At 68.6% G+C, this 57,671-nt stretch carries 50 protein-coding genes (1 of these 50 only partly in view); 22 read left to right on the forward strand and 28 right to left on the reverse strand.

Annotation, left to right across the window (positions count from 1 at the left end; translation table 11 throughout):
• Positions 1-128: 128 nt before the first annotated feature.
• Together ACQUQ1_RS10155 and ACQUQ1_RS10160 are read right to left on the reverse strand one after the other, a co-directional pair.
• Positions 129-1,064, reverse strand: a complete 936-nt coding sequence (locus ACQUQ1_RS10155) for an AAA family ATPase (RefSeq protein ID WP_435064178.1) — start codon at positions 1,062-1,064, stop codon at positions 129-131.
• A 210-nt stretch (positions 1,065-1,274) separates the two neighbouring features.
• A complete protein-coding gene (locus tag ACQUQ1_RS10160; protein ID WP_435064179.1) occupies positions 1,275-2,135 on the reverse strand; it encodes a poly-gamma-glutamate hydrolase family protein in 861 nt (286 codons plus the stop codon).
• A gap of 152 nt (positions 2,136-2,287) precedes the next feature.
• On the opposite strand from ACQUQ1_RS10160, the gene ACQUQ1_RS10165 reads away from it, so the two are divergent.
• On the forward strand, positions 2,288-3,172 hold the full coding sequence (locus ACQUQ1_RS10165) for a metallophosphoesterase (RefSeq protein ID WP_435064180.1): 885 nt from the start codon (positions 2,288-2,290) through the stop codon (positions 3,170-3,172).
• Positions 3,173-3,638: 466 nt separating this feature from the next.
• Entirely contained in the window at positions 3,639-4,226 is a 588-nt protein-coding gene (locus tag ACQUQ1_RS10170; protein WP_435064181.1) for a hypothetical protein, read from the forward strand.
• 42 nt (positions 4,227-4,268) lie between these two features.
• Here ACQUQ1_RS10170 and ACQUQ1_RS10175 read toward each other — a convergent pair whose 3' ends face one another.
• The 5 genes from ACQUQ1_RS10175 to ACQUQ1_RS10195 form a co-directional block, all read right to left on the reverse strand.
• Positions 4,269-5,537: a hypothetical protein gene (locus tag ACQUQ1_RS10175; RefSeq protein WP_435064182.1), complete on the reverse strand. Its 1,269-nt coding sequence runs from the start codon at positions 5,535-5,537 to the stop codon at positions 4,269-4,271.
• A 53-nt stretch (positions 5,538-5,590) separates the two neighbouring features.
• On the reverse strand, positions 5,591-7,354 hold the full coding sequence (locus tag ACQUQ1_RS10180; protein WP_435064183.1) for a hypothetical protein: 1,764 nt from the start codon (positions 7,352-7,354) through the stop codon (positions 5,591-5,593).
• Positions 7,355-7,521: 167 nt separating this feature from the next.
• Positions 7,522-8,229: a hypothetical protein gene (locus ACQUQ1_RS10185; protein ID WP_435064184.1), complete on the reverse strand. Its 708-nt coding sequence runs from the start codon at positions 8,227-8,229 to the stop codon at positions 7,522-7,524.
• A 58-nt stretch (positions 8,230-8,287) separates the two neighbouring features.
• A complete protein-coding gene (locus tag ACQUQ1_RS10190; protein ID WP_435064185.1) occupies positions 8,288-9,493 on the reverse strand; it encodes a hypothetical protein in 1,206 nt (401 codons plus the stop codon).
• Between the two features lie 151 nt (positions 9,494-9,644).
• Entirely contained in the window at positions 9,645-10,262 is a 618-nt protein-coding gene (locus ACQUQ1_RS10195) for a transglutaminase domain-containing protein (RefSeq protein ID WP_435064186.1), read from the reverse strand.
• Positions 10,263-10,556: 294 nt separating this feature from the next.
• On the opposite strand from ACQUQ1_RS10195, the gene ACQUQ1_RS10200 reads away from it, so the two are divergent.
• The 5 genes from ACQUQ1_RS10200 (at position 10,557) to ACQUQ1_RS10220 (ending at position 20,410) form a co-directional block, all read left to right on the forward strand.
• The gene (locus tag ACQUQ1_RS10200) at positions 10,557-16,289 is read left to right on the forward strand and encodes a hypothetical protein (RefSeq protein ID WP_435064187.1); all 5,733 of its coding nucleotides are present in this window, start codon (positions 10,557-10,559) and stop codon (positions 16,287-16,289) included.
• 706 nt (positions 16,290-16,995) lie between these two features.
• Positions 16,996-17,163: a hypothetical protein gene (locus tag ACQUQ1_RS10205; protein ID WP_435064188.1), complete on the forward strand. Its 168-nt coding sequence runs from the start codon at positions 16,996-16,998 to the stop codon at positions 17,161-17,163.
• 183 nt (positions 17,164-17,346) lie between these two features.
• The gene (locus ACQUQ1_RS10210) at positions 17,347-18,564 is read left to right on the forward strand and encodes a CaiB/BaiF CoA transferase family protein (RefSeq protein ID WP_435064189.1); all 1,218 of its coding nucleotides are present in this window, start codon (positions 17,347-17,349) and stop codon (positions 18,562-18,564) included.
• A complete protein-coding gene (locus ACQUQ1_RS10215; RefSeq protein ID WP_435064190.1) occupies positions 18,565-19,662 on the forward strand; it encodes a LeuA family protein in 1,098 nt (365 codons plus the stop codon).
• A 79-nt stretch (positions 19,663-19,741) separates the two neighbouring features.
• Positions 19,742-20,410, forward strand: a complete 669-nt coding sequence (locus ACQUQ1_RS10220; protein WP_435064191.1) for a helix-turn-helix domain-containing protein — start codon at positions 19,742-19,744, stop codon at positions 20,408-20,410.
• 263 nt (positions 20,411-20,673) lie between these two features.
• Here ACQUQ1_RS10220 and ACQUQ1_RS10225 read toward each other — a convergent pair whose 3' ends face one another.
• Positions 20,674-21,099: a CBS domain-containing protein gene (locus tag ACQUQ1_RS10225; RefSeq protein ID WP_435064192.1), complete on the reverse strand. Its 426-nt coding sequence runs from the start codon at positions 21,097-21,099 to the stop codon at positions 20,674-20,676.
• 204 nt (positions 21,100-21,303) lie between these two features.
• Here ACQUQ1_RS10225 and ACQUQ1_RS10230 point away from each other — a divergent pair, with 204 nt between their 5' ends.
• On the forward strand, positions 21,304-22,326 hold the full coding sequence (locus ACQUQ1_RS10230) for an acetamidase/formamidase family protein (protein WP_435064193.1): 1,023 nt from the start codon (positions 21,304-21,306) through the stop codon (positions 22,324-22,326).
• A 33-nt stretch (positions 22,327-22,359) separates the two neighbouring features.
• Here ACQUQ1_RS10230 and ACQUQ1_RS10235 read toward each other — a convergent pair whose 3' ends face one another.
• Positions 22,360-23,076: a hypothetical protein gene (locus ACQUQ1_RS10235; RefSeq protein WP_435064194.1), complete on the reverse strand. Its 717-nt coding sequence runs from the start codon at positions 23,074-23,076 to the stop codon at positions 22,360-22,362.
• A 247-nt stretch (positions 23,077-23,323) separates the two neighbouring features.
• Here ACQUQ1_RS10235 and ACQUQ1_RS10240 point away from each other — a divergent pair, with 247 nt between their 5' ends.
• From ACQUQ1_RS10240 to ACQUQ1_RS10255, 4 genes are all read left to right on the forward strand, one after another.
• Positions 23,324-24,256 carry a DMT family transporter gene (locus tag ACQUQ1_RS10240; RefSeq protein WP_435064195.1) on the forward strand — a complete coding sequence of 311 codons (933 nt, stop codon included), beginning with the start codon at positions 23,324-23,326 and terminating at the stop codon, positions 24,254-24,256.
• Positions 24,257-24,337: 81 nt separating this feature from the next.
• Positions 24,338-25,777: a glycerate kinase type-2 family protein gene (locus tag ACQUQ1_RS10245; protein WP_435064196.1), complete on the forward strand. Its 1,440-nt coding sequence runs from the start codon at positions 24,338-24,340 to the stop codon at positions 25,775-25,777.
• Between the two features lie 81 nt (positions 25,778-25,858).
• Positions 25,859-27,292, forward strand: a complete 1,434-nt coding sequence (locus ACQUQ1_RS10250) for an FAD-dependent oxidoreductase (protein WP_435064197.1) — start codon at positions 25,859-25,861, stop codon at positions 27,290-27,292.
• Between the two features lie 79 nt (positions 27,293-27,371).
• Entirely contained in the window at positions 27,372-29,135 is a 1,764-nt protein-coding gene (locus tag ACQUQ1_RS10255) for an acyl-CoA dehydrogenase family protein (RefSeq protein WP_435064198.1), read from the forward strand.
• Positions 29,136-29,162: 27 nt separating this feature from the next.
• On the opposite strand, the gene ACQUQ1_RS10260 is transcribed toward ACQUQ1_RS10255, so the two are convergent.
• Positions 29,163-30,029 carry a CPBP family intramembrane glutamic endopeptidase gene (locus ACQUQ1_RS10260; protein WP_435064199.1) on the reverse strand — a complete coding sequence of 289 codons (867 nt, stop codon included), beginning with the start codon at positions 30,027-30,029 and terminating at the stop codon, positions 29,163-29,165.
• Between the two features lie 234 nt (positions 30,030-30,263).
• Positions 30,264-30,989 carry a hypothetical protein gene (locus ACQUQ1_RS10265; RefSeq protein ID WP_435064200.1) on the reverse strand — a complete coding sequence of 242 codons (726 nt, stop codon included), beginning with the start codon at positions 30,987-30,989 and terminating at the stop codon, positions 30,264-30,266.
• A gap of 208 nt (positions 30,990-31,197) precedes the next feature.
• On the opposite strand from ACQUQ1_RS10265, the gene ACQUQ1_RS10270 reads away from it, so the two are divergent.
• Both ACQUQ1_RS10270 and ACQUQ1_RS10275 read left to right on the forward strand, forming a co-directional pair.
• Positions 31,198-32,394 carry an endonuclease/exonuclease/phosphatase family protein gene (locus tag ACQUQ1_RS10270; protein WP_435064201.1) on the forward strand — a complete coding sequence of 399 codons (1,197 nt, stop codon included), beginning with the start codon at positions 31,198-31,200 and terminating at the stop codon, positions 32,392-32,394.
• A 49-nt stretch (positions 32,395-32,443) separates the two neighbouring features.
• Positions 32,444-32,734 (forward strand): DUF7526 family protein, encoded by a 291-nt coding sequence (locus tag ACQUQ1_RS10275; RefSeq protein ID WP_435064202.1) that lies wholly within the window; start codon positions 32,444-32,446, stop codon positions 32,732-32,734.
• A gap of 55 nt (positions 32,735-32,789) precedes the next feature.
• Here the strand turns inward: ACQUQ1_RS10275 and ACQUQ1_RS10280 are convergent, their stop codons facing one another.
• Complete coding sequence (locus tag ACQUQ1_RS10280) at positions 32,790-33,332, reverse strand: response regulator (protein WP_435064203.1); 543 nt, start codon at positions 33,330-33,332, stop codon at positions 32,790-32,792.
• A 168-nt stretch (positions 33,333-33,500) separates the two neighbouring features.
• Between ACQUQ1_RS10280 and ACQUQ1_RS10285 the strand changes: the two genes are divergently transcribed.
• Positions 33,501-33,728 (forward strand): DUF7385 family protein, encoded by a 228-nt coding sequence (locus tag ACQUQ1_RS10285; RefSeq protein ID WP_435064204.1) that lies wholly within the window; start codon positions 33,501-33,503, stop codon positions 33,726-33,728.
• Between the two features lie 67 nt (positions 33,729-33,795).
• Entirely contained in the window at positions 33,796-34,500 is a 705-nt protein-coding gene (locus ACQUQ1_RS10290) for a hypothetical protein (RefSeq protein WP_435064462.1), read from the forward strand.
• Positions 34,501-34,614: 114 nt separating this feature from the next.
• Here ACQUQ1_RS10290 and ACQUQ1_RS10295 read toward each other — a convergent pair whose 3' ends face one another.
• Positions 34,615-35,625, reverse strand: a complete 1,011-nt coding sequence (locus ACQUQ1_RS10295; RefSeq protein WP_435064205.1) for an aldo/keto reductase — start codon at positions 35,623-35,625, stop codon at positions 34,615-34,617.
• Positions 35,626-35,739: 114 nt separating this feature from the next.
• The gene (locus ACQUQ1_RS10300) at positions 35,740-36,885 is read right to left on the reverse strand and encodes a tyrosine-type recombinase/integrase (protein WP_435064206.1); all 1,146 of its coding nucleotides are present in this window, start codon (positions 36,883-36,885) and stop codon (positions 35,740-35,742) included.
• 181 nt (positions 36,886-37,066) lie between these two features.
• Between ACQUQ1_RS10300 and ACQUQ1_RS10305 the strand changes: the two genes are divergently transcribed.
• Positions 37,067-37,288, forward strand: a complete 222-nt coding sequence (locus tag ACQUQ1_RS10305) for a HalOD1 output domain-containing protein (RefSeq protein ID WP_435064207.1) — start codon at positions 37,067-37,069, stop codon at positions 37,286-37,288.
• Positions 37,289-37,417: 129 nt separating this feature from the next.
• Here ACQUQ1_RS10305 and ACQUQ1_RS10310 read toward each other — a convergent pair whose 3' ends face one another.
• The 5 genes from ACQUQ1_RS10310 to ACQUQ1_RS10330 form a co-directional block, all read right to left on the reverse strand.
• Complete coding sequence (locus ACQUQ1_RS10310; RefSeq protein WP_435064208.1) at positions 37,418-38,407, reverse strand: ring-cleaving dioxygenase; 990 nt, start codon at positions 38,405-38,407, stop codon at positions 37,418-37,420.
• A 116-nt stretch (positions 38,408-38,523) separates the two neighbouring features.
• Positions 38,524-38,805: a hypothetical protein gene (locus ACQUQ1_RS10315; RefSeq protein ID WP_435064209.1), complete on the reverse strand. Its 282-nt coding sequence runs from the start codon at positions 38,803-38,805 to the stop codon at positions 38,524-38,526.
• A 293-nt stretch (positions 38,806-39,098) separates the two neighbouring features.
• Positions 39,099-39,833, reverse strand: coding sequence for a competence/damage-inducible protein A (locus tag ACQUQ1_RS10320; RefSeq protein WP_435064210.1), 735 nt, complete (start codon positions 39,831-39,833; stop codon positions 39,099-39,101).
• 60 nt (positions 39,834-39,893) lie between these two features.
• Positions 39,894-40,250 (reverse strand): HalOD1 output domain-containing protein, encoded by a 357-nt coding sequence (locus ACQUQ1_RS10325; protein ID WP_435064211.1) that lies wholly within the window; start codon positions 40,248-40,250, stop codon positions 39,894-39,896.
• On the reverse strand, positions 40,243-40,668 hold the full coding sequence (locus tag ACQUQ1_RS10330) for a DUF7344 domain-containing protein (protein ID WP_435064212.1): 426 nt from the start codon (positions 40,666-40,668) through the stop codon (positions 40,243-40,245). Before ACQUQ1_RS10330 ends, ACQUQ1_RS10325 begins: the two co-directional genes overlap by 8 nt.
• Positions 40,669-40,800: 132 nt before the next feature.
• Between ACQUQ1_RS10330 and ACQUQ1_RS10335 the strand changes: the two genes are divergently transcribed.
• From ACQUQ1_RS10335 to ACQUQ1_RS10345, 3 genes are all read left to right on the forward strand, one after another.
• Positions 40,801-41,259 carry a hypothetical protein gene (locus ACQUQ1_RS10335; RefSeq protein WP_435064213.1) on the forward strand — a complete coding sequence of 153 codons (459 nt, stop codon included), beginning with the start codon at positions 40,801-40,803 and terminating at the stop codon, positions 41,257-41,259.
• Between the two features lie 112 nt (positions 41,260-41,371).
• A complete protein-coding gene (locus ACQUQ1_RS10340; RefSeq protein WP_435064214.1) occupies positions 41,372-41,614 on the forward strand; it encodes a hypothetical protein in 243 nt (80 codons plus the stop codon).
• A gap of 2 nt (positions 41,615-41,616) precedes the next feature.
• Positions 41,617-43,317, forward strand: a complete 1,701-nt coding sequence (locus ACQUQ1_RS10345) for an NAD+ synthase (protein ID WP_435064215.1) — start codon at positions 41,617-41,619, stop codon at positions 43,315-43,317.
• 94 nt (positions 43,318-43,411) lie between these two features.
• Here ACQUQ1_RS10345 and ACQUQ1_RS10350 read toward each other — a convergent pair whose 3' ends face one another.
• The 3 genes from ACQUQ1_RS10350 to ACQUQ1_RS10360 form a co-directional block, all read right to left on the reverse strand.
• Positions 43,412-43,924 carry a TrmB family transcriptional regulator gene (locus ACQUQ1_RS10350; RefSeq protein WP_435064216.1) on the reverse strand — a complete coding sequence of 171 codons (513 nt, stop codon included), beginning with the start codon at positions 43,922-43,924 and terminating at the stop codon, positions 43,412-43,414.
• A 247-nt stretch (positions 43,925-44,171) separates the two neighbouring features.
• Positions 44,172-46,430 (reverse strand): NADP-dependent malic enzyme, encoded by a 2,259-nt coding sequence (locus tag ACQUQ1_RS10355; protein WP_435064217.1) that lies wholly within the window; start codon positions 46,428-46,430, stop codon positions 44,172-44,174.
• A gap of 292 nt (positions 46,431-46,722) precedes the next feature.
• Positions 46,723-47,304: a MaoC family dehydratase gene (locus ACQUQ1_RS10360; protein WP_435064218.1), complete on the reverse strand. Its 582-nt coding sequence runs from the start codon at positions 47,302-47,304 to the stop codon at positions 46,723-46,725.
• A gap of 338 nt (positions 47,305-47,642) precedes the next feature.
• On the opposite strand from ACQUQ1_RS10360, the gene ACQUQ1_RS10365 reads away from it, so the two are divergent.
• Entirely contained in the window at positions 47,643-49,223 is a 1,581-nt protein-coding gene (locus tag ACQUQ1_RS10365) for an FAD-binding domain-containing protein (RefSeq protein WP_435064219.1), read from the forward strand.
• Here the strand turns inward: ACQUQ1_RS10365 and ACQUQ1_RS10370 are convergent.
• Both ACQUQ1_RS10370 and ACQUQ1_RS10375 read right to left on the reverse strand, forming a co-directional pair.
• Positions 49,196-50,578 carry a TIGR00341 family protein gene (locus ACQUQ1_RS10370; RefSeq protein WP_435064220.1) on the reverse strand — a complete coding sequence of 461 codons (1,383 nt, stop codon included), beginning with the start codon at positions 50,576-50,578 and terminating at the stop codon, positions 49,196-49,198. The two genes, ACQUQ1_RS10365 and ACQUQ1_RS10370, sit on opposite strands and share 28 nt — an antisense overlap.
• Positions 50,579-50,713: 135 nt before the next feature.
• A complete protein-coding gene (locus ACQUQ1_RS10375) occupies positions 50,714-51,397 on the reverse strand; it encodes a TIGR00266 family protein (protein ID WP_435064221.1) in 684 nt (227 codons plus the stop codon).
• Positions 51,398-51,742: 345 nt separating this feature from the next.
• On the opposite strand from ACQUQ1_RS10375, the gene katG reads away from it, so the two are divergent.
• Positions 51,743-53,959 carry a catalase/peroxidase HPI gene (katG, locus tag ACQUQ1_RS10380; RefSeq protein WP_435064222.1) on the forward strand — a complete coding sequence of 739 codons (2,217 nt, stop codon included), beginning with the start codon at positions 51,743-51,745 and terminating at the stop codon, positions 53,957-53,959.
• A 33-nt stretch (positions 53,960-53,992) separates the two neighbouring features.
• On the opposite strand, the gene ACQUQ1_RS10385 is transcribed toward katG, so the two are convergent.
• The 4 genes from ACQUQ1_RS10385 to ACQUQ1_RS10400 form a co-directional block, all read right to left on the reverse strand.
• Entirely contained in the window at positions 53,993-55,414 is a 1,422-nt protein-coding gene (locus ACQUQ1_RS10385) for an FAD-dependent oxidoreductase (RefSeq protein WP_435064223.1), read from the reverse strand.
• Positions 55,415-55,647: 233 nt separating this feature from the next.
• Entirely contained in the window at positions 55,648-56,583 is a 936-nt protein-coding gene (locus ACQUQ1_RS10390; protein WP_435064224.1) for a DUF7351 domain-containing protein, read from the reverse strand.
• Positions 56,584-56,641: 58 nt separating this feature from the next.
• Positions 56,642-57,454 carry a cobalt-precorrin-7 (C(5))-methyltransferase gene (locus ACQUQ1_RS10395; protein WP_435064225.1) on the reverse strand — a complete coding sequence of 271 codons (813 nt, stop codon included), beginning with the start codon at positions 57,452-57,454 and terminating at the stop codon, positions 56,642-56,644.
• Positions 57,451-57,671 carry the 3' end of a precorrin-8X methylmutase gene (locus tag ACQUQ1_RS10400; RefSeq protein ID WP_435064226.1) on the reverse strand. The gene runs 580 nt beyond the window's last position, so the window shows 221 of its 801 coding nt (coding positions 581-801); the start codon falls outside the window, past its right edge — the gene reads right to left on this strand; its stop codon occupies positions 57,451-57,453. The genes ACQUQ1_RS10395 and ACQUQ1_RS10400 overlap by 4 nt, the downstream gene beginning before the upstream one ends.

Below are 57,671 nucleotides of genomic sequence, written 5' to 3' on the forward strand. Positions count from 1 at the left end.
GTGCCTCTAGGGGTGCAAAAGTTGGCGACTCGTTCGAGTTCGTGGCGTCGCTGTTCACCCGACCGCTGCGGCTGGGCAAACGCCGAGAGGTCCTCCGTGGTCGTGTCCGGTGTGAGTTTCATCCGTCCTCAGAGCTGTGTGTCGATGAGTGTTCGCACGAGCGACTCGTCGTACTCGTCCACACGGGCGACCAGTTCGCTCCGGGTCGCATCGCGAAGCGACATGAAGTCATCCGTCATGAACTGGGCGATGCGGACGAGTTCCCGGGTGGTGATCGGCGTCGATAGTTCACCCTCCCGGTAAGCCTCACGGAGCCGGCCGGCGAACTCTACGAGTCGGGTGATCTCCTCGCGACGGCCCCCATCGAGGGTCGACTGTTCGAGGACGAGGTCAACTTCGACATCGACGGGGAGATACTCCAGTTCGATGTGTCGGAACCGGTCCTCGAAGGCGTCGTTGAGTTCATACGTCCCCTGAAACCCCGGGTTGGCGGTGGCGGCGACGCGGAACTCCTCGTGCGGGGTGATCTGTTCGCCCGTTTGCGGAATCGTGAGTGTCCGCGTCCCGCGGCTTTCCATCACCGAGTTGAGTGCAGCGACCGTATTGGCGTCCGCAGCATTGATCTCGTCCAAGAGTAGAATCCCGCCTTCACGGGCTGCTCGGGTCAAGGGGCCGTCAACCCACTGTGTTACCGTCTCGCCGTTCTCCCCGCTCACGAGGTGTAGATGGCCCACGAGGTCCTCCCGATAGGTCGTCTCCGACAGGGTCATCCGGTACAGTGGTCGGTTCGTCTGAGCACACAGATATCGGATGAGGAAGCTCTTCCCGACGCCCGGGTTGCCCTTCAATACGACGTTCATCCCCAGTTCGAGCGCACGCGTCACGATCTCGACGTCAGTCCGCTCCCCGTCGCCCGAGCGCTCGTGGTAGGTGTCTTGCTCGATCGTCGGGACGCGTTGGTGACCGACATCCCCTAGCTTCGTCAGCTCCCGAAAGGACTCCTCGGTTCGGTCACCGACCGGGGTCGGTGAACTGCTCATGCTGACGCCGTCTGCCTTACTCATCTATCTTCCTCCCGAGGTGGTTCAGTAGACGCCGCCGAAAACATGCGAAGATGGTAATCTGCACAAACCGTGCAACCGGCTGTCCTGACTTAATGCTAGTCCTCAAACAAGAGTTGTCCCCGGGTCCACGCAGACCGCCCCGGGAGTGACCAAACCCGGCCGGATACCAAACACTGTGAACCTCAGGTGGGGCCGCTTCGGAAGTTCCGATCACGGTCCTTCGGTTTCGAGAAACTCCGCGACCGCCTCCCCCAGTCGTTTGCGGTATCGCTGATAAACGTAGGCAGGCGCCTCGATCTGTATTCCACGCTGGCTGTCGTGTGTGAGCCAGTTGACGACGTTCGCTTCACTGTCCCCCATGTATTTCGCATCCTCGGTCACGACGTCACGCACGCCATTGACGCCCGCAGCGATCCGTTCGGCAAGGTTCTCCCGGTAAGTGTCGTTCGCCCGGCCGCCGACGATGATCTCGTCACCGTTCCAGAGGTGGAAGCTGACGACTCGGTCGAATTCCGCGCCGCGCAGTCGCTGTAATCCCGGATACGATGCAGGCGAGATCTTCGTGGAGGTGATGTGCCACCGCTCGGTTGCACTCGCCCCGAAGTTGTGGACGGCCCAGACCGATGCGGGATTTGGATACGCCTTGGCCGCGTAGACGGCTGCCTCATCGGTGTTTCGTTCCCCATCCCCACCATGGGGTGCGATGAACGCGACATCAGCAGGGTCGTGTGCCTCATGCCAGACGGTTTCGACGCACTCGTCACGCATCCAGGCATCGTGAAACGACAGCTGGGTGCGTGGAACGACAGACTGGACCTGGACCCGATCCCCCGGAGCGATGTGTAGCTGTGACCGGCCGCGCTTCGCGAGACGTATCTGGACGTCCCCATCGTCGTGAAGAGAGGCGACTGTGTATGCACCGACAGGTCCGCCTGAATCAGCCTCGAGTCGGAGTTGCGTCCCGACAGAAACACCGAGCGCAGACGCCAGTGAGGGACTGATCGATAGCGTCTCGCGTTTGCCGAGGAGGTCGGATTGATCGTTGCGTGCTTTCTGAACGGTAGCGAGCACAGCAACCCGATGGTGGACGCTGTCCTCGGCCGTTTTGTTCTGGTGAGAGGTGAGGAGAGTCTATTTACACCGACAAGTTGGACCGTACTGAATGGACTGATTAGTGTCCTTTCGAGGCCAGCATCCGTTTGGTTGGAGCGGGGAGAGCGAACATGGAGTTCGATCCCGGTGTGTCGCCGGACAGCATCGAGTGGTTTCAAGCGGAGGATGGCGAGCCGACGATCGTCAGCATCAGCGATATCCATGGATACCTCGACCAAGCCCGGAGTGCGTTGACGGCTGTGGGAGAAACTGATGAGTACGCTCCAGTCGTTACGACGGACGGTGACGGCCTACTCCACTGGGCGGGCAACGACTACGTCCTCGTATTCAACGGTGATCTCATCGATCGCGGGCCCGATAACGAGGAGTGCCTCGAATTGCTTGCGCGGCTGAGTTCGGAGGCCTCACCCGGAAGAGTGCGCTATCATCTCGGGAATCACGAGATGGCGGTGTTGTTTCCGGACCGGTTCCCGTGGCCGGGGGTGTTCAGCATCGAGCTTCCACCCGACCGTAGGCGGTCCTTCATTGAAACGGTCGCCGCTGGACACGTTCCTGCCGCCTTCCGCGGGTACGATTATACCTACTCGCATGCCGGCTCGGCGACCGAGTTCGATGTCGCAGCCGCGAACCAGGAGGCTACCGATGCCGCGATCGACTGTCTCGAAGCAATGGGTGCTGGGACCTTCGATCGACAGCAGCAGGAGTCCATTATCGAACGGTATCCGACCGTGTTCGGGATCGGCGGTCGGGGCGGTCGTGGTCCCGATGCCGGGCTCCTCTGGATGGACTTCCAGCACATGCCTGGCGATGCACCTCCACAGATCGTCGGGCATTCACGCCATCGTGAACCAACTCGCAAGGGGACGAGCGTGTGTCAGAACGTTATCCGGCGGAACAAGGATTCACGTGGCGGTGAAGCGGTGTTACTCGAACGGCCCGGTGAGTTGAACGCGGTGGTTCGGACTCGCAATGACGTCAGTGTCCGGGCTGTGTAGCCGTCACCACATACGGTCGCAATTGAGAGGGTTCTGATATACCCCCCAGGACCGACCCTACGTTCTGAGTCCGAAGCTAGGGTGTATTAACCCGTTACTCAACCGGTCCCTGAGGAGTATTGCAACAGTCGAGCCGGTTGTCGGCTTCCATATGTCAGGAGCTGGGCGGACGGAGAGGCGGCAGACAGACTGCCACCATCACGTTTCTGGTGCAGTTGCTCGAGTGACCCTCGCTGATGTCGAGCCGCTTAGCAGGCGTGCGGTCGCTTCGCTGCACCGACACGGATACAGTATCCCGATCGACCTTCGGTACGCGAGTTGGACGGCGTTGGCGGCTCTCGATGACGTCACAGAGCCGGAGGCACGGCGGATCAAGGCCACGTTCATCGATGGATAGGTTGGGAAACCACGAGGAGACGACAGTCGGGGCACTGTGTACGATCGGGCGGTACGGCCAGCAAACACGATGAAACAGACCTACCGGGACGCATGGCGAACAAACGACGTCACTGAGACGCTGTGGGACTGTGGCGGCGACTCGATCGCGATACTTGCACCGTGTGGGGGTGATATCGAGGCCGGTAGCGACACTGTAGCGGGTGAGGCACACAAGCAGCTCGTGCGGGTCGAACTTGCCCCAACCACGTGGATGGTCCACGGATTCGGCGAGGATGCGATGACGAACTACTATCGGTCGCCGACGTCGCTGAAACCGGACACCTATCCGATGTTTGCAACCATCGCCGAACGACGGTTCCAGTACGCGATTAGTTTTCGGGTGCACGATGCCTCGACGGTCAAGATCGGTGGCCGTGTCCACACTGGGGTCCAGCGTGCGCTTGCGACGGAACTGCGCGAGCGGCTTTCGACAACGAGTGTCGATACGGTCGATCCAGCGACGACAGATTCCGGGACCAAACGAGCCAACGTCGTGAATTGGCTGACTGTCGACGGCGAGGGAGGAGTCGAGATCAAACTCCCACCGATAGTCGCCTGGCGCGACTGGCGGGATGTTGCGCAAGCCGTCGCAGCAGTGTATTTTGATATTCTCTGATGCGTTCGAAACCCCTCTGCGTCGAAGCCAACGCCAAACGGGCTACAACGAGGACTGGGTGTCGGTGATAGCCTCAGTAAGTTCTGTCTGAATCGAATCGAGGTATCGTAACTCCTGGCGATACGCACAGGAGTTGTGATCGCATCGGTGCGTCGAAAGGGCACAGAGTGGACACTGGAGGGACTGCTCCGGATCTCGACGCCCGTTCGCCATGCGGACCAGCTGATCGACAACTCGGTCGACGACAGTGGACCACTCCCAGTGACCATCGAATTGCTGCGTCTCCGGGTTCAGAGCCTCGATGTACGGGTTCGTGATCCAGTTACCGGACGCCGAGTCGCCGTGAACCACAGCCCCGACAGATCCACTATCGAACGCTCGGTGAACCAGCCAAGCGAGCCCGGACGGACACCCGATCGTGTGTTCCAGTTCGACTGTCGGTTCTGCAGCCGTCTCGGGTGGAGCATCGAACAACGGAAGCAACTCGTCGCCGGTTACGACGGGACCCGCAGCGTCGATCTGGACGTCCTGGTCTGTTGCATCCAGCTCCTGTCGAAGCTCTGTGGCGGTCGGTGGGATCGAAGCGACGGGTTGTGACCTGATCGTCTCGTCGATGATGTCACGACACGCTCGGGCTCTATCGAGGAGCGTACCAGCTGCGAGCGGCAGTCGGGTATCATCCGAATACACAGCTTGCTCGGCGACTGAAATGAGCGATGGTGAAAACGTCGTATCGAGGGCGTTGTGAGCGGCTTGAGCGCCGTATGAGTCCCGAATGTCAGTGAGTATGTTGCCCAACTCCGGTTGCGGATGCGCCCTGTCGACTTCTCTGTGTAGTTCTCGAACACCGCGTTCGAGTGCCTCCCGAGACACGTCTGCCCGATTTCTGGAAAACGCCTCCACGTACCAATCGATGAACGAATCGCTCTCCAGGATCCAACTGAGGACCGTTCGAACGGCTGTGCGGAACAGGCTGCCGAGCTCGTCTTGCAGTGACGTCTGGATCCGGTCGACACGGACAAGCTGTTGGCCACCGTGTCGGGGAGTGAGTGTCCCTGCACACAGGTGTGTCATGAGTTCGTCCCTGCGGCGGGCAAGTACCCGAAACGCTCGCCCACTGGTCGTTTGCACCAGTTGTCCAGCGTATATGACCGGGACGTCAGCGAGGCCGATTATGTCCGACGGTGAGCGGTACGCCGGTGGGATCGAGACGTGATTGAGTCCGGGTGAAACCGAGATCGCCGGGTCGTCCTCGCGTGGGGTCGGGAGCGGGAACCCATACCGGTTCCCGAACGGAAATTCCAGTGTCATCTGTTCGAATCCAGGCCTCCTGTAGTGCTGTCACAGGCTGCACACGGGGAGGATTATTCCTCACCGATGGACGGAGCCCTCGATTTATATAGTGATGTTAACAAGTGCGGCGCTTTCGTCCTGAAGCGCTCGGCGAGTGTCTCGATGAGACACTCGCTGCCGCCACACTGCGGTTCCACCAACTCACATAACGGACAGGTGAACGTGGGGAGCGAGTCGTATTGAGCTGGTGAGGAGCACTCGATGTCGAGTGTCGTCGCGGCTGCCCACAGTTCTGCGGGCGTCCACGACTCCAGTCGTTGGCCGATCGGCTCCTGTGTCAGTACTTCGTCCGCGATCTCTACAGCACGCTGGATATCAGAGGGTTCCGTGTTATCATGACTATCAGACGGCACCGATCCGGTCTTGAACGCGCGGAGCTCCCGGTCGGTCACTGTACCGTCTTTGTAGGCCGATTCGAGAGCATCACGGAGGTAGTCGCCATACGCATGGTATTGGCGCCACAGCGTGTTGAGAAACTCTTTCCCGACGAAATATCGATTCCAGAGTTCCTCGTAGGTTTCGATGCCGTCGGGGACATCCGGATGTGACTGGACGTCCTCAGTCGCGACGGCGTGGAAGTTCATTTGCCGCTGGTTGTCACCCTCGGACGGACGGAACACGACAGCACCGAACGAACCGTGCTGTTCGAACGCTTCGAGGATGATCTTCGGAAGCGGCTCGCCGTCCTGACTGATGTAGTCCGTGTCTTCGATCTCGTCTGAGGCTTCTGCAGGGATCGATAACAGGTGCGTCGGATTGTCGACCATCGTCGACGTCTCTGGGTCCTCAACGTCGACCCCATGGACAGCCTTCGAGAGCTTCCGGCGGAGTCTCAACGGATCCGTCGGAAGCTCATCAGCTGTTTGGAGGTCTTCGAGCGCTTTCAGCGTGGAGACGAACACGGCGTCGAGCCAATTCGGGGCGTACTCGTCGACAGTCGACCCGAGTTCTGCACGGAGGTCGTCATCGCGTACCTTTGGGCGGTGTGAGAGAAGGTATTCCTCGTACTCCGCCTCCGTAACATAATACCGCCCTCCGGGCTCAGTTTCAGCGATCAATGCATCGAGACTGAGCGGGTCGACGTCGATATCGGTAACTCGCAGATCGTCGTGAGTAGCATCCGGACCGAGGGGTGCGATCGGATTCGGGATATCCAGAGTTACTTTCGCGACCGCTTCCGCGATCGGTCGCCGCTGGGAGAGCTGATCTAACGGAAGTCCGTTCCGCTTGCGCTGGTGGTGACTCGGGTCACTCTCACTGTCTTCAGCAACGCTTGCTAGTGCGTACGTATAGAGCGGATTTACGTACAGGTTCGCGCGAGTCTCGAGGTCGACCGTTTTCGCTCCGGTCGCGATATCGAGCTGTTCGTCGACCTGTCGCTCGAGGACGACACGGAGGTCGCTTTCATCGCCATCGTAATACCGCTCCATCGCGTTCTGACCGTATTCCGACTGAAAGATCTCCTCGATACTGGTGAAAAACGGCGTGTCACCGAACACGACCGACAGGATCTGGATCTTGTCGACGGCTTCCTGGAACGGCTTGGCGACTCGATCGATCTCTTGAGCGGTCAACCAAATGTCTTGGATCCGAAGAATACTCGGTCCCTCGTCAGCCCCATCGGCTTCGAGCAGTTCGAAAAACAACTCGATCGCTGCGATGCGAAGCTGGGCGCATGAATGGACCAACGCGACGTCCCATTCCCCGTGCATGAACTCTTCACGAGAGACGAACGCGTGGATGATCGTCATTTGTACCGGGTCATCTGCCGGCACGTACACGCGAAGCGTGTTCGTTGTGTAATCCGCTAGCGCCTGCAGTTGCTCATCGTCTTGTTCGTCAATTAGTAGATTGGAAAACGAATCCCAGAACGCTTTGAATTGGTCATCAGTAATCGTCCGATCGGGAGGGTGATCAGTCATGGCTACCGTGGGCTGAGAGGTTATTCGTCGTCCGACGTCGTTGTTTGAGTGAGGTGGTCCGCGGCCGCCCGGAGGTCGGCTGGGTCTAGATCGAACTCGTCGATGAGCCGCTCGAGGAGTTCGATGACCTCATCATCAGGTGCCCGCAGTTCCCCATCGGATTCGTCACCGTCCCCGGTGTCTGAGTCCTCGTCTGGACGCGTCGACCGGAGCCCATTTGCAGGCTTGGGCTGGGGTCCGGTGTCAGTCTGAGCCGAGTTTGATTGATGGTCTGCACCGGAATGACTCGCTACGGATGCTGTACTCCCACGGTCGCGATACTGTGACCGGCTTGCCTCAGTAGTAGACTCGCCATTCGAGCCCTTCTCGCCCTCGTGGGCCTCATCGAGCCCGCTCTTTGCGATTGAACGAGGAGCGGAGAGTGGCCCGCCTATCCGACCCTCTAGTCCGTCATCGAGGGCTGCCAGAAGTTGTTCACGGACCACATCAGGGTCACTCTCTGCAGGGAGGTGGGGCTCGAGATCGACGTTGTCGAGCAATCCCTCAGCTGCAGATCGGATCTCCGATGGAGTCGGCGCCCCCCGGCTGATCTTCCTCGAACCGAAGGTGTATTTTACAACGTAATCCGCCTGGCCCTCGTCGACGTCGTGTGTGTCGAGGATACGCCTCCACGCATCCTCCACGGTATTGACGTCCGCCGTTTCGGTCATGGAATCGTTCGTCGTCATCGTTGGATGGCTCTTGTGAGTTGGATCAGTGTCGTCCGTGTGTTTCGTTCGGGTCATCCTACCGGTGGTACGCCGCTACAATTCGTACGAGCTGTTCGTCCTCGTGTACCGTCGCATCGTATTCCAGCCACGGACCCTCAGGCATCGTGCTACTGTCCGGGTCGTAGCTCTCCGTCTCATCGGAGGTCAAATGCTTGCGGGCCCTGTCTACGGCGGACACTTCACCCCCCTCCGAATAGTTCTCGTACAGTGAGGTGGCGAGCGCCCCGATGAGTTCCTCCTCGAGTGCGTCCTCCAGATGCTCGATGTTAATCGGTTCGACGTGACGGTATTCGATATCGACCAGTACGGCGAACTCGCTGTACCCACCGAGTCGCCCGAATGCCAGGTAGTCCGCGTACGGGAAGTCATCGACCCAGTCAGCCGAGTTGTCCTCGGGCTTGCCCCACTTGCGGATGGAGATTCGAACCTCGGGATCGAGCCGGTCGTTCACCCGCTCGACGTACTCGCTGAAGACACCGTACAGCCAGGCCTTCCGTGAATCGACGGCGTCATCTTCGACCGAGGAATCAGGGTCGTTAGCTTGCTTGTGAGCACTGGCCTGGTATTTGATGATCGCCTCGATCTCCGGATCGTTGCTGATTTTGAACAGCCCCGGCCCGACGTACTTGAGCATCGACTCGTGAACTTCGAACGGATTCGATGACTCATCACCGAACGGCGTCACGTCGGCCATGATCGCGGCTTTTTCGAGCTTCTGTCTGTGTGGATCGAAGTTGTTGTAACTCCAGTCGGGATCGACGCGTTTGATGAACGACAGGCGTTCGAAGATCTCCTGTCCGGTATCCAGGTCGTCAGTGAGTTGATTGATGACCTCGACAGTCTTGGGACTGAGGATAGCTCCGAGTTCGGCATCGTAGTATTGGTCGGCGTCCGGTTCCACTTGGACGAAACCCATGCCCCCCAAATATTGCCCATCACGTGTAATTCCTGTGACCTTCTCGGGAGCGTCGCTGGCCCATCTTAGCGTTTCCCGGATTTCTTCATCAGCGACCTCATCAGGGATCTCAGTCGGACGACTGGCAGCCTCGTTTTCGATCGGCGAGTCCTGCGTCTCGTTCGGGTCCGCTTCGTATCCCTCCTCACTGCTATCGGAGGTGTCCGAAGCCGTATCCCGCTCTTGCGGAGAGTCCGCCGGTGGGCTTTCGGTTCCCTCTCCTGTGTCATCGTCCCCCGTCGGGGGGATGTCGGTTTCATCGCACATGGGACGTGATGGGGGTTCGGGCGTTCATGTGTTGTCCACGCGGCAGTACACGGGAGGGGACAGTCGTTCTAGTGTACAACACCGGCTTGAGGAAACGAATTATACTGACAGAGATTGAAGACATAAATACGTTGTGTACGTCCTCTAGATCTCACTGTACTGGCCGAAAGCACACGAGGTCGATATTCTCATTCCATTGTACACCCGCTTCCGTTACCCGATACAGTTCGCCACGGTCGACTCCGACAGGGAGCGGACTCGTCGGATCGATTAGTAGCCACGCTGTTTCTCGATCGACGTCCCACGAGATCGGGGTGCGATCGAACACGCGCGATTTCGAGCGGAGACTTGCAGTGATGTCTTCCCGTGCTCGTTCAGTATCGGTCGGTAGCGTTTCGATCACACAGTGTCCGACAGTTCGTCCATGCCTGTGGTAACAGCAGTACCGCGTCTCGTACCCAGCTGCTTCAAGCAGTGACGCCAGTAATACTGACTGGTCAACACAGTCGCCCGCCGTCGTGTTCTCCAACAAATTGTCCGTCCCCTGCGGAAAGATCCCGGTTCGATCGTAGGTGATCGAGTACTTGACATACTGCCCGAGCGCCACAACGTGATTGATGCCGTTCGGTCCGGAGGGAATATCAGATAACAACTCCTCAGCGACAGAGGTGAGCAACTCGGGTGCCTGAAACTGACAATAGAGTGAACGCCGCCGAGGAGACATGTAATCCGTCCCTTTTCGCACAGTGATTTCGATCGGGTCACTCATTGTGTTCACCCCGCGCAGTCGCCATGTGACGGACACGCGCAAGCATGGGAGGCTGATTATCGTCTAAGCGCATCGCTCAGGAGTTACGGAGCCATCCAGGTAGCTTTCTTTTCCACGGATCGGATGACCACTAGGTTCTTGTCGAGGAACTATGCCGGCGCCGGCAGACACAGTAGTATTTATATTTTTTCCTCAGAGTCTATCTGTTCACTACAGCAATGGGTGATCGATTCAATGTCTTCGATATGGCTGACCGGCGTACAGATGGGCGAATGACGGCTTCTTCAAGAACACATGAGCATTGAGTACTCAGAGGACCTCCATCGGCGAATTCAGCAAGCGGCGGGCCATCCGATCTCAGATAGCCGATATCGCCAGGAGAAGGCCACGGTACTGACTGAGGCAATCTCTCATCCATATGCTGCAGCTAGGGCCGCTCCGTCGATCGTCGCGATGTTGATTCAGGCGTCACAAACGACGCCCGCGGTGCAGATGTTTTCGGATCCCAACGCGGTGAGCATTGAAACCGTTCAAAAACGGTCGGTCGACGCACTCGAAAGTATTGCTGAAGCCCAGCCGGCGGCACTTGCGAATGAGCCGTCTATTGAACGACTCATACAAGTGCATGGCAATGCCGGCGAAGCGATCGCCGAAGACGTCCTCTCGATCCTTGGGAACGTTGCTGGAAGCGCTGATGCCGGCACTATTCGACACCACGTCCTTCCGGAGTGTGAGTCGACGATCGCGAACGCAGAGTGGCCCGACAACGAGGCCAAACGGTTTCTTACAACGATCGCACAGATCCTCGCAGACGAACCACCTGTTGTTGAACCGTTTGTAGCGCTACTAGAGAAGACAGCCGCCGCTGATTCGCCGTCCGCGACTGCGGCCGCAGCCCAGGCTGCCGGGCTAGCGTTACATGACTCGGCTGTCGCCTCCGAGTCGCTGCTTTCACTGTTAGAGTCAGGTGCAGCTGACACTGATCCAGTCGTCTTAGAGGGTGTATCACGCGGTGCGGCACTCGCACTGTCAAATGAGAATGAAGAGATACGGCAGTCTGCAGCGTCGATTCTGAATAGACTCGGTTCGTCGTCAGCGTCGCCGACCCGTGCAGCTGTGCCGACCGGGATCCGCCAAGCGATCGCGTGTGATCAAGCGGTGGAGATCGACCCGCTATACGAGTTCGTCAGCCAGGCCTTGGAGGACGATGCCGATGACGTTCAAACAGCGGCTGTTGAGGCTGCAGCCGCGGCCGTCTCGACGTCTGAGGGGGAGTCCGTCGATCAATTTGCCGAGTTGATTGAGACGGCGGTCATCGAACGTGAAGGGAAACCGCGGGCCACAGCAGTCACTGCGCTCCGTGAATCACCGGTGTTAGAGGCACTCGCGTCTGCCACCTCTCGCGATAAAACACAGATCACTGAAGCAGTCGAGCGCTCGCTTGTCTCGCAACCGGAGGTAACACTCCCCGAATCAGCGAATCGGCCCCGGCTGTTGAACGCGTCCAATTTCGAGATCGAGGAACCCACCGACGATGATGAAGACACCGACGCCGACGAGGATCTCTCTGAACTCTCCGAGGAAGATCTCGAAGAACGGGGCAAAGAGATCGCCGACGAAGAGGTCCCAGACATGGCGACCTCGTTGTTCGAATCAGCTGATTCTCCGGAACGCAAAATCATTGTTCTGCATGCAGTCAGAGAGTGGTTCGAATCCGAATCGCCGGAGTCACTGTCGTCTGCTGCGCCCTGGCAGACGGTGTTGAGTGGGTGGAACAATTCCGAGTCCGAGATCCAGGCGGCTGCGCTAACTGCGTCGACGGCCGCAATCAGTGGGGGACATATTCAGTGGGAAACCGGCGCCCCACTGTACCGTCAAGCCTGGAGTTCCATCGATCCATCTCTCCGAGAAGTCACGCTGCAACAGATCGGGACACTACTCAACAGGTCTTGTATCACGTGGGAGACGGCTCGCGAATGGATCGACCCTGCTGTCGAGGACTCGAGCATGAACATTTGGAAAGAGGGTCTGAACGCCATCGGAGATGGACTCCAGAGTGGCGAGATCTCCGTTGCTGATGCGTTACCGTACATCGAGGCTTCTCAATCCAGTGCATCGGATATCGTCGTGGGCTACGGCGTCCTCGCACTCGCACGTGGAATCCAGGGTGGATCGGTTGACCCGGACCAGGTCCGACCACTTCTCGAATCCGCAGTCGACTCCGGAGCGAAATCGCTTGCCACGGCGATGACTGCGACGGTTGGAAAGTTGCTATCGGATTCTGACATCACGTGGGAGCAAGCTCAACCGATCCTCCTGAACGCATACGAGGACGAACGGGATGACGTTGCTGAGAGAGCGATGAAAGGGATCGGCAACGCATTGGATGCCGAAGCTATCGAATGGTCGGAGGTTGAATCCCTAATTCTTTCAACGCGAGATACCTCAAAGCAAGCGGTCACAGAGGCGGCTGTCCTCGCCGTTGCCTTCGCGATGCGCCGAGGCTTGGTTTCCTGGGAGACAGTCAGTGAGTATGTAGAATTTGCTCGCGATAGTGGCGTGGAAGACATAACCCACAATGCCTTCCGCGTCGTTGAAATCGGTCTTCATGAAGACGAGCTGAGCTGGTCGCAGGTCGAGCCGTTCATGACCGACGCGCTCAATTCGGACACCGACAACGTCGCTGACGAGGCTGTTCAGGTTATTACTAGAGGCATCAGCGAGGAGTTCCTCTCGTGGTCGGAGGTTTCCGAGTTCCTTCAGGTAGCTGCAGCTGACCAGCGGGAAGAAGTCGTCAATTCGGCCGTTCAAGCCGCGTATATGACTGCTCTGGGGCCTGAGTCGGCATTTGATTGGTCCGAGATTCGATCACTACTCAAAAAGGCCCTCCAGATCGAGTCGGATGACGTTCGGATCAAGTGTATCAAAACCGCGGGTGCTGCGATGCAAGAGCAGTCACCCGAGTGGCAAACGGTGAAAGCGTTTATTGACTCCGTTTCAGTGCCGGAGACAGAGCGAGGGCTCTCGGAAGTAATGCGAGCGGTCACGACTGGGCTCAAGGAACAAGATGCGCAGTGGGAAGAGGTCGAGCCATATCTCACTCGCGGCCTTCATTCCGGACGGAAGTCAGTCGCTATTACGTCAGTCCAGTATGTCCAACAAGTAATCATTCAGAAAGCGGTCGAATGGGATGAAATCGCCGAGTTCCTTGCCGACGCGCGGACACATGAGTTCACGGAATGTATCGAGGAATCTGTTGCGTGCGTCGGTGCAGCGCTCCAACACGAGGTGATTGACTGGGACACGGCAGCGGAACCGCTTGAGGTAGCCCGTTCGTCAAGTCATGATTCTATTGCGACAGAGTCGATTCGTGCAGTACGTGTCGGCCTCACTCGAGAGCGGATCGCTTGGGGAGAGGCCCGGTCCTTCCTGGTATCGTCGTTGCAGACGACTCCGGAGACGGTATTCGACTCGATTCTCCGGACCCCGATCGCAGCGTATCTTCAGGATATTCTCGAGTGGCAGCAGGTGGTGGATCTGTTCGAGGAAGTCGTGTCAACGCATGGTGTCGAACCTACCGTAACGGCCATTGAGTGGCTGGGCCGGATGCTCAGTGAGGATAAACTCTCCTGGGATCAGGCTGAGCAGGTTATGCGATCTGCAGCAGACTCGTCGGCGGAATCGGTCCAGTTCGAGCTTGCAAAGGCTACTGGAGCGGCGCTTGCGAACGGAGCGCCGTGGTCTCAGGCGGGGCCGGTTATTGAGCAACGGTTTGATTCGGGGACACCTGCAGTTAAGTCGAGAGTTCTCAGTGCCCTCTCGGCCGCACTCTACCGAGAAGAGATCTCGTGGGAGTCGGTCGCCGATATCTTCACGAGTGCGCTTGCCAGTGAGAACGACGACGTCGTCGCAACCGCGTTAGAAGGGCTCCGTCGGCCAGTGTCCGCAGACGCACTCGCGTGGGCGGACATTGCTGATGAGCTTCCCTCCTTTGAGTCTACATCGGGCGACGTTTCAGAGCGGCTGCTGGGGGTCGTGTATCATAGTATTTTCAATGGTCAGGCGGATTGGGCGGAGGTCGAGGGAATAGTGGAATCGGCGCTCCAGTCCGGCTCCGAGGAGAGCGCTATCAGGGCTATCGAGACTGCCGGAGCAGGATTACAACAAGGCAACGTCGAGTGGGTCGACGCCGAGTGGTTACTCAGCGAGGCCTGCAAGTCTCATCGGGAACCCGTCGCTCGCGAAGCGTTGCGGGCAGTTCGTGTGTCGCTTTCTCATGAGGTGCTCGACTGGGGGCAAGCCAGGAATATTCTCGCCTGTGGTGTCGAAAGTGAACACAGTGCTGTCGTATTCAAGACAACGTCCGCGATCCAGAAAGCGCTCGAAAGGGATATCGCGACCTGGGATGACGCCAAGCCCCTCTTGGAGCGAGCACGGACAACTGAGAGTCCCGAGGGGGGCACTGATGGAACGCGTGGAGCACTCGAGTGTGCAGCCCTTGCGACACGACACGTCCCATCGGCGTGGGATGATATCCAGGCGTTCCTGATGACCTCGTTGACAGGGGACACCCAAGAAATCCAGTCAGCGGTGGTTGAACACGTCTGTAATCGACTTTCCGACGGCAGTCTCCGCTGGGATCAAGCCGAGCCTCTCCTTCGGACGGCCCGAGACGAGTGTCCCGTAGAAACAGCAGTCGAGGTGTATAACGCCTTGTTCCACCTCGTCATGAGTGGGCACATTCGCTGGAATTACATCCGCGAATTCGTCACCGCTGGCGTCCGTGCGGACACTGTAGACGTTTCAGTTGCGGCGACAGAAGTAGTCGGCGGTGCCCTTCAGGAGGGAACCGTTCGGTGGGAAGAGGCCAAAGAACTTCTCGAAACCGCCCGAGACAGCGGCGTGGAGCCGTTGGTGGCCGAGTCGCTCAGAGCGATCTCTGCTGCCCTCGACCACAACCGGATCGCCTGGAGCGATGCGAAACCGTTCATCCTGTCACTCGGGCTGCCTGCGTCTCCTAAACCTGCTGAAAAGCTGGTGAGCCTGTGGCAGGCCTCTCCGGCGATCGGCGGAGAAGATATTGATACTGTTCAGGCACATCTTACGGCGATTCGTCGGTGTGACGCTGACGCCTCCCTGGAACTCGCTTCTGCGTTACGGTTCTTCATTACAAACGGCCTGGCCACCCCAACGGATGTCCAGTCGCTCGCGACGGACCTCCTTTCGTCGCCGGACCCGTTCGTCAGGATTCGACTGCTCGGTGCGATAGACACGTACGCTGACTCAATTGAGGGGGAATTCGAGGCGATCGAACTGCTTGAAACTGGACTGACCGATAGCGAGGTCGGTCTGCAGGACATCAGTCTCGGAATTCTCGGTTCTCTCGTTACTGCTGGCGCCATTGACAGCCGGACCCTACGTACGATGTTAGAGACAGCTCTTGCCGATGATGAACCCGCTGTTCAGACGCGTGCAGTGGAGATCATCGAGACAGCTATCGAATACGAACGGTGTGAGCCAGCGCTCCTTCGGGAGTTACTTCGGCGTGTTGTTTCCGATGCAACGGCCGGGACCGATGCCCGAATCACAGCGCTCGATACTGTTGTCGAACACGCCGAATGGCTTGGCTTCGGCGAAGACATCTACGACCTGTTGATTACGACGACTTCCACTGAGAGTACCACGGTCCGCGAACGGAGCCTGGAACTCATTGCGCAGCTGTTGGCGTCGGCGGAGTCTGTTTCTCCGGGTCTTACAGCGTCGCTTGAGTCGTTATTGTGGGAGCGACTCTCAACCGGTGTCGATGAGACTCGTCGGGCGGCTGCACATGCCCTGGCCCGCTTATACCGGTTAACGGACGTCTCCATCCCCGAATCGTCACTCAACGGGCTTCGGGAGGCAATCACAGAATATCAATACCCGGCACCAGTCCGTGTCACATTGGTAGCGTTATTGCTTAATTCAGACCAGACTACCCAGTCATCTCGGGAAACGATCGGGGGACTTGGACGGTTCGATATCGGGTGATTCATCGTTCGTTCCTCCGCTATCGCTGAATGAGGCGAACCGTCGCTACAGCGTGAACACCCCCGGGGATGTCCGCAATTCGCATCCGCTGGTGCTGAGCCGGAACCGATAGAGTTCGGAAACTCACGACACCTCACGATTAGAATGTGGGGTAATCAGAGACGCGGACAACCCGGGTAACTGACGATGAAAGAGCATGCAGACGTGCCAGGGGGCCCGGGGTACTCAACACTGAAGGAACACAACCCGAACTCGACGGGAGTTCAGGACGGGATCGGGGGTTCTCCGGACGTGGATGACACGTCGGACATTGCGGAGATCTGGGTTATGCGGGTGGAACCCGCCGGGATCGTAACGGGAACGTCTCCGTATTCCACCACCTCCGGGATCTGCGCCGGAGGCGGCTAAGGGTACCTCAAGGAGGATCACACGCCGACGCGGCCGCCCGAGCGGCGTGAGGAGATTCCGAAGCTTCGGCGGTCATTGAAGCCGGCCGCCCGCGGGGTCGGTGACGCAAACGCCTCTCTCATGGAAAGCGGAGCAAGGTAAACGGGCAGCCGCAAAAGTCGAACTCGGGGCATTCGCCGAGTCAGAGGGGTTGTGTATCACCACCGTCCTGTACTCTCGTGAGAGTAGTTCGTCGAGTTGCACCCTCGCTTGCGGACTGTGTGAAGCCCTCGGCGGCGACAACCCGAACGGACACCCGATGCAGAAGATGCTCGACCACTCGTGGGAGGCGATACCCGACACCGAACGGGAGGTCGTCCTCGGCGATGTCGAGGCTCGGCTTCGGGACGGTCTGTACGCGGCTACCGAACAGGAGCTGTATGCCGATCGCAGTCGTCTCCGTATCGAGGCACACCGGACGGGGTGAGCGCACGCCCGACCGGGATGCCGGGAGGGGCGGGTCCCCGTCGGAATTCCGATATGGGTGAGCCCCCGTCGGACCGGCGTTCCCGCGCGTCGTGAGGCGACCATCGACGGGGGTATTTGAACCACCTACACTAGTCGGAACAACGGTTTTTCGTCGGTCACGGGAAACGGACGTCACCCTCAGATGAACTCACGGCAACGACAGGGTCCGCTGGACGGCCTGCGCGTCATCGACATGTCGGGGATGATCAGCGGCGCGTTCGCCACGACGATGATGGGCGACTTCGGCGCCGACGTGGTGATGATCGAGCACCCGGAGGCGGGCGACCCCATCAGGGAGTGGCCGATCAAGACCGACGACGGCGTCTCGCTGGCGTGGAAGTCGCTCGGGCGGAACAAGCGGTGCGTCACGCTGGATCTCGGGTCGGACCGCGGTCGGGACCTCGCGCTGGACCTCATCGAGGACGCGGACGTCGTCTTCGAGAACTTCCGGCCGGGCACGATGGAACGGTGGGACCTCGGCCCCGAGGACGTCCACGCCGTGAACGAGCGCGCGATCATGGTTCGGCTCTCGGGGTACGGCCAGACCGGCCCGAGATCACGGAAGCCGGGGTTCGGCACGGTCGCCGAGGGCGTCTCCGGTTGGGCACACGCGAACGGCTTTCCCGACCGGGAGCCGCTGTTGCCCCCGATCAGCCTCGCCGACCTGACGGCGGCACAGTTCGCGCTGCAGGCGACGCTGATGGCGATCTTCGAGCGCGACGTGGGGCGCGGCGGCAGCGGGGAGGGACAGGTGATCGACGTCTCGCTGACGGAGCCGCTGTGGCGGCTCTTCTTCGGCGAGGTGGAGGCGTACGACTACGAGGGACACGTCCGCGAGCGCACGGGCAACCGCCACCCCAGCACCGCCCCGCGCAATATCTACGAGACCGCGGACGGCTACATGACGATGTCGGCGTCCAACCAGAAGATCTTCGAGCGCGTGGCCGAGGCGATCGACCGCCCGGACCTGATCGACGATCCCCGGTTCGAGGACAACGAAGCCCGCGTGGACAACGTCGAGGCGCTCGACGCCGAGATCGAGGCGTGGACCCGGCAGCGTCCCACCGAGGAGGCCATCGAGGTCCTGGAGGCGAACGACGCGATCGTCGGTCCGGTCTACGACATGAGCGACATTCGCGAGGACGAGCAGTTCCGCGCCCGGGGGAACTTCCGTACCGTCCACGACGACGACGTCGGCGAGATCGAGACGTTCGCGCCGGTCCCGAAGTTCTCGCGGACGCCCGGCGACGTCGAGTTCCTCGGCCCCCGACACGGCGAGCACAACGTCGAGGTGTACGTCGACGAGCTCGGCCTGTCGCCGGAGGAGCTGGCGGAGCTCGAAGCGGAGGGGGTCGTGTAGATGCGACTGAGCGACGTGACGCTACGCGAGGGGGACCAGATGCCAGGGCGGGAGTTCACGGCCGCCGACAAGGTCGAGTGTGCGCGCGTCCTCGATGACCTCGGCGTGCCGTACATCCAGCCCGCCTTCCCCGCGACCGGCGAGAAGGACCGGCGCGTCCTCCGGGAGCTGGCGGGAACGACCGACGCGGACATCGTCGCGTTAGCACGCGCGCTCGAAGGCGACGTCGACGCCGCCGTCGACGCCGGCGCGGACGTGGTCGAGACGTTCGTTCCCGTCTCCGATCTCCAGTTGACCCATCTGCTCGGGACGACCCGCGAGGACATGCTGTCGATGGTCGGCGGGGCCGTCGACCACGCCCGCGACCGCGGTGCGCGCGTCCACGTCACGCTGGCGGACGCGTTCCGGACCGACACCGACGACCTGATCGAGGTGATCGAGCGGGTCCCGGAGGCGGAGTGCGTCACGCTGGCCGACACCGTCGGGGCGCGCACCCCCGCGTCCGTCCTCGACAGGCTCGACCGGATCGACGGACACGTGAAGCGGTCGCGGGTGGGTGTCCACTTCCACGACGACCTGGGCTGTGCGACCGCCAACGCGCTCGCCGCGGCCCGGGCCGGGGTCGGGAAAGCCGACGTCAGCGTCGGCGGGCTCGGGGAGCGGGCCGGAAACAGCCCCCTCGAGGAGGTGGTCGTCGCCGCGGCAGTCGACACCGGCGCCGAACTGGGGATCGAGACGGACGGGTTGATCCCGGCGTGCCGGGACGTGCTCGACACGCTCGGCGAGGGGTACGACGAGCGGAAGCCGGTTCTCGGGGCGGGAGTCAGCGAACACGAGTCGGGGATCCACACCGCCGCGATGCTGTCGGAGCCGGCGGCGATGGAGGCGTACGATCCCGGGCGGTTCGGCGGGGAGCGCCGGTTGATCTTCGGCACCCAGACCGGGGTCGGCGCGGCCCGTCAGCTGCTGGAGCGGGCCGGTCACGACCCCGACGAGACGGCGGTCGACACGCTCCTCGACCGACTGGCCGCGGAGGGACCCCTCTCGCGGGAGGAGGCGATCGCGCTCGCGGCGGAGGTGGGCGAACGCCCGTCCTGAACCCCGTTCTCGAAGACGTGTCAGTTCGGCTGGGGAAGACTATTGCCAGTCGACGCCCACTGGACGGAGACGACCGTCCATGTTTCAGGCAGAGATCCACCTCCGGCAACACAAGGAGTGCGTGATCACCCACATCGCCGAGACGTTCGACAGCCCCTTCGAGGTCGCGATCGAGGAGCTCCACGACGAACTCGTCACGTTCGTCATGGAGTTCGAGCGGCCCGTCGAGGAGGTGGAGACCGTCCTCGCCGACTGGGACCAGGTGAAGCATTTCGAGGAGTTGAGTGCCGGGAACTACCTCGTCACCAAGACCTCCTGCGGCGCGTACTCGGCCGTCGACAGAAATCACGGCGTCCTCCGTCGGCGGAACGTGATCGGCTCCGCTCGGCGGGTGTACACGGTGCTGTTCTTTCGCCGGCAGGACCTCCGCGCCATGATCGACGACTTCTCCGAGATCGGCACGGTCACGCTCGGCAAGGTGGGGCGGGTCGGCGAGTCGGACGTCCGGTTGACGGATCGGCAACGGGAGGTGGTTGCGGCCGCCCTGGACCGTGGCTACTTCGAGTGGCCGCGCGAGATCACGAGCGAGGAACTGGCCGAGGAGATGGACATCAGTCGGACGACGATGCTGGAACACCTGCGCAAGGCCGAGTCGAAACTGCTGTCCGACGCGCTCGAATCGACTACCGGGGGCCAGCGCCCGCCCCGACCCGCGGAGCCGGAGTCGCCTCCGACCGAGCCGGGGTGACCGTTCCGTCGAGCCGGCGTATGAGTTATCGAGACAGCGATTCGTTCTACACGCCGGTATCGGACCGACGAGGTGTCGAACTCGACGGGGACCGCTTCGGACCACCCCCGTCGAGGTACGAACGGGGGCGAGTTCCGCGGGCTCGCCGCCCTCGTGGGCGTGCGGGACGGCGATTCCGACTCGGGGCGGTCGGCCCCGCACCGAATCCGGCGTCCCGTTCCGCCCCGGGTCGCTTCGGCTCCCGGGTCACTTCGGCTCCCGTGTCACTTCGGCTCCCACTCGTCCGCCATCGCGTCCAACTGATGGGCCTCCTTGATGAAGTCGCTGTAGTGAGCGACGACGTCGCTGCGCGTGAGGATGCCCGCGAGTTCCGTGCCGTCGACGACGGGGAGCTTCTTCACGTCGTTGTCGAGCATCGTCCGGACGGCCGCGCGGACCGTCGCGTCCCCGCGGGTCGTGACCAGCGGGTGGCTCGCGACCCGCGGGATCGGGATCGCATCGAGCGGGTCGCCGGTGGCGACGCCGGCGCGCAACACGTCCGTCTCGGTGAGGACTGCGACCGGGTTCCCGTCCCTCGTGATCAGGACGCTCCCGATCCCCTCCGCGAGCATCCGCTCGGCCGCCGTCCCCACCGTCTCGTCCGCCTCGCAGGTGACGACCTCGCGCGTCATCAGCTCTCGAACGAGCATACCCCCCTACCCGCGGACCCGACCCAAGTAACTGTCCCCCTTCCCCCCTCCAGGCGGGGCGCGTCCGCGGGGCTGAGGGGACCGCCGACCTCGGGACTCGTGCGCCCCCGGACCACGCCGGTAGCGGGGGCCGGCCGGTCGGCCGCGCGGCGGCGACCGGTCACGCGAGTCACCGTTATATCCCTCGGGGCGCGACGTGGACCCGTGTCGAACCGCCGTTTCGCCGTCGACGACCCCCCGGAGCCCGACCACGGACTCGACGAGTCCGAGCGGACCCTCCACTACGCGTGGGACAGCGGGATCGAACCCGCCCTCACGGTCGACCCCGGCAGCGTCGTCGAGTTCGCCTGCCGGGACGCCTACGACCGCCAGCTCACCCCGCCCGCGACCGTCGAGAAGCTCCGCGCCGTCGACACCGGGGGCCACCCGCTCACCGGTCCAGTCGCAGTGGCGGGCGCGAGGCCCGGCGACACGCTCCGGGTCGACCTGCTCGCGTTCGAGCACGAGGGATGGGGCGTCTCGGCCGTCCCGCCGGGCGAGCGCGAGGGCGGCCTCCTCCCCGAGGACTTCCGCGAGGCGCACGTCCGCGAGTGGGACCTGGACGCGCGGCGCGACGGGACGCCGGTCGCGACGTTCGCCGACGACGACGCGCCCGACGTGTCGGTGCCGGTCCGGCCCTTCCCGGGGAACCTCGGGGTCGCGCCCGGGGCGGACGGCCCCCACAGCACCATGCCGCCGCGTCGCGTCGGCGGGAACGTCGACGTGAAACACCTCACCGCGGGGTCGACGCTGTACCTCCCCGTGGAGGCCGCGGGCGCGCTGTTCTCCGTCGGCGACTGCCACGCCGCCCAGGGCGACGGCGAGGTGTGTCTCACGGGCATCGAGGCGCCGATGTCGGTGACGGCGCGCCTGGACCTCGCCGACCGCGACGTCGACGGCCCCGAGTTCGAGACGACCGGGCCGTTCACGGCCGCGGGCCGCGACGAACCGACGTACGCCACGAGCGGCATCGCGCCGGACCTGATGGACGCGACGAAGGGGGCGATCCGGTCGATGATCGCCCACCTCCACGACCGTCGCGGGTTCTCGCGGCCGGACGCGTACGTCCTGTGTTCGGCGGCCGTCGACCTGAAGATCAATCAGGTGGTCGACGCGCCCAACTGGACCGTCTCGGCGTATCTGCCCGAGTCGGTGCTGTCCGCCCCCGACGGCCGGGGCGGGGGCTGACCGCCGCAGGCCGGGCGGCCGCCCGTTCGTCGGTCAGAACCCGCCGTAGCGGAGGTACACCATGTCCGCGACGAGCAGGAGCTGGAACGCGCCCTGAACGAGCCCGAGCTTCGCGTTCTGTCGCCCGATCGCGGCGATCACCGACGCGTCCGGGTCCGGCGAGACCATCTCCCGGTACATCCGGAGTTCGCCGGGCAGGAGGAAGCCGAACCCCTGCACCGACAGGACCGTGACGACCCCGAGCGCGACCGCGATCACGGGCGTCGTCATCCGGAACGATCCGACCGTCGCCGCGACCCACGCGAGCGACCCCACGGTCGCCACGGCGAAGACCGCCTGCCAGCGTCGGTCGCCGAAGACGTCCATCCGCCAGCCGAACAGCAGCAGCACCGGGATCAGGTTCGCCGCCGTGAACAGCGCGAGCCACGGCCCCGCGTGCGGGAACGCGCCGATGCGCCGCGCGAGGGTGATCCCCGCTGCGATGGTCACGAACGCCAGCGACGGGAGCAGGAACGCCGTCTTCGGTGTGAGCCGCTCGAAGACGGCGGCGCTCTGCTCGTCGTCGAGGCCGCCGACGACCGGGCCGAGCACGGCCCCGATGAACAGGTCGATCCCCGTCCAGAGGACGCCGGCCATGACGTGCACGTACGTGTGAACCTGCAGGGACGCGACCGTGACCGCGTAGCCGAGCGCGACCAGCGGGACCGGGACGGCCGCCGCCGCGAACGCGGGGTTCCCTCGCCGAGCCATGCCTGCGACGACGCTGCGAACCGAGGTAGTCGACATCCACCCGTCGTTGTGAAAATGAGATACCAAAAACATGTGTGACGGATCGGATGACGACGGGCGGAACAACCGACGGCGTCGACAGGTCCCGACCCTGCGGGCCGCGGCCCCGTTCCGCTCCGGTCCGGCCCCCTCCGGCCGACCGGCCGTCCCGTCGAACCGACCCGGAGCGAGCCGAAACCTTCAGACGCTCGCATCGCACACCGCCACTGTGAGCCGATTCCGATCCCCCGCGCTCTTTCTGGTTCTCGCGGCCGTGTGGGGCGCGGCGTTCATGGCGATCAACGCCGGCCTGGAGTTCTTCCCGCCGGTCCTGTTCGCCGCCCTCCGGTACGACGTCGCCGGCGTGGTGATGCTCGCGTACGCCGCCTACGCGACCGACGCCGCCCTCCCGCGCGGGCGGGCCCAGTGGACCGAGGTCGCCATCGGGGCCGTCCTCCTGATCGCCGCCTACCACGTGTTCCTGTTCGTCGGGCAGTCGGACCCGACGGTGACGAGCGCGGCCGCCGCCGTCGTCGTCAGCCTGAGCCCCGTCCTCACGACGGGGTTCGCGCGGCTCTTCCTCCCGAGCGAGCGCCTGACCGCCCTCGGCGTCGTCGGGCTCGTGCTGGGGCTCGTCGGCGTGGCCGTCCTCTCGGAGCTCGACCCCGCGAACCTCCTCGCCGGCGGCACGGTCCCCAAGCTGCTCATCCTCGCGGCCGCCGCGGCGTTCGCGCTCGGCAGCGTGCTCGCGCGCCGCGTCGACTCGGACCTCCCGATCGAGACGATGGAGGCGTGGTCGATGCTGCTCGGGGCGCTCGTGATGCACGCCGCCTCCGTCGCGCTCGGGGAGTCCGTCGCGAGCGTCGTCCTCTCCGGGGAGGCGCTGCTGGCGCTCGCGTACCTCTCGCTGGCGGCGAGCGCGGCGGGATTCCTGATCTACTTCGACCTGCTCGACCGCCTCGGCCCCGTCGAGATCAACTTCGTGAGCTACGTCGCGCCGGTGTTCGCGGCGCTGTCGGGGTGGGCCTTCCTGAACGAGGTACCGAGCGAGGCCACCGCCGTGGGCTTCCTCCTGATCGTCGCCGGGTTCGTCCTCCTCAAGCGCCGGGCGCTCGCGCGGGAGGTCGGCCGCCTCGGGACCGGAGCGACGGACGCGGAGTAGCGCCGGGCGGGGACGGACCCCCCGCCGGGACCACCGCCCGCCGCCGGTGCAGTTATTTCCCTGACGGATGGTTGCTCCCGTATGGCGAACGAGGAGGGACCGCCGATCGCGGTCGAACGGGACGGGTGCGGCGGCGATCCGGCCGGGGGCGACGCCGACGGACCCGCCGTCGGGACCGCGCTCGCGTGTCTGCGGGCGGGCGTCGCGGCCGCGCTCCCGGAGACGGTCGTCGCGGAGGGCGTCGCACTCGACGGCGACGTGCTCCGCGTCGGCGACGGCCGCTACGACCTCCGCGAGTACGACGAGGTCCTCGTCGTCGGCGGGGGGAAGGCCACGGAGGGCGTGGCGGCGGCCCTGGAGTCGCTGCTGGGCGACCGGATCGACGCCGGCGCCGTCGTGACGCCCGAGTCGACCGGGAAGACCGACGCCGACGGCGACGGCAACGGGTCCGGCGGCGACCGACGCGTCGAACGGATCCGCGGCGGCCACCCCGTGCCGACGGCCGGGAGCGTCGCCGGCGGCGACAGGGTGCTGGAGCTGGCCGAGCGGGCCGACGGGAACACGCTCGTCCTCGCGGCGATCACCGGCGGGGGCAGCGCGCTGCTCTCGGCGCCCGCCGACGGCGTGGACCTCGACGACCTCCGGACGACGACGGACGCGCTGCTGGAGGCCGGCGCCGACATCGGCGAGATCAACGCCGTGCGAAAGCACCTCTCGCGCGTGAAGGGCGGCGGCCTCGCGCGGGCGGCCGCGCCGGCGCGGGTCGTCGGAATCGTCCTCAGCGACGTGGTCGGCGACGACCTCGGAGTGATCGCCAGCGGCCCCACCGCGCCCGACGACACGACCTTCGGCGACGCGCTCGGGGTCCTCGACCGCTACGGCCTCGGCGACGCCGTCCCCGCGGCCGTCCACGACCGGCTGGAGCACGGCGCGTCCGGCGAGGTGCCGGAGACGCCCGCAAGCGACGCCGACGCGTTCGCCCGCGTCGACAACCGCGTGCTCGCCGACGGGCTGACCGCGGTCCGCGCGGCCGCGGACGCCGCGACGGAGCGGGGGTACGGGACGCTCGTCCTGTCGAGCCGACTCCGCGGCGAGGCGGCCGACTGCGGCGTCACCCACGCGGCCGTCGCCGAGGAGGTCGTCGCCTCGGGCCACCCGGTGGAGCCGCCGGCGGTCGTGCTCTCGGGCGGCGAGACGACCGTGACCGTCGCCGGCGCCGGCGACGGCGGGCCGAACCTCGAGTGCGCGCTGGCGGCCGCCGTCGAGTTCGCGGCCCCCCGCTCGCCGCTGGCGGGGCGCGAGTGCGCCCTCCTCGCGGCCGACACCGACGGCCTCGACGGGAGCACCGCCTACGCCGGGGCGGTCGTCACCCCCGACACCGTCACGGACGCCGGAGCCGCCCGCGGGACGCTCGCCGACAACGACGCGCTCGGCTTCCTCGAGGGGACGGGCGCGCTCGTGCGGACCGGGCCTACCGGGACCAACGTGAACGACCTCCGGGTGCTCGTCGTGGAGGAGTGAGCGGGGGGCCGCGGCCGCGGCGTGGCGCGCGCCGGACACGTCGCCGATAGCGGTAAGACGGAGGCCCCGGGAGTCCACCTCATGACGGACCCGGTAGTCGTGATCGGCGGCGACGCGGCGGGGCTGAGCGCGGCGAGCAAACTGTCGCGCGAGGACCCCGACCGCGAGGTGATCGTCTTCGAGCGCGGCGAGTGGGTGTCCTACGCCCACTGCGGCATCCCCTACTACGTGAAGGGCGAGGTGGACTCGCTCACGGACATGCTGTCGCTGTCGCCCCCGGAGATCGAGGGCCGCGGCATCGACCTCCGGCGCGAGCACGAGGTGCTCGCGGTCGACGCCGACGCCGAGAGGGTCCGTGTGCGCGGCCCCGACGGCGAGTTCGACCAGCCCTACGGCGAGGTGCTGGTTGCCACCGGCGCCCGGCCGGTGTCGGATCCGATCCCCGGGAGCGACCTCGACGGCGCGTTCACGGTCCACGGGCTGGACTCCGCCGCGTCGCTGCGCGCGGCGCTCACCCCGCCCGAGGCGTTCTCGGTCGACGCCCTCGGCGGCGGGGAGTTCGTCGACCGCGAGGCCGCCGAGCGCTACGGTGCGATGACGCCGCCCGAGACCGCCGCGATCGTCGGCGGGGGGTACGTCGGCGTCGAGATGGCGGAGGCGCTGGCCGCCCACGACCTCGACGTCCACCTCTTCCAGCGGCCGGAGACGCTGTTGCCCCCGTTCGGCGAGGCGGTCGGCAGCGAGGTGGCCGGGACCCTGCGCGAACAGGGGGTGACCCTCCACCTCGGGACCGAGGTCGAGCGGCTCGTCGGGAGCGACGGCCGGGTCTCCGGGCTCCGCTGCGGCGACGGGACGGAGCTGTCGGTCGGGCTCGCGGTGGTGGGGATCGGCGTCCGCCCGAACGTGGAGGTGGTGCGCGACACCCCCGTCGCGCTCGGCGACTCGGGCGCGATCGCCGTCGACGAGTACGGCGAGACGAGCGTCGATGGCGTGTACGCCGCCGGCGACTGCGCCGAGGCCCGCCACGTCGTCACCGGCGAGCCGACGTGGGTCCCCCTCGGGCTCACTGCGAACAGGGCGGGGCGGGCCATCGGGCGGACGCTGGCCGGGGATCCCACGCCCGTCGGCGGCGTCGCCGGGACGGCCGTCGTGAAGGCGTCCGACCTGGAGTGCGGTCGGACGGGGCTCACGGACCTCGACGAGGCGCGCGAGGCGGGGTTCGACCCCGTCGCCGAGACGATCACCGCCGGCTCGCGCTCGGGCTACTACCCGGGCGCCGCCGACACGACCGTCCGGCTGGTCGCCGACCGGGGGAGCGGCCGTCTGCTGGGCGGCAGCATCGTCGGAACCGACCGCGCGGCCGTCCGGATCGACACGGTCGCGACCGCGCTGGAGGGCGGGCTCGCCGTCGACGAGATGGAGCGCCTCGATCTGGCGTACGCGCCGCCGTTCAGCCCGGTGTGGGACCCCGTCCTCGTCGCGGCGAAGGTGCTGAACGGCTCGCTCGGGGAGTGAGGTACCGGCGGGGGCGGTCTGTCGCGACCACTTCACGACCACGCCAACCTTGATGCCCGCACGCACGAGTTCACGGGGCATGTCAACTGGCCCCATCCAGTACGGCCGGCTCGACGCCGGCCGCGAGTGCAACTACTGGCGCCTCGACCCCACCCTCCGGGCGGCCGCGGCGCGCGCCTACCCGGACGGGGAGTTCGAGTGGGCCGAGCCGCTGCTCGACGAGTTCGGCCGCGAGTGCGGCCACGGCATCGCCGAGCGCTCCGACCGTATCGACCGCCACCCGCCGCAGCTCCGCACCTACGACGCCGACGGCGAGGTGGCGAACGAGGTGGAGTACCACCCCGACCAGTTCGAGACCGAGCGGGTCGTGTACGGCGACTTCCGGCTGACCCACGACGCGTTCCACGCGCCCCCGGGTCGGGAGGAGCCGGCGAGCCTCACGCACACGCTGACGATGCAGTCCCTGCTGTCGTACTGCGACGTCGGGTTCTGCTGTCCGGCGTCGATGACGACCGGCGCCGCCGTCGTGTTGGCGGACGCCGAGCACGACTGCGACGGGTACTTCGAGCGCCTCACGAGCGCCGACCCGGACGAGCACATCGAGGGCGCGATGTTCCTCACCGAGAAGCAGGGCGGCAGCGACGTGGGCGCCAACGAGGTCCGCGCGGAGCCGGCCGGCGACGGCACCTACGAGCTGTACGGCGAGAAGTGGTTCTGCTCGAACGTCGACGCGCAGGGGGCGCTCGTGTTGGCCCGGACCCCGGACGCGCCCGAGGGGACCGAGGGCCTGTCGCTGTTCCTCGTCCCGCGGGAGGTCGACGGCGGTCTGAACGACGCGCTGTTCCGCCGGTTGAAGGACAAGCTCGGGACGCTGTCGGTGCCGACCGGCGAGGTGGAGTACCGCGGCGCGACGGGCTACCTGGTCGGGGACGAGGGCGACGGCTTCCGGCTGATGGCCGAGATGATGAACTACGAGCGGCTGACGAACGCGACGGGCGCGGTCGGCGTGATGGGGCGGGCGCTGCTGGAGGCGAAGGTCCACGCGGCGAACCGGGAGGCGTTCGGGAAGCGCCTGGAGGAGCACGCGCTGATGCGGCGCGACCTCGCGGAGCTGACCGTCGAGTACGAGGGCGCCGCGGCCTTCGCGTTCGAGGCGGCCCGGTGGTACGACGAGTGGAAGCGCCGGGGCGGCGGCGAGGAGGCGTTCAAGCTGATGCGGCTGCTCGTCCCGGTCGCGAAGTACCGGACGGCCCGCGACTCCGTCGACATCGCGTCCTACTGCATGGAGATCCGCGGCGGCGACGGCTACGTGCGCGAGCACACCACCCCGCGGCTCCTGCGGGACGCGCAGGTGCTCCCGATCTGGGAGGGCGCCTCGAACGTCATCTCGCTGGACGTGCCCAGGGTGCTGGAGCGCGAACGCGCCCACGAGGCGTTCCTCCCCCACGTCACCGACCTGCTGGCGGTCGACTCCGGTCGGCTCGCCGGCCTCGCGGACGAGGTGGAGGACGCCTTCACGGAGCTGCAGGCCGCCCTCGCGACGCTCGCGGGCGAGGACGCAGGGTACGCGCAGTACCACGCGAAGGAGCTCGCGGACCTGATCTACGACGTGACGACCGCCGCGCTGCTGGTCGACCGCGCGGCCGACGCGCTCGCGACGGACGGGGACGCCCGGATCGGGCTCGTCGCCGCGGCGTTCGTCGACGAGCACCTCCGCTCGGCCGACGCCCGCGGCATCACGTCGGGGGAGGCGGTCCTCGACGAACACTTCGACGCCCTGGCGCGGTACGCGCCGGCCGACCCCGCGGCCCTCGACGGGCCGGCGGTTCCCGCCGGCGACTGACCGCGCCCGGCGCCCGAGGGCCCGCGTTCACTCGGCGGCGGTAGCGGTCCGGCCGCCCCGGTCGAACGCCCGCTCCAGCGACGGCGTCCCGGTCGCCGCGACGGCGCCGGCCGCGAGGAGGAACGCGAGGACGCCGGCGGCCCCGACGGGGCTGGCGACCAGCTCCCCGAGGACGGCGTCGTCCGTGGCGGCGTAGGCGACGACGAGGCCGGCGGAGCCGTTGAACACGCCGTGGAGCAGCGCGGCCGCGAGCACGGACTCGGCTCGGACGACGAGGTAGGTGTAGACCGGGGAGAACGCGACGCAGGCGGCCGTCATCGCGGCGACGCCGACGAGCGGGAACGACGGGTAGTTGTAGCCGGCGACGATCACCGGTGCGTGCCAGACGCCCCACGCCGCGCCGACCGCGACCGAGGCCCGCCAGAACCCCAGCGGGGCGAGCTCCCACAGCAGGTACCCCCGCCACCCGAACTCCTCGCCGAGCGCGAAGACGGCGTTCACGGTCGCGCCGAGCCCGAGGGCGAGCAGGAGGGTCGCCAGCACGCCGGCCGGCCCGGACGGCAGGTCGAGCCACGGGACGGGGTCGACCGCCGGGTCGAACCCGACGCCCGGGACCGCCACTGCCAGCAGGAGCGTCGCGCCCACGAGCGGCAGCGCGGCCGCCGCGGCCACGGCCAGCCAGCGGGGTCGGCCGAGGCGGAGCCCGACGTCGGACAGCGGGACGCCGGTTCCGAGGCAGACGACGAGGCCGGCGACCATCGGGGAGAACATGTACGCCGGCGCGAGGGCGATCGGACTCGCCCCGACGGCGCGGGCGCCGAGGCGGAGGGCGACCGCGGCCGCGACGAGGACCCCGAAGAAGAGCGCGAGACGGCGGCCGTCTGGGCTCGTCATCGCTCACCCCCGTTCGGGATGCGACACTCGGAGGCTGCTATCGGTGCGGCCGTTTCGGGCCCGCGGAGGCGTGGCGTGTACGGGGACATCGCGTCGTTCCCACGCGGGACGAGCGTCGACATAACGGTACGTGATACGTGCCCGACACGGTCGGAGCGACACGGCACCGGAGGGCCGGTGCCGGAGTACCCCGTCGTACACCCCCGGGATGGTCACGGTTCGAGTCCGGAAGGGTCACCGATCGACTGCGCGCAGCGTGAGGTCGAAGCCCCACGTCGCGCTCGGGTTCTCCTCGCCCCCGAAACCGTCCTCCATGACGGTGTAGTGGGCCTCGAACCGGAACTCGCCCGCGGGGAAACACCCGGCGCCGCCCGGCGCGTCCGGGAGCGCGTACAGCCCGACGAACGCCGTGAGGGTGCCGCCGGCGGGGACCTCGACGGTCCCGTACTCCATGGTCTGAGCGAGCGGCGAGTCGAGTCGCCAACATCCCTCCTCGGCGAGGCCGAGGTCTGGGAGCGACCGGTCCGGCTCGCCGTCAGTCGAGCGCTCGGAGTGGGGATACCACACGAGCGTCCCGGTCGCGTCGCGCACGTACTGGAAGACCACCGGCCGGTACTCGCCGACGACGACCGCCTCGTCGGTCGGGTTGTTCACGTCGACGCGGAGGACGACCGGCGAGTCCCCGTCGACGTGGGGGTCCGCGAGCGACACGCGCGGGTCGACAGGGAGGTCCGGGGGGTCGTCGACGGCGGCGACGACGGCGTCGTGGGTCGCGTCGGCCGGACGGTCGCGGCCGCTCGGCTCCGACCCGTCGCCGCCGTCGGCGTCCGTGTTCGGCGCGCCGTCGCCGCCGGTGTCGCCGTCACCGCCGTCGGCGAGCGCGGTACAGCCCGCGAGCCCCGACGCTCCCGCGAGACCGGCGAGCCCGACCCCGCGGAGGAGGGCACGTCGAGTGTCCATACCCGGGGATAGTCGCCGCGGATCATAAGCGGTCCGTAGCCACAGAGGCGCGTTTGACCTATCCGGAGCCGTCCCCCGGACGCGAGCGAGGCGGCCGCCGCGTTGCGTCGCCCGGTGCCGGACGGGGAACCCCTCCCGGGACCGGTATCGCCGGGTTACTCGCGAACCGCCCCCGAATAACGAAGCCGACCCGTCCGGAGGTGGCCGTATGAGCGAGCCTCCTTCGGAGGGACCGCGGTCGGGATCGAGCCGGCGGACCCTGCTCCGTCGCCTCGCGGCGACATCGGGCATCGCGGGCGTCGCGGCGGGCGCCGGCGGCACCGTCGGGACGGCGGCGACGCGGTCGGAGGTGGGTCCGACCGTGCTGACGCAGAACGTCTACCTCGGCGTCGACGTCTCCCGGCTGCTCCGCGCGAACTCGATCCGGGAGTTCCGCCGGATCGTCGGCCGGTTCCTCGAGGGGATCGACCCCGCGGTGTACCGGGCGCGGGCCGACGCCGTGGCCGCGGAGGTGGCGGCCGCGGACCCGGACGTGATCGCCCTTCAGGAGGCGGCGCTGTTCAGGAAGCAGGAGCCGGGCGATTACACCACGGACGGGGCGGAGTCCGCCGAGACCGAGGTCGTCGACCTGCTCGCGGAGGTCGAGGCGGCGCTCGACGCCCGCGGCCTCGACTACGGGCGCGCGGCGGCGACGACCGCCTCCGACGCCGAACTCCCGGGGCGCACCGACGACGGGCCGGTCGACCTCCGCGTCACCGACAGGGACGCCCTCCTCGTCCGGGCCGACCGCCGGTTCGACGGCGTCGTGACCGACACGTTCGACACGGACATCGCGTTCGCCGTCCCGGAAACCGATCAGGAGGTTTCGCTGCGCCGGGGGTACGCGCGGGCCGACGTGACGGTCGACGGGACGGAGTTCGCCGCGGTCTCGACGCACCTGGAGTCGGTGTCGTCGACGCTGCGGGTCATCCAGGCGCGGGAACTGTCGGAGGCGTTGGAGGGGACCGACTCGGTCGTGCTCTGTGGCGACCTCAACAGCGGGCCGGGGTACGAACCCGCGGCGTATCGCCTGCTCGTCGACGAGTACGACGACGCCTTCGAGCGGGTGTACCCGCGGGCCCGCGGGAGCACCTGCTGTCAGTCGCCGGACCTCCGGAACGATCGGTCGGAGCTGAGCAGGCGCATCGACGCCGTCCTCACGAGCGGCGACCTCCGCGCCGTCGACGTGAGCCGGATCAACCACCGGCGCGCCGACCGCGTCGACGTCGCCGTCGACGACGGGGAGGAGGACGAGGACGACGGTGGCGCTACCGGCGAGGAGGGCGGCGACGAGGACGACGAGCGCTGCGTCACGGTGTGGCCCTCCGACCACGCGGGGCTCGTCGCGACCTTCGAGCGGTCCTGACCGCCGGGCGTCCGACAGCCCCTTTGCCGGGGGACGCCGGGTGACCGTCGTGTCCGAGACGATCCGGGTGTCCGTCGTTCACGCGGTGCCGCCCGAGGAACACGGGGAGCAGGAGCTGCGGCCGCGGCTGCGCGAACTGGCGGCCGGGAAGCACGTCCTCGTCTGTCGCGTCGGCGGCCGGCCGTCGTGGCTCGACCGGCTCCGCGCCTTCCTCGCGCGCGACCCCATCGAGGCGGTGACCGTCGTCGCGTCGGGGCCGGCGAGCGAGGGCGACGAGCTGACGATGGCGGTCGAGGAAACCGATATCTCGGGGGTGTACGTCGCCGTCGAGGCCGACTGAGCGCGTCGGCGTGCGCCGCCCGGCGGACACGGCTCGCCGGCCGCGCTCACGGGAGCTACGCGAGGTCGGCGAACGCCGCGCGCGCGCCGACCCTGTCGAGGCTCCCGTCGATCCGCTCGCGGACGGCCTCCAGTTCCTCACACAGCCGCTCGTACTCGGGGCCGTCGTCGTTCCCGGCCACCTCCAGCGCCGCCTTCTTCGACGCCAGCGCGAAGAACTCCTGGCTGTACTCGTCGTAGGCCGCCCGTTCGAGCAGCACCTCGATCAGGCCGACCAGCTCGTCCCTGTCGACCGGCTTGACCCGGTAGTCGTCGAACGGCATGTCGACGATGTCCGCCGTGGGCTCGACGGCCGTGAGCATCGCCACCTGGGCGTCGATGTCCGCTGCGCGGAGCTCGTGGAGTACCTCCCGCCCCATCATCTCGGGCATCCGCCGGTCCAGCAGCACGACGTCGACCTCATCGTCCGCCGTCGACAGCGCCTCCCGACCGCTCGTCGCCGTCTCGACCCGGTACACGTCGTCGATGTAGCTCTCGTACAGGGCGACGAGGGCCTCCTCGTCGTCGACCAGGAGGACGGTCGCGGGGCCGTCGGTCATGGCGGCGGGTCACCACCCGTGAGGACCATGGGGTCGCCTTCCCGCTCGGGCCACAAATAGCCACGACCGCAACTATCAGTTCATGTAATTTCAGTCGGGCTCGACGCGGCGATGGCGGGAGTTCGGATCCGCCCGGAGATTCATAAGGGATCGGGCGTAGGCGGGGGTATGGACATCGACACGGACGAGCTTCTCACGTCGCTGACGAAGCGTGAGGACAACGCCGCGATCAAGTCGTACCAGAACACCGTGGCGGTCGCGTGTCCCGCCTGCGAGGAGCCGTTCGACGACCTCGTCGTCTGCAAGCAGAACCCCACGAGCCTCGACCTCTCGAAGCAGCTGGACCTCTGTGTCGGCGTGGACGACGGGCAGGCGTACATCTTCACCCACAGCTGATCCGCGGCGACATCGGTCGGGTTATGCCGGCCCGACGGCTACCCCGACCGTGACCGACTGGCCCCCGATCGACCCGACCGACGCGGCGGCAGTCGCCGAGCGCCGCGACGAGGTCGTCGCCGCCGTCCGCGACCACGCCGGCCGGGTCGCCTACCAGCTCGCCCTGCTCCAGGGCGGCGACTACGGCCGCCGCGCGTTCGACACCGACCGCGGCACGTGGACGGTGAAGTACGAGGGCGGCGACCTGGAGTTCCTCGAGTTCGACCCGTCGGGCGGGTCGAGCGTGTACGTCGTCTCGACCAAACACCCGCCGGAACCGGCGGCGCTGGCGACGGCCCTGCGCGACTACGACGCGTTCGTCCGCGCGTTCAACGGGTACGTCGCGTCGCTGGAGGGCGTCCTCGACGACGTGTCCGCCGAGTTCCCCGAGGCGGCGACGACTGAGACGGCCGTCGCCGAGCGCGACCGGGTGCTCGACGCCGTCCGCGACGTCTGCGACCGGATCGCGGGCGAGCTCCGCCGCTACGAGGGCGGCGACTACGGCACCTTCGCCGCCCGCGTCGACGGCACCCGGTGGGAGCTGAAGTGGGACGGCGACGCGGTGTCGTACCTCCGGGCCGGCGGCAGCGGCGGCGTCTACCTCCTCTCGCAGTACGAGGCCCCCTCGGCCGCCGACGTGCGCCAGTACGCGCCGCGGTTCCGCGGGTTCGTCGACGCCTACAACGAGGAGGTCGCGGACCTGGAGGCGGACCTGGCGACGATCGAACTGTAGCCCGGTTCGCGCCCCGGGACGCCTCGGACCGACGACCGCTCGGCCCTCGAAATAGGTACCTATTCTACCTCGGCTACCTTATTCCGACGGATATGGCGAACGGGAACGGCGGACTCAGAGGTCCGAGTAGGGGCCGCCCTTCGCCTCCGTCAGCCGCTCGACCTGTTCGTCGGAGAGGTCGATCTTCGCGGCGGCGACGTTCTCGGCGAGCTGGTCGACCGTCCGCGCGCCCACGATCGGCGCGGTGACGCCGTCGCGGTGCATGAGCCACGCGAGCGCCGTCTGGGCGGGCGAGGCGCCCACCTCCTCGGCGACGGCGTCGAGTTCGTCGTGCACGTCGAAGTTCTCCTCGGTGAGGTACGCGTCCGCGAAGCGGCCGGACTCCGCCACGCGCGAGTCGCCGGTGAGGCCGTCCTCGCGGTCGTACTTGCCCGTGAGGAAGCCCTGCCCGAGCGGGCTCCACGGACACACCGCCAGCCCCTCGTGGCGGGCCATCTCCAGGTAGTCCCCCTCGATCTCACGGTCGACGAGGTTGTAGCGCGGCTGGAGCACCGAGAACGGCTCCCAGCCCTCGTTTCGCGCGATCTGGTTGGCGCGGGCGATCTTCCAGGCGTCCGGGCGCAGGGTCGACGCGCCGAGGTAGTGGACCTTCCCGTCCTCGACGAGCCCGTTCAGCGTCTTCATCAGCTCCCGGGCCGACGTCTCGTCGTCCCAGCGGTGGATGTACAGCACGTCGACGTAGTCGGTGCCGAGGCGGTCGAGGAGCGCGTCGATGCGGTGGCGGACGTTCTTGCGGTTCGTCCCCAGGCTGTTCGGGTCGCCCTCGCGGATCTGCCAGTAGATCTTCGAGGCGATCGTGTAGCGCTCGCGGTCGCGGTCGGCGAGCCAGTCGCCGATCCACCGCTCGCTCTCGCCGCCGCCGTACACGTCGGCGGTGTCGATGTAGCGCCCGCCGGCGTCGGCGTAGGCGTCGAGCAACTCGTGCGCCCGCTTCTCGCCGATCTCCACGTTACCCTCCTCGGTCTCCTTGCCGAAGCGCCACGTCCCGAACTGGAGCTCGCTCGTTCGGATCCCCGTGTCGCCGAGCCGTACGAACTCCAGGTCGACGTCGTCGATGTCCGTCATCGACTCGTCGTTCGGCGGTTCGCGCCAAAAGGGTTCAGCAAGCGGCACGCGGCGGCGACGGCGGGTCGCAACCGCGGCCGCGGCCTCGTGCCGCCCGGCCCGGCTCACCCGCGATCAGCCGTCGATGGCGTCCTCGGCGGCGTCGCGCAGGCGCGCCAGGTCCTCGTCGCGGTAGCTCCGGTGGGTCGTCTCGACGGACCTGTGTCGCAACACCTCCTGTGCGAGCTCCGCGGACGTGTCGTACAGTTCGTCGCCGAGACCGCGCCGGGCCCCGTGCGGCAACAGCGGCTCGCCGTCCTCGGTTATCCCGCTCTCGGCGGAGAACTCCTTCAGCAGCCGTCGCGCCCCGGCGGTCGTCAGCGCGGGCGGCACGAGGTCGTGGTCCCGCAGCAGGTCCCACACCGTCCCCTTCGTCGGCTCGGCGTCGACGCCGTCGGCCTCGCGGACGACGGAGTAGAGGCTCGGCAGGTGGCTCGTCGGGAACACCGGCCACTCCTCGCTCGGGGGGTCCTGTCGCCGACGGTGCGCGCGGAGGCGCTCGACGCCGGGCGCCAGCAGGGGCGTCCGCTGCCACTCCTGCGGCTTCCCGTACACCCGGAGCGTTCCCTCCTCGAGGTCGACGTGACGCCAGCGGAGCCCCGTGCGCCGGTCGTTCTGCGGGTCGCGGAACAGCTCCGCCCCGCGGGCGCCCGAGTACGCCAACACGGCGACGAGCGCGCGGTCGCGCGTCGCCCGCTCGGGGTCCATCCACCCGCGGTCGAGCGCGTCCTCGGCGCGCCAGTCCATCCAGCGGACGATCCGCTCGCGCGTGTCGGCGCTCCAGAACTGCTCGCGCTCGTCCCCGCGGACGCCGACGCTCGGGTCGGGGAGGGCCTCGGTCGCGACGGCGCTCTTGGCGGGGTTCGTCTCCAGCGCGTCGCGTTCGAGCAGGTACGTGCAGAACGAGCGAACGAGCGCGTAGTACTGACGCGCCGTCCGGCCGGTGATCCCGCTGTCGGGCGACTCCTCGCGGGCCCACGCGCGCCACGAGAGGTGTGCGGCGTACGCCTCCAGGGCGGCCACGTCCAGGTCGGCGACCGCCTCGACGCCGCGGTCGGCCGCCCGGTCGACGAAGTCGCCGACGACGCGCTCGACCTCGCCGCGGTGGCGGCCGGAGTCGCCCTTCGACACGTGCGAACAGAACGCCGCGTGGGCGTCGGCGAGCGGCGTCCCCGGCCGCACGCGTGCGGTCCCGCGGGTCCCGTCCGGTTCCGTGCCCATCCACCGGGTCCGTTCGCGCTCGGGGGCAAAAAACCACGGCGTGGCGGTCGGGGTGGGGCCGCGTCGACGCCGGGTCGCGCTCGGGTACCCGAGCGGACACGATACGGATTCATTTGGACGCAAACGTGTTAAAAAATCAAAAGTGTTACCCGCGTACGGACCGTAGTTATTAGCGGCACGCATGGACGGAGACGTGATCGAGACGATCCTCTCGGAGGTGGCCGACCGGGAGGGCGTCCCCGCGGCGGAACTGGACCCTCCACTGTACGAGGCCGTCGAGCCCGACGCGCTCCGAACGCTGTTCCGGGACGCCTCTGGCTCGGTGTCGTTCGAGTACCACGGCTTCCTCGTGACGGTGACCGACGACGGGACGGTCGCCGTCGAACCGATGGAGGCGCCCTGACCGTTCCGCTGGTCCGGCGCTCCCGGACGGCTGCCTGTCCGGGCGCACCGGCTTCGGGTGCCTCGCCGAGCGGAAGCGTCGATCGGTCCCGGGAAAGCGTCGATCGGTCCCGGGAGCGCCGGTCGGTTCTCAGTCGTCAGCCTCGGGAGCCCCGGCCCGCGGAACCGTGACGTCCGGAAGGCCGGCCTCGATCTCCTCGCGGCGCGCCTCGAACTCGCCGGGCAGGACGAGCCGCCCGCCCAGGTCCGCCAGCGGTTCGTCGCTGTCGTAGCCCGGGCCCCGGGTGGCGAGCTCGAACAGCACGCCGTTGTGCTCGCGGAAGTACACCGACCGGAACCAGTGACGGTCGATCTGTCCGGTCGGGTTCAGCCCCTCGCCCCGCACGGCCGAGCGCATCGCGGACTGGTCCTCGTCGGTCGGGGTCTGGAACGCGACGTGGTGGACCGTCCCGTGGCCCTGTCTGCCCGCCCGGACGGTCGGGAGCACGTCGACGTAGCGGCCGACCGTCCCCGCCGCCTCGAACCTGGTCCGCTGGTCGCCCGGGGTGTCGCCGGGCGACTCCTCCGTACCGACCCGCTCCAGTCCCATCGTCTCCAGCAGGTCCATCGTCGCGTCCGGGTTCGCCAGCCACAGCGTCACCGAGTGGAAGCCGCGGATGGCGTGCTCGGCCGGAACGAACTCCGTCCACGGCACCGTCGGGTCGTCGTCGGGGATCGGCACCTCGACCAGTTCGACCGGGAGGCCGTCCGGGTCGCGGAACGGTACCACCGTCTCGCCGAATCGCTCCACCCGCTCGTCGTAGTCGACGCCGCGCTCGTCGAAGCGCTCCTCCCAGTAGTCGAGGCTCCCCTCGGGGACGCGGAACGCGGTCCGCGACACCTGCCCGGACCCCACCTTCCCCGCCGAGAGGTCCTCCCACGGGAAGAACGTCATGCTCGTCCCGGGCGTCCCCTCCGCGTCGGCGAAGAAGAAGTGGTACGTGCTCGGGTCGTCCTGGTTGATCGACCGCTTCACCAACCTGAGCCCCAGCGTCTCGGCCCAGAAGTCCATGTTCCGCTGCGGGTCGCCCGCGACGCAGGTGACGTGGTGGATGCCGGGTGTGGGTGTGACATCAGCCATTGGCGGGGGTACGTGCCCGACGGACTTGAGTGCGCGCTGACACCGATGTCACCGGGGGGCGCGCCGACAGCGGTCGACACACCGGACCCCCGCGGACACGTCGGTCGCCCGTACGGCTACCCGGAGTTCTCCGACAGCGCCGCCGCGATCGGTTCGAGTTCGGCCTTCCCGAACGGCCGCGAGGCCGTCCCCGGGTGGGCGTCGAGGTCGGCCACGCGCTCGCGGACCCTCGTCCGCATCTCCGACTTCGACGGGGGCGATCCGTCGCCGACCGGGTCGCCGAGGGCGTCACAGACCGCCGCCAGCGGCTCCGCCGTGAAGCCCGCGGAGACGAGGCGCTTCCGGTAACCGACGGCGACGCGGATCTCGTTGCGGTAGTCGTCGACGCTCGGTGTCATATCGGTCCTGTCGCCGGCGGGCGGGTGTAGCTTCCGGTCGCGGGACGCGGACAGCGACGGCGACGGCGGAGGACTCGGGGGACGACCCGACGGCGACGGACCGACCGACGGTGTTAACCGTGCCCGCCGGTTCCGGTGAGAGGACGGCACGGTCGGACGGGACCTTTCGCCCGGGGCGCGGTGCCGCGGGTCACTCTCAGTCGACCTACCCCGTCGTCTCTACGCGCCGAGCGACGGCGCCGGGGACGACCGGGGACGCTCGTTCCCCCGGCGGCCGACGACGCCGCCGGCCGCTACTCCTCCTCGACGACCGTCACGCGCTCGCGGAGCCAGTCTGCCGCCTCGGCCACCGCGTCGGCGTCGTCGCCGCGGACGGTCAGGCGGTTGTACCCCTCCGTGTCGGGGTAGCTCCCGATCGCGACGGCGAAGCGGTCGCGCGCCTCCCCGAGCACGTCCACCATCGACCCCTCCGGCTGGGGGGTGTACAGCGTCGCCGACACCTCCTCGCCGGCGAACTCGTCGGCGACGCGGGCGAACGTCGCGCGCACCTCCGCGGGGACGCCGGGGAAGACGTACACGTTGCCGAGGACGAACGCCGGGCACAGCCCCTCGTCGTTGGGGACGTACCGCGCGCCCTCCGGGAGCGAGGCCCACGCCGCCACGTCGACGTCGAGGTCGTGTTCCGCCACCAGTTCGGGGTTGGCGTCGCGGTACGCCGCCACCGTCTCGAGCACGTCCGCGCGGACCGCCTCGCGGACCGCGAGGTCGCGGTCGAACGCGTCGGCGACCGCGTCCGCGGTCACGTCGTCGTGCGTTCCCCCGAGGCCGCCGGTGACGATCACGGCGTCGTAGGCCGCCGCCCACGCCGCCACGCGCTCGGCTATCGCGTGCCGCACGTCCGGGAGCGTGAGGATCCTCCTGACGCGACCCCCGCGGTCGGCGACCTCCCCGGCCAGCCACGCGGCGTTCGTGTTCGTCGTTTCGCCGGCGAGCACCTCGTCCCCGACGGTGAGGATCGCGACGTCCATCGGGGGGAGGCAGACGCCCGGCGGCAAAAAGCGCTCGGTGGTCGGGTCGGTCCGCGGGGGCTACGAGGCGGAGCGGTCGAGCGGCTCGTACACCTCGACGAGCCCGTCCGGGTGGACCGCGACCAGGTAGGCGTCGTACCGGAACCGGACCGAGACCCCGCCGGTCGCGTCGCCCGGGCCCGCCGGGCGCTCGACGAGCCGTTCGAGCGCGTCCACGTCCACGTGATCGTACAGCACCGGGTCCGTCAGGTCGTGCGGGTCGACCCCGCTCGCGTCGGCGACCGCCCGCATCACCGACCCGGCGACCCCGACCGCGACGGTCCCGTCGGAGCCGTGGCGGCGGCGCGCGGCGAGCGCCCACACCCGGTCGCCCCACCGCGTCGTCCGGTCCGACCCCTCCCCCGGTCGGTCACTCATCGTCCACGTCCGCGGCGGCGTCGACCGACGCGACCTCGCGCTCGACCGCCCGGAGCGCGCCGGTCACGGCGTCGAACAGCTCCCCCGGGGCCACGGTCTCGTCGTCCGACCCGAACTCGATCACGCCCAGTTCCGCCAGCTTCGGCACGTGTGCGTGGTACAACGCCGCGTACACGCCCTCCCACTCGTAGTTCGTCACCGAGCGTCCCGGCGGGTCGACCTCGAGCGCGGCGATGTCCATCGCGAGGTCCTCGAGGCTGCTGTCCCCGTGTTCCCGGACGAGCCGACACAGCTGTCGGCGGCGGCGGTGGGCCAGCGCGTCGAAGACCGCGGCGAGGGTGGCTCGACCCCCGCCGTCCCCCCTCGACCGGCGTCCGGCGGTCCCATTGTTGCCCCCCTCCAGTTCGTCCTCGATCATGGGTCGTACTACGCGGATCGGGTGCATAAATCATCCTGCCCGGTCGGCACGTTCCGCGGCACGGCCGCGTGTTCGGCGTTCGTCCCCGACCGACTCGCCGACCGGCCGGCCCGGCGACCGTCGTCCCGTCAGGTGTCCACGGGGACGCCGCCGGCGGCGGACGCGAGGGCGGCCGGTAAGCCGTTCCTACGACCGTGGACACCGGACGGTGGATGGCTGGCCCCGACACTGGATCGGGTCACGGGGGTCCGTAAGCCTGCGGGTTCGCGGTCGGGGCGCGTCGAACTGACCGGCGCGGGGCGTCGAGTCGGCCACGAGTCCGCGCACGCGACCCGTCGGACGGCGCCGCTCGACCGGGAGGCACACGCCTACTATTCCGAATACGAAGTTATTCTCGATCTTCCCGATCGAACGAGCCACAACTATCCTAATATGGTCATAGGATACCGAATGAAATCCGATATACCTAGCATCATGTACGAAACTGTTTTCAGGGTCGAGGTCGCCGTCGTGGACATGACGATCCGAACACGAACGATCTGTTCCGGCGCGTATAGTCACGGAATCACGGAGGGTTCCCGGTGTATATGAAACGAAAAGCTCGTATCTCGCCTGTAACGTCGACGTTCGCTGAGTGCGCTCGTACCGCGGGGACGACCGCGCCCGCCGACCGGCCCGGCGGGTCCCTCCCCCGGCCCGACCCATGAGCGACGCCGACCCGCGTCCGGACGGACCGAGCGACCCGACGCTCGGCGGGGCCGTTCCGACGGACGACGGCAGGTACGCCCTGCTCTCGCTCGAAGGCGACGCCGTGATCGTCTACGACCGTGAGCGGACGGACGCGTGGATCCAGTCCGACGTCGTGTCCACCCTCCCGGCACGGGAGGGCTCCGCGGGGGACGCCGCCCTCGGCCCCGGCGACGCCGGCGGCGCGGGGAACGACTGACCGTGTCCATCGGCTGCCCGCGCGACTCCCCCGGGTCGACGGACCGGGCCTCCGAACGCGAGTCCCCGGGGACGATGCGCGAGCGCTCGGCGGCCCTCCTCCGGGAGACCGTCGCGGAGGCCGACGCGGAGGGCGCCGTCGTCTGCCTCTCCGGCGGGGTCGACTCGGCGACGACGGCGGCGCTCGCGGTCGACGCGCTCGGCGCGTCGGCGGTGACGGCGCTGGTCATGCCGACCGCCGCGAACGACGAGGCGAACACGAGCGACGCGGTGGAACTGGCGACGGATCTGGGCGTCGACCACGCGACGGTCCCGCTGGACCCGGCCCTCGACGTGTTCAAGCGCCACGTCGCCCCGCGCATCGCGCCCGCGGGCGACGAGGTGGCGGCCGGCAACCTCGCGGCCCGCCTGCGCATGGCGTGCGCGTACTACGTCGCCAACGCGACCGACTCGGTCGTCGTCGGGACGGGCAACCGCACGGAGCGGCTCCTGGGGTACTTCACGAAGTACGGGGACGGCGCCGCGGACGTCCTCCCGCTGGGCGAGTACGACAAGGGCGCGGTCCGGGCGCTCGCGTCCCGCCTCGGCGTCCCGACGCGGGTCGTGGAGAAGCCGCCGACCGCCGGGTTCTGGCCCGGCCAGACCGACGAGTCGGATCTGGGCGCCCCGTACGCGACCCTCGACCGCGTCCTGCGGGCGCTCGTCGACGGGGGCGGGGCGGACGACTCGCCGCGGAGGATCGCGGAGGCCGCCGAGATCGACGCCGACACCGTCGAACGCCTGGTCGGCCGGGTGCACGACACCGCACACAAGCGGGAGCGACCGCCCGCGCCGTCGCGGGTCCCCCGGAACCCCGAGACCGCCGACCCGTTCGCCGGGGACGACGGGCTCGCGGTCCGACGCGTCGACCGGGCGCGGCAGTTCGTCCGGGAGTCCGTCGCCGACGCGGGCGCCGACGGCGTCGTCGTCTGCCTCTCCGGCGGGCTGGACTCGAGCGTCGCCGCCGCCCTCGCGGCCGACGCGCTCGGCCCGGACCGGGTCCACGGCCTGTTCCTCCCGTGTCACATGGCCAGCGAGGTCGACTCCCCCGACCCGGGAGTGCTGGCGACCGACCTCGGGATCGACTACGACCGCGTGAACGTCCGGCCGCTCGTCACCGAACTCGAGGCGGCGCTCCCGACCGGAGTCACCGCGGACGCGGGGACGCGGGAACTGGGCAACTTCGTCGCGCGGATCCGGATGGCCTGCGCGTACTACGTCGCCAACACGAGCGAGCGGCTCGTTCTCGGTACGACCAACCGATCGGAGGACCTCCTCGGCTACGTCACCAAATACGGCGACGGCGCCGCGGACCTCAGGCCGTTGGGGAGCGCATACAAGACGGAGGTCCGCGCGATGGGCCGGGCGCTGGACCTCCCCGCCCGGGTCCTCGACCAGGAGCCCGCCGCCGACTTCGAGATCGGACGGACCGACGAGGACGCCCTCGGGGCGGGGTACCCGACCATCGACGCGGTCCTGCGGCGCCTCGTGGACCGGGACCTCGGGATCGACCGGACCGCGGCCGACCTGGGGGTCGACCGCGACGCAGTCCGGCGGTTCGCCGCGCTCCACGTCGCGACCGGACACAAACGGACGACCCCGCCGACGACACGCGGCGCCGACGGGCCGGAGTACTTCCACGAACTGGAGCTGGCGTTCGAGTAGCGTCGTCGCGGCGACGAGGAGACTCCGAAGCGACACGGAGAGCTGGCGAGGACCGGAGACGCCGTGGGATCGTCGGCAGCGGACCGCCCCGCGGCTACTCCTCCAGCGGCGCTTCGAGGCGCGCCACGTCGAGGTGGAGCTCGTTGCGGCCCTCGTCGGCCGCCTCGACCTGTCCGGCCAGCACCAGCCCCGAGTTCGGGGTCGGGCCGACGATCACCGGGTCGCCGACGCTGAAGCGGGCGACCGACTCCCGGAACGTCACGCGGGCGCGGCACTTCTCGGGGTGGTGGACGTTCGTGAAGTCGATCGACTCGACGGCGACGTCGACGCGATCGTAGTCGTGCGCCAGCCCGAGCGTCTCGCCGTCCTCGCCGCGCTCGCGGTCCAGCGCATCGAACGCGCGGTCGGTCGGCACGTAGCCGCCCTCCGACCCCGGGACGCCCTCGACGAGGCCGAGCGACTTCATCATCTGCATGAGGTTGCGGATCGTCCCGACGTGGCGATCGCACACCTCCGCGATCTCCGTGGCGGGCATCGGCGACTCCGTCGTCTCGTACCCGTTGACGAGCGCGTTGAGGATCTCCCGCTGGCTGCTGGTCAGGTCCATCTACGGTGGCGGGACTTCGCCGCGGGTATTCATATACGTTTGGTTCGTATCGGTTTCGGACCCGTTCCGTACCGTTCGTCCGAAGAATAGAGCGATAACCGAACGAAATGGGACCGAAACCTGGATGAACGGATGAACGGTCGGCGATCGTCGGAGTCGCGACCGGAGCGAAAGAACGCCCCGTGCCCTCGGACCCCTCGGTCCCGCGAGCCCGGCCGGCCGACCGGCACCCCCCGCGGGTCGGGGGTCAGTCGTCGGCGGTGGCGACGGCGACGCCCGCGAGGTTCACGACGTCGGCGACGTCGTCGCCGCGCTGGAGGACGTGCACCGGCTCGGCCATCCCGACGAGCATCGGGCCGACGACCGCGGCCCCGCCGAGGCGGTGGAGGAGCTTGTACGCGACGTTGCCGGCCTCGAGGTTCGGGAACACGAGGACGTTCGCGGGGCCGTCCGGGTCGGCGAACTCGTAGTCCTCGGCGAGGAGGTCCGCGACGACGGCCGTGTCCGCCTGCATCTCGCCGTCGACCGGGAAGTCGACGGCCGGGTCCTCGCGCAGTCGGCGTGCGGCCTCGCGGGGCTTGCGCGTGCCCTCGTTGTCGACGCTCCCGAAGTCCGAGTACGACAGCAGCGCCGCCCGCGGCTCGACGTCGAAGCGGCGGGCCAGGTCGGCGGTGTGGCGCGTCACCTCCGCGAGCACGTCCGCGTCCGGGTCCTGGTTGACCGTCGCGTCCGCACAGAACACGACGCGGTCGTCGAACGCGAGCAGGTAGACCCCCGCGGCGTACTCGGCGCCGGCGGCGGTGCCGACGATCTGGAGCGGACGCCGCAGGGCGCTCGGGTAGTGGTGGGTGCGGCCGGTGAGCATCGCGTCCGCGTCGCCGGCGGCGACGAGCGCGCTCGCGAGCGCGTCGTTCTCGCGGAGCAGGTCCCGCGCCTCGCGGCGGGTGACCCCCCTGCGCTTGCGCCGCTCGTACACCAGCTCGACGTAAGGGTCGAGGTCGACCTCCGCGGGGTCGACGACCTCGGGGGAGAAGTCGAACCCGAGGTCGGCCAGTTCCGCCTCGACGGCGTCGCGCTCGCCCACCAGCACCGGCTCCGCGATCCCGCGGTCGACGAGCTGGTAGGCCGCCCGGACGACCGTCCCGTCGGCTCCCTCGGCGAGCACGAGCCGCTTCGGGTCGCGCTTCGCCTCGGTGAGCACCGCCCGCATCGCCTCCCGGCTGCCGCCGAGGCGGTCCTCCAGCTCCCGGACGTACGCTTCTGGGTCGAGGTCGCGGCGGGCGACGCCGTCATCGACGGCCGCCGCCGCGACCGCGGGCGCGACCCGGAACAGCACCCGCTCGTCCAGCGGCTTCGGGATGACGTACTCCGGGCCGAACTCCAGCGGCTGGTCGCCGTACGCCCGACGGACCGAATCGGGCACGTCCTCGCGCGCTAACTCCGCCAGCGCCTCCGCGGCGGCGACCTTCATCCCCTCGGTGATGTCGCTCGCGCGGGCGTCGAGCGCGCCGCGGAACACGAACGGGAAACACAGGACGTTGTTCACCTGGTTCGGGTAGTCCGAACGGCCGGTGGCGACGACGACGGTGTCGTCGCGGGCGGCCCGCGCCGCCTCGTATCCGATCTCGGGGTCGGGGTTCGCCATCGCGAACACGACCGGGTCGTCGGCCATCGACCGCACCATCCCCTCGCTCACGATCCCGCCGGCCGAGAGGCCGACGAACACGTCCGCGCCGACCATCGCGTCCGCGAGGTCGGTGCCGCCGACCTCGTCCGGGTCGGCCGCGAACGGCCGGACGTGTTCGTGGGGGTCGCCGGCGGCCGCGCGCTCCTCGGTGATCACGCCGTCGATGTCGCACATCGTGATCCCCTCGGCGGGCACGCCCAGCGAGGTGTAGAACTTCGCCGTCGCGGTCGCCGCCGCGCCCGCGCCCGCGAAGGTGACGCTGAGGTCGGAGAGGTCCTTGTCGACGAGGTCGACGGCGTTGAGCAGCGCCGCGCCGGTGATGATCGCGGTGCCGTGCTGGTCGTCGTGGAACACCGGCACGTCCATCCGCTCGCGCAGGCGCTCCTCCGCCTCGAAGCACGCGGGCGCGGCGATGTCCTCCAGGTTGATCCCGCCGAACGTCGGCCCCATCGCGGCCACGCGGTCGACGAACGACTCCGTCGAGTCGGTGTCCAGCTCCAGGTCGAACACGTCGATGTCGGCGACGCGTTTGAACAGCACGCCCTTCCCCTCCATCACCGGCTTGGAGGCCAGCGGGCCGATGTCGCCGAGGCCGAGGACCGCGGAGCCGTCGGAGACGACGCCGACGAGGTTCCCCTTCGCGGTGTACTCGTACCCCCGGTCGGCGTCGTCCGCGATGTCGCGGCACGGCGCGGCGACGCCCGGCGAGTACGCCAGCGAGAGGTCCCGCTGGGTGTTCGTCGACTTCGTCGTCGTCACCTCGAGCTTGCCGGGCGGGTCGCGCCGGTGGTACTCGCGCGCGTCGTCGTCCAGTCCCATACGCCCGGACTCGTCGGCTCCGCCGAGTCTCTTTCGCTGCGACGCGTTCGGTCCACGCGGACGTCGTCCGTGGCGGATCGGCGCACTCGCGCGCCGACGCCCGATCGGTTTAGTCGAACGCCGTCTCCGGGTCGGCCGACTCGTGACCGCCCCCGCGACCGGCGCGGTCGAGGTACACCGTGAGGTTTCCGTGTAGGCGGCCGTCGTGGATCGCGGCCGCGGGCGAGAAGCCCCCCGGCGCCCTCGTCGCGGGCGGGTGCGTCCCCGTCGACCGCCCCGTCGCCGTCGCGTGTCACTCCTCCAGGTCCTCCGGCTGGGTGCCGATCCCCTCGGGCCAGCCGGTCGGGGCAGCGGCGGAGGGCTCGGCGTACTCGCGCTTCAGCACCATCGGCGTGCGCTCCAGCGAGAGCACGAGGTCGTCGTCCTGGTCGTACGCCCGCAGCTCGGTCGTGACCATGCCGACGTGGTCGCGGGACTCGCTCTCGCGCTTGTGGAGCACCTCGCTCTCGGCGAAGATCGTGTCGCCGTGGTAGACGGGCGCGTGGTGGCGGATGTCGTCGTATCCGAGGTTGGCGGTCGCGTTCGCGCTCACGTCGACGACGCTCAGCCCGACCGCCAGCGCGATGACGAACGTGCCGTCGACGAGGCGCTCGCCGAACTCCGTCCCGGCGGCGTACGCCTCGTTGAAGTGCATCGGGTTGCTGTTCATCGTGAGGTTGGTGAACCAGACGTTGTCCGTCTCGGTCACCGTCCGGCCGTACGGGTGCTTGTACACGTCTCCGACCTCGAAGTCCTCGTAGTAGCGTCCCTGCCAGCCCTCGACCAGTCGCCGGTCGGTGTCGTCAGTGTCGTCGCCGGTGGGTTCGTCGGTCATGGTTCGACCCGCGTATTGCGCGTCGAACTCCTTCAGTCGGGACGGTCGGAGGACACTGCCGGGCGCTCCCCGGGGGGAGTTCTGCGGCAGGTCCCCCAGAGACCGAGAGGAGGCCGGACCCCGTCCGGCGGGAGCATCGCCGCATGTGGCACTGTCGTCCCGCCACCCACCGGGGCGGTGTCGGAGACGGGCGGCCCGAACGGTCGGTCCGCCGGCACGTCGCCGGCCGTGCCGGGTCGGGGTCGAGTGTCCGCGTGTCGGCGACCGCTCGGGACTCGGGCCGACCCGGCGTCCCCCCGCGGGCCAACGGTTATACCGCGCCCGGCCGTTCCGCGTCCATGCCCGGGCACGCGACCGACGGCACGCCGGACCCCCCGTCGGTCGCCGACGGCTCCGCCTGCGTCGTCTGGCACCGTCGTCACCTCAGGATCCCCGATCACCCGGCGGTGACGTACGCCACCCGCGAGTACGACACGGTCTGCCCGGTGTTCGTCTTCGATCCGCACTTCTACGGCCCCGACGCCCTCGCGTGCGACGCGCGGCGGCGGTTCCTCCACGAGTCGCTGTCGGACCTCGCCGAGCGGTACGCCGACCGCGGCGTCGACCTGGTGTTCGCCCGGGGCGACCCCGTCGACGTCCTCGCGACGTTCGCGGACCGCGGCTGGGACGTGGCGGCGACCGCCGACGCGACGGGCCGGTACGGCGCCCGCCGCGACGACCGCGCCGCCGGGCGGCTGGACGCGACGTTCGTCGACGGCGACGGCCTCCGGCGCGGCGTCGACGACCCCCGCGACGGGTGGGCCGACCACGTCGAGTCCTACCTCCGTGACGAGCCGACCGCGCCGGATCCGTCGGGGTTCGGCGACCACGGCGTCGGCGCCGCCGCCAGCGTCGAGGGCACCGAGGAACGGTACGACGTGACCCCGGAGAAGGAGTCCGTGCCCGTCGGGGGCCGGGGGCCGGCGCTGTCTCGCCTCGATCGCTTCCTCGACCGCATCCACGAGTACCCCGGCTCCATCTCGGCGCCCGCGGCCGCCGAGACCGGTACCAGTCGGCTGTCGGCGTATCTCCGGTTCGGCTGCCTCTCCGTGCGGGAGGTGTTCCGGCGGCTGGAGCGCGACGCGCCCGACGGGCGCGGGAAAGACATGTTCCGGGACCGACTCTACTGGAACCGCCACTACACCCAGAAGCTCCAGGACTGGCCCGGGTGGACCGAGCGCGCGGTGAACCCCGTGTTCCGCGGGCTCTACCGCACGACCCACGACCCCGAGCTGGTAACCGCGTGGAAGCGGGGGAAGACGGGCTTCCCGATGGTGGACGCCTCGATGCGGTGTCTCCGGAGGACGGGGTGGCTCAACTTCCGGATGCGCGCGATGTGCGCGTCGTTCTTCGGGTACGTCCTCCGGCAGCCGTGGCGGATCGGCGCCGACCACTTCTACGAGCACCTGATCGACGCCGACCCCGCGATCAACTACACGCAGTGGCAGTACCAGACCGGCCTGACCGGCGTCGCGGCCGTCCGGGTGTACAACCCCCGCAAGCAGGTCCGCGACAACGACCCGGACGGCGAGTTCGTGCGCCGGTGGGTGCCCGAGCTCGGCGACGTGCCCCCCGAACACCTCGATGCGCCGGAGCGGATGCCGCTGGCGCTCCAGGACGACCTCGGCGTCCGGATCGGCGAAGACTACCCCCGGCCCGTGGTCGAGTTCGAGGCGAGGCGCCGCGAGGCGCGCGACCGCTTCGCCGCGCTGGCCGACCGCGCCGAGGAGGCCGCCCGCGACCCCGAGATCCGCCGGCGGCTGTCGCTGTCGCGGCGTGGCGGGAGCAGCCCGGGCGGCGACGGCGACGAGGACGGTTCGGACGGCGGCGACGACCCGGACCGCCCCGCCGGTCAGACCGGCCTCGACGCCTTCGAGTGAGCCGGCGGCCGCGTCGCCGCCGTCGCCGCCGTCGCCGCCGTCCCGTCCCCGGACGGATCGAACGTCTGTTGCTCCACGAACTCGACGGTCACCGCGACCGACCGGCCGGTCGCGGCCCCGATCCGGCGGGACAGCGCCCGGCTCAACTGCGGGTAGCCCCGGTCGGCCGGCCGGGAGACGACCACCGTGACGGTCCGGTCGCCGCCCGCCTCGACCGGCCCGCCGACCCGGAACTCTGCGCTGAGCGAGACGAGATCGAGTTCGGCGTACCGGTCCTGTCCGAGCACGTCGCCGGCGGCGTCGTTCGCCTGGCGCTCGAATCCGATCTGGGAGGCCACCAGCCCCCCGGTGGCGACGAACACCGCCAGGAGCACGAGCGCGACCGCGACCGCCGAGGCGTACCGCGGCGTCGGGCCGACCGCCTCGTCGCCGCCGGCGGTCGCCCGCTCCGGGCGGTAGCCGAGGTACCACAGCACGGACGCCCCCGAGAGGTGGATCGCGACAACGTTCAACACGAGCAGGAGGAACGCCCCGAGCGCGACCGCCGGCACGCCCCACGCCACCCCGACGCCGACGGCCGCCGCCGCCGGGACCAGCGCCGCGGCCACCATCACGCCCACGAGCGCGACCGAGACGCCGGTCGCGAGCCCGAACGCGCCGGCCGCGCCCGCACACACGCCGACGATCACGGACAGCAGCCCCGGCGAGATCCGGCTCGATATCTGCTGGGTGGTCGTCACGTCCAGCGCCGGCGGGAGGAACGCCGCCGACTTGAGCGCGAGGCTGAACGCCGTCGCCGTCGCGACGGCGAGCCCGAGCCCGAGCAGCTGCGTCTTCAGCCCCTCCCACAGCATGTCGCGCTCGTCCAGGACGGTGCCGACGCTGGCGGTGAGCGCCGAGCCCACGAGCGGCGCGATCACCATCGACCCGACGACGACGGCCGGCGAGTCCAGCAGGAGCCCCGCGGTGGCGACCAGCGCGCTCAGCGCCGTCATCGAGTAGTACGTCAGCGGGCTCGGCGTGAGGTCGAGGGCGGTCGCGCGGACCTCCTCGGTGGGGATGGCGTCGTCCTCCTCGGTACCGGTGACGAACCGCGCCTCCAGTTCGTCGACGTGGGGGGCGAACACCGATTCGGCGCTGGCGACGACCGTGTACCGCTCCTCCCCCCGCTTGGCCTCGCGGATCTCGTCCAGCACGGCCTCGACCGCCTGGGCGGGGACGGGGAACTCCATGAGGACGCCGTCCTCGCGGTCGCTCGCCTCCCGGACGAGGACGTGGTCGATGTCGTAGCCGTCGAGGATCGCCTCCACGTCCTCGACGGCGTCCGGCGGGACGAGCGTTCGAACGAGTCGCATACGAACGCGAACGGGTGGCGAAACGGAAAGGGCACGCGGGGATTCGCAGGGCGCGGGGACGGACCGTCGCGAGCGCGGGACCGGACCGGACACGGGGCTGGACGGGGCAGCACGACACGACACGGGGCGACGAGCTCAGGCCGAGTGGTTCGTCGTCCGAACCGGGAGCTTCGGGATCAGCCACGAGAGGAACGCGTCCGGGCTGCGCGACTGCAGCCACACCCGGCCCGACCCGCCGAACTCGCAGACGAGCCCCTCGCCGCTCGTCAGCGTCGACCGCAGCCCGCCGACGCGGCGGACGTCGAAGCTCGCGGTCGACTCGAACGCGACGACGTGGCCGGTGTCGACGACGAGGGAGTCGCGCTCGTCGAGGTCGACCGTCTCGATGGCGCCGTAGCTCGACACGAACAGCGGCCCGCTCCCGGTCACCCGGAGGAGGAACAGTCCCTCGCCGCCGAGGAACGTCCGCGCCCCGCCGAACTCGGTGTCGACGTCGAGGCCGGCGTCGCCCGCGAGGTACGACCCGGACTGAACGTACAGCGTCTCGTCGCTCAACGGGACGTGCTCGACGTCGCCCGGGAGCGGCGGCGCGAACCGCACCTCCCCGGCCTCCCGCGCGGAGAACGTGTTCTGGAAGAAGCTCTCGCCGCCGAACGCCCGCCTGACGGACTTCAGGAAGCCGCCGGTCGCGTTCGTCTCGATGTCGATGCCCGCGTCGTGGCTCACCATCGCGCCCGACTCGGCGCGGATCGTCTCGCCGCGCGCGAGCGAGACGCGCAGCGACGCGAAGGAGTGGCCGGAAGTGATCTCGTGGTCCACACGTATCCATCAACGCGCTCACAGATGAAACCGCGCGCCCGGATCCGGGGTTCGGGAACGGTCACCGCTCGGGGACGACCGCTGGAGCGCCGTCGGGACCCGTCGCGAAGACGTGGGCGAACGTGTTCGGCGAACAGCGTTATCCGTCTCCGCGGAGTCGTGTCCGACGGATCCCAGCCCGCCGGTTTCCGCCGAACGCCCGACGCGAGCCGACCCGGTTCGGCCGGGGCCGACCCGGGACGATCACGGAGAGTGATTCATAAACCCGATAGAACGCTTTGGCGGCAACAAAATCTCCTTTCCGAAGTGGACAATCTTATATGCCGAAGCGACAACTTTCCGTGCATGACCATGTCCAATCAGGACTGGTGGCCGAACCAACTGAACGTCGACGTCCTCGACGACAACGCCCGCGACGTCGGGCCGATGGACGAGGACTTCGACTACGCGGCGGAGTTCCAGACGCTGGACTACGAGGCGGTGAAGGCCGACCTCGAGGAGCTGATGACGACCTCGCAGGAGTGGTGGCCGGCCGACTACGGACACTACGGGCCGCTGTTCATCCGGATGGCCTGGCACAGCGCCGGCACGTACCGCACCGCCGACGGTCGCGGCGGCGCCTCCGGCGGTCGACAGCGCCTGCCCCCCATCAGTAGCTGGCCGGACAACGCGAACCTCGACAAGGCCCGTCGCCTGCTGTGGCCGATCAAACAGAAGTACGGGCGGAAGCTCTCGTGGGCCGACCTGATCGTCCTGGCCGGCAACGTCGCGCTGGAGTCGATGGGCTTCGAGACGTACGGCTTCGGGGGCGGCCGCGAGGACGACTACAAGCCCGACGCGGCCGTCGACTGGGGCCCCGAGGAGGAGTGGGAGGAGTCCTCGGTCGAACGGTTCGACGAGGAGGGCGAACTCGCGGGCGACCTCGCCCAGACCGTGATGGGCCTCATCTACGTGAACCCCGAGGGCCCGGACGGCGAGCCGGACCTCGAGGGGTCCGCGAAGAACATCCGGCAGTCGTTCAGCCGGATGGCGATGAACGACAAGGAGACGGTCGCGCTCATCGCCGGCGGCCACACCTTCGGGAAGGTCCACGGCGCCGACGACCCCGAGGAGCACGTCGGCCCCGAGCCCGAGGCGGCCCCCATCGAGAAGCAGGGGTTCGGCTGGGAGAACGACTTCGGCGAGGGCAAGGGCCCCGACACTATCACCAGCGGCATCGAGGGTCCCTGGACCAGCGCGCCGATCCAGTGGGACATGGGCTACGTCGACAACCTGCTCGACTACGAGTGGGAGCCCCACAAGGGCCCCGGCGGCGCGTGGCAGTGGCGGCCGGCCGGCGACGGCCCGGGGGCCGACATCCCCGACTCCGTCCCGGACGCCCACGTCCCGGACGAGTTCGTCGACCCGATGATGCTGACGACCGACGTCGCACTGAAGGAGGACCCCGACTTCCGGGCAGTGCTGGAGGAGTTCCAGGAGGACCCCGAGGAGTTCCGCGAGGCGTTCGCGAAGGCGTGGTACAAGCTCATCCACCGCGACATGGGCCCGCCCGAGCGGCTCCTCGGCCCGGAGGTGCCCGACGAGGAGATGATCTGGCAGGACCCCATCCCGGACGCCGACTACGACCTCATCGGCGAGGAGGAGGCCGCCGAGCTCAAGGAGAGCCTGCTGGCGTCGGACCTCTCGGTCTCCCAGCTGGCCAAGACCGCCTGGGCGTCGGCGTGGACGTACCGCGACAGCGACAAGCGCGGCGGCGCGAACGGCGCGCGGCTCCGTCTGGAACCCCAGCGTAGCTGGGAGGTGAACGAGCCCGAGGAGCTGGAGGCGGTCCTCTCGACCCTCGAGGACGTCCGGGAGGAGTTCAACGCCTCCCGATCGGACGGGACGAGGGTCTCGCTGGCGGACCTTATCGTGCTGGGCGGGAACGCGGCCGTCGAGCGGGCGGCGGCTGAGGCCGGCTACGACGTGGAGATCCCGTTCGAGCCGGGCCGCACAGACGCCACGCAGGAGCAGACCGACGTCGACTCCTTCGAGGCGCTCAAGCCCCACGCCGACGGGTTCCGGAACTACCTCGGCGACACGGACGCCTACGACGACACCCCCGAGGAGCGGCTGGTGGACAAGGCCGAACTGCTGAACCTCTCGGCCCCGGAGATGACCGTCCTGGTCGGCGGCATGCGCGCGCTGGGCGCGACCTACCGCGACACCGAGCGCGGCGTCCTCACCGACCGACCGGGGACCCTCACAAACGACTTCTTCGTGAACCTGCTCGACATGGACTACGAGTGGGAGCCGGTCACGGAGGAGCGACAGCTCTTCGAGGGTCGCGACCGCGACACCGGCGAGGTCGAGTGGGAGGCCACCCGCTTCGACCTGATCTTCGGCTCGAACGCCCGGCTGCGCGCCATCGCGGACGTCTACGGCGCCGACGACGCCGAGGAGAAGTTCGTGCGCGACTTCGTCGACGCCTGGTCCAAGGTGATGACGCTCGACCGCTTCGACCTCGAGACGGAGCGTCGGGCCGCCGGGACGGCCGAGGCGGCGGACGTCGCCGACGACTGAGCGCCGCGTTCGCGGCCCGACCGCCACCCGCGTTCAGCGGACTCCGGCCGTTCCCCCGTCGTCCTCGCGCGTCCCCGAGACCGGGCGGGACGCCTCCGACCGACCCGTTCGCAACCGGGGCTGGAGGACCCGCCGGAGCACCCGCGGGCGCAGCAGGGACGTCGGCGGCCGCTCCATCATCTGCACGCGGACGAACGCGTCGGTCAGGGCGCCGTCGGTTCGTGCGCGTCGGAGCAACCGTCCCGTGTACCAGTTGAAGAAGCCCGTCCCGCGGGGCCTGGGTCCCTCCGTCCCCGCGAACCCGAAGTCGGCGCCGACGGCCATGTTCCAGGCGATGTCGACGACCGACGCCGCGCGGTCGAAGAACCGGACGGCGAGGTCCTCCCCGCCCTCCGCGAGGGCGTGATGGAGCGTCAGCGCCTCGAGCGCGGCGACCGACATCCCCTGGGCGTACACCGGGTTGAAGCTGGCTATCGCGTCGCCGATCACCGCCAGCCCGTCGGGGAACCGGTCGAGGTCCTCGTACCGGTTCCGCCTGTTGGACGGGAACGGGTAGTGTTCGACGTCGCCCGCGGCCCACTCGTGCTCGTCGACGATGTCGGCCACCTCCGACACCGGCAGGGTGGCCGCGTACGCCCGGAACTCCCCCCGGTCGGTGGGGGGGCTGTCGCCGTGGACGCCGTGGAGGTTCACGACCCACCGGTCGCCCTCGACCGGCGCGGCCATGCCGCCGCGGGTCCGGGGCGGGGCCGCCGGGACGAGATACGTCCGGCGGTCGTGCGGCGGGCGCTCGACGTAGGCGGTGCTGTAGGCGATGCCGATCCGGACCTCGTCGACCGCGGGCGGGGCGTACCCGTGGCGGTCCAGCCACGCCGGCGTCCTGCTCGCCCGGCCGGTGGCGTCCACGACCAGGTCGGCCGGCAGGTCCGCCCGCTCGCCGCCCTCGCGGGTCGTCACCCCCTCCACGGCGTCGCCCGCGTCGTCGAGCAGGTACTCGACGCAGTGACAGCCCGTCCGGATCCGGACGTTCTCGACCGCGGCGACGCGCCGTCTGACGACGTGCTCGAACAGGGGTCGCGTCGCGGATATCGTCTCCAGCCGGGCGGGCCCGGCCGCGAGGAAGCCCCCCTGGCTGTAGAACCGCACGTCGCCGGCGAAGTCGGTGATCACGCCGCCGGCGGAGATGACGTCCCCGACACAGCCGGGGAGCAGGTCCTCGACGGTCGCGCGTCCGGCCTCCAGCAGGGCGTGCGGGTGGCGGTCCTGGGGGACGCCGCGGCGCGCCTCGGGGGCGTCGGGGAGCCGGTCCCGGTCGATCACGGTCACCTCGCCGTACGCGTCGGCCAGGACACGGGCCGCGAGCAGGCCGGCGACGCTTGCCCCCACGACCACCGCGTGGTCGCCGACCCGGACGGCCCGGGAGCGGTCGTAGCGGGGGATGGTCGCGAGCGTCACGGGACCCACCTCGGAGCGCGCGCGTGGCCGGGGCGGGTGTCCGGAACCCGGTCGCCGGGCGGTCGGACGTGCGGTGCGCGGTCGGCCGTGACGGCGTGGATCGGTCGTCTCATCGCTAGTGACTGTCTCACGTACAGGGAGATAACCGTGATCAGCACGAGATTGCTGTCCCCCTCCTGACAGTATCTCCGGCGGCGGCGCATCGACGCCGACGGGGCACCGGTTCGGGGCGACTATCGCTCGACGTCGACGACTGTCGCCGTGCGGTCGAGGGTGAACCGACGCTCGTGTCCGTCGTGGCCGACGACCAGGCGGAGGCGATCCGGCGCCCCCGGGACCCGTTCCTCGACCCAGCCGAAGCCGCGTTCGATCGCCGCCCAGGTGGCCGGGACGTGTTCGACCCCGCGGTCGTCGTAGAACGAGATCAGCGCCGGGTGGTGGCTGACGGGTGCGTAGCCGGGGCTGCGCCAGTGGAACTTGCACGAGTCGCAGACGGCGCTGACGACGCCGAGGAAGCGGGAGCCGCACGCGTCGCACACCCCCTCGCCGGGGTCGTGGTCGTCACACACCGCCAGCGAGGCGGCGACCGGCGCGCCGCACTCCGGACAGACGCCGTCGATCATCGTCTCGAACCGGCGGATGGAGTAGGCGATCGTGGCGTCGAGGACCCCGTCGGGGTCGCGGCCCCGGAGCCCGTTCGGCGGGAGTCCGAACCCGAAGATCTCGCCACCGCGTTGCGGCCAGTACCCCTCGCACGAGCGACACCGGACCCACGTGATCCCGTCCTCGTAGGCGACCGCGACCGGGCTCCCGCAGCGGTCGCAGGTCTCCCCGACCCGGCTCGGGGCGAGCGCGGGGTTCCCGGTCACCCCGCCCGCGACGACCGCTCGCACGATCCGGAAGCCCGGTGCCGACAGCTCGTATCCGGCGTCCGTCCGCCGGACGAAGTGCCCGGTCAGCTTGCCCAGGTGGTAGTTGAAGTTCCCCGTGTCCTCGACGTCGACGCGGTCGAACAGCTCCGAGAAGGGGACCGCGTTGTCCGACGCGTACGGCTCGTAGGCGTCCCACAGCGCGCGGAGGATGGCCATCCTCGTTCCGTTCCCCGCCAGCGTGAACGCGTCGTCCGGGGGGAGCGCGTCCCGATCGCCGCCGTTCGATCCGGGGGCCATACGTCCCCGTACCGCGCGCGAGGGGATATACGCACCTCCCGGCCGGTCGCCGTCCGCCTCACCGGCGCACGACCAGCACAGAGAGGTCCGAGAACGCCGTGTCCTCGGCCCCGTCGCCGCCGGCGCCGTCCGCGAGCGACCCCAGGTCCGTCCGCGTGACCCGCTCGTCGGGGTGGGTCATGCGTTCGAGCACCAGCGCGTCGAGCCCCGGGTCGGCCCCGTCGGCGACCAGCCGGGCGGCGACGTCCTCCGGCATCCAGTCGTACGGGCGCGGGATGACGATCAGGTGTCGGTCCCCCGCGTCGCGGGTCAGGCGGTCCAGGTCCGCCGACACGTCGCCGCGGACGTGGAGCGTGACGAACGTCGAGTCCTCCAGGGGCGTCCGCGCGCGGCTGGCGGCCACCTGCACGCTGGAGATGCCGGGAACGACCTCCACCGGCCCCTCCACGGCCGCCTCGACCTTCCCGAGGAACTGGTAGCCCGAGTGGTTCGGGTCGCCCATCAGGACGGCGACCCCGCGGGCGCCGTCGTGGACGCGGGCGGCGAACCGCCCGAGCGCCTCCGGCTCGTCGCGGTAGCCGCAGGCGATCAGGTCCGCGTCCGTCTCCTCGGCGACGTAGTCGACGACCGTCTCGAAGCCGACGACGACGTCAGCCTCGCGGAGCAGGCGGGCCGCGCGCCGCGTCAGGAACTCGGGGTTCCCGGGACCGATCCCGACGGCGTGGACCGCGGACGCCGGACCGCCGGCGGCGTCCCCCTCGGCGGCTGCGCGGCCGTCCCCCCGGGGCGGCTCGGGCGCCGCGCTCGCCGCCACGCCGGGGCGGTCGGGAAGCTCCGGCGGCTCGGGGGCGTCCGGACCCCCGCCGGTCACGGGCCCATCTCCCCGTCACCCGGCTCCCCGCCCTCGCCGCTCGACCGTTCCGGGGTCCCCAGGGAGACCTCCCCCTCGCGGGCGTCGCTGGCGACGTGGACGAGCTCGTTCGTCAGGCCGGCCGCGAGGCCGCTGCCGCCGCGGCGACCCACGTTCGTCACCGCGGGAACGCCGCGTTCGGCGCAGACCTCCCGGACCCGCTCGCGGGAGTCGGCGG

The organism is Halobaculum sp. EA56 (genome assembly GCF_051195075.1).
Lineage (GTDB): Archaea > Halobacteriota > Halobacteria > Halobacteriales > Haloferacaceae > Halobaculum.

Coding starts and splice junctions, on each gene's coding strand:
- ACQUQ1_RS10170 (WP_435064181.1), top strand. CDS start 3,639: ATGAAACAGACCTACCGGGACGCATGGCGAACAAACGACGTCACTGAG.
- ACQUQ1_RS10390 (WP_435064224.1), bottom strand. CDS start 56,583: ATGGCCCCCGGATCGAACGGCGGCGATCGGGACGCGCTCCCCCCGGAC.
- ACQUQ1_RS10220 (WP_435064191.1), top strand. CDS start 19,742: ATGTTTCAGGCAGAGATCCACCTCCGGCAACACAAGGAGTGCGTGATC.
- ACQUQ1_RS10310 (WP_435064208.1), bottom strand. CDS start 38,407: ATGGCTGATGTCACACCCACACCCGGCATCCACCACGTCACCTGCGTC.
- ACQUQ1_RS10250 (WP_435064197.1), top strand. CDS start 25,859: ATGACGGACCCGGTAGTCGTGATCGGCGGCGACGCGGCGGGGCTGAGC.
- ACQUQ1_RS10205 (WP_435064188.1), top strand. CDS start 16,996: ATGCAGAAGATGCTCGACCACTCGTGGGAGGCGATACCCGACACCGAA.
- ACQUQ1_RS10300 (WP_435064206.1), bottom strand. CDS start 36,885: ATGGGCACGGAACCGGACGGGACCCGCGGGACCGCACGCGTGCGGCCG.
- ACQUQ1_RS10295 (WP_435064205.1), bottom strand. CDS start 35,625: ATGACGGACATCGACGACGTCGACCTGGAGTTCGTACGGCTCGGCGAC.
- ACQUQ1_RS10200 (WP_435064187.1), top strand. CDS start 10,557: ATGAGCATTGAGTACTCAGAGGACCTCCATCGGCGAATTCAGCAAGCG.
- ACQUQ1_RS10255 (WP_435064198.1), top strand. CDS start 27,372: ATGTCAACTGGCCCCATCCAGTACGGCCGGCTCGACGCCGGCCGCGAG.
- ACQUQ1_RS10320 (WP_435064210.1), bottom strand. CDS start 39,833: ATGGACGTCGCGATCCTCACCGTCGGGGACGAGGTGCTCGCCGGCGAA.
- ACQUQ1_RS10225 (WP_435064192.1), bottom strand. CDS start 21,099: ATGCTCGTTCGAGAGCTGATGACGCGCGAGGTCGTCACCTGCGAGGCG.
- ACQUQ1_RS10330 (WP_435064212.1), bottom strand. CDS start 40,668: ATGATCGAGGACGAACTGGAGGGGGGCAACAATGGGACCGCCGGACGC.
- ACQUQ1_RS10305 (WP_435064207.1), top strand. CDS start 37,067: ATGGACGGAGACGTGATCGAGACGATCCTCTCGGAGGTGGCCGACCGG.
- ACQUQ1_RS10235 (WP_435064194.1), bottom strand. CDS start 23,076: ATGGCTCGGCGAGGGAACCCCGCGTTCGCGGCGGCGGCCGTCCCGGTC.
- ACQUQ1_RS10340 (WP_435064214.1), top strand. CDS start 41,372: ATGAGCGACGCCGACCCGCGTCCGGACGGACCGAGCGACCCGACGCTC.
- ACQUQ1_RS10280 (WP_435064203.1), bottom strand. CDS start 33,332: ATGACCGACGGCCCCGCGACCGTCCTCCTGGTCGACGACGAGGAGGCC.
- ACQUQ1_RS10175 (WP_435064182.1), bottom strand. CDS start 5,537: ATGACACTGGAATTTCCGTTCGGGAACCGGTATGGGTTCCCGCTCCCG.
- ACQUQ1_RS10365 (WP_435064219.1), top strand. CDS start 47,643: ATGCCCGGGCACGCGACCGACGGCACGCCGGACCCCCCGTCGGTCGCC.
- ACQUQ1_RS10270 (WP_435064201.1), top strand. CDS start 31,198: ATGAGCGAGCCTCCTTCGGAGGGACCGCGGTCGGGATCGAGCCGGCGG.
- ACQUQ1_RS10190 (WP_435064185.1), bottom strand. CDS start 9,493: ATGTGCGATGAAACCGACATCCCCCCGACGGGGGACGATGACACAGGA.
- ACQUQ1_RS10260 (WP_435064199.1), bottom strand. CDS start 30,029: ATGACGAGCCCAGACGGCCGCCGTCTCGCGCTCTTCTTCGGGGTCCTC.
- ACQUQ1_RS10315 (WP_435064209.1), bottom strand. CDS start 38,805: ATGACACCGAGCGTCGACGACTACCGCAACGAGATCCGCGTCGCCGTC.
- ACQUQ1_RS10215 (WP_435064190.1), top strand. CDS start 18,565: ATGCGACTGAGCGACGTGACGCTACGCGAGGGGGACCAGATGCCAGGG.
- ACQUQ1_RS10165 (WP_435064180.1), top strand. CDS start 2,288: ATGGAGTTCGATCCCGGTGTGTCGCCGGACAGCATCGAGTGGTTTCAA.
- ACQUQ1_RS10210 (WP_435064189.1), top strand. CDS start 17,347: ATGAACTCACGGCAACGACAGGGTCCGCTGGACGGCCTGCGCGTCATC.
- ACQUQ1_RS10195 (WP_435064186.1), bottom strand. CDS start 10,262: ATGAGTGACCCGATCGAAATCACTGTGCGAAAAGGGACGGATTACATG.
- ACQUQ1_RS10265 (WP_435064200.1), bottom strand. CDS start 30,989: ATGGACACTCGACGTGCCCTCCTCCGCGGGGTCGGGCTCGCCGGTCTC.
- ACQUQ1_RS10245 (WP_435064196.1), top strand. CDS start 24,338: ATGGCGAACGAGGAGGGACCGCCGATCGCGGTCGAACGGGACGGGTGC.
- ACQUQ1_RS10350 (WP_435064216.1), bottom strand. CDS start 43,924: ATGGACCTGACCAGCAGCCAGCGGGAGATCCTCAACGCGCTCGTCAAC.
- katG (WP_435064222.1), top strand. CDS start 51,743: ATGACCATGTCCAATCAGGACTGGTGGCCGAACCAACTGAACGTCGAC.
- ACQUQ1_RS10325 (WP_435064211.1), bottom strand. CDS start 40,250: ATGAGTGACCGACCGGGGGAGGGGTCGGACCGGACGACGCGGTGGGGC.
- ACQUQ1_RS10185 (WP_435064184.1), bottom strand. CDS start 8,229: ATGACGACGAACGATTCCATGACCGAAACGGCGGACGTCAATACCGTG.
- ACQUQ1_RS10285 (WP_435064204.1), top strand. CDS start 33,501: ATGGACATCGACACGGACGAGCTTCTCACGTCGCTGACGAAGCGTGAG.
- ACQUQ1_RS10370 (WP_435064220.1), bottom strand. CDS start 50,578: ATGCGACTCGTTCGAACGCTCGTCCCGCCGGACGCCGTCGAGGACGTG.
- ACQUQ1_RS10355 (WP_435064217.1), bottom strand. CDS start 46,430: ATGGGACTGGACGACGACGCGCGCGAGTACCACCGGCGCGACCCGCCC.
- ACQUQ1_RS10360 (WP_435064218.1), bottom strand. CDS start 47,304: ATGACCGACGAACCCACCGGCGACGACACTGACGACACCGACCGGCGA.
- ACQUQ1_RS10155 (WP_435064178.1), bottom strand. CDS start 1,064: ATGAGTAAGGCAGACGGCGTCAGCATGAGCAGTTCACCGACCCCGGTC.